Annotated in this window: 60 protein-coding genes (2 of these 60 cut by a window edge); 36 read left to right on the top strand and 24 right to left on the bottom strand. The window is 70.2% G+C overall.

The window, feature by feature from the left end:
- The 3 genes from EV385_RS33330 to EV385_RS33320 form a co-directional block, all read left to right on the top strand.
- On the top strand, window positions 1-545 hold the 3' portion of the coding sequence (locus EV385_RS33330; RefSeq protein ID WP_130513819.1) for a hypothetical protein. It extends 10 nt beyond the left edge of the window; the window shows 545 of its 555 coding nt (coding positions 11-555); the start codon falls outside the window, past its left edge; its stop codon occupies window positions 543-545.
- 123 nt (window positions 546-668) lie between these two features.
- Complete coding sequence (gene ligA / locus EV385_RS33325) at window positions 669-2,801, top strand: NAD-dependent DNA ligase LigA (protein ID WP_130513818.1); 2,133 nt, start codon at window positions 669-671, stop codon at window positions 2,799-2,801.
- A gap of 308 nt (window positions 2,802-3,109) precedes the next feature.
- Window positions 3,110-4,240, top strand: coding sequence for a hypothetical protein (locus tag EV385_RS33320; RefSeq protein WP_130513817.1), 1,131 nt, complete (start codon window positions 3,110-3,112; stop codon window positions 4,238-4,240).
- A 304-nt stretch (window positions 4,241-4,544) separates the two neighbouring features.
- Here EV385_RS33320 and EV385_RS33315 read toward each other — a convergent pair whose 3' ends face one another.
- The 3 genes from EV385_RS33315 to EV385_RS33305 form a co-directional block, all read right to left on the bottom strand.
- Window positions 4,545-5,873: a hypothetical protein gene (locus EV385_RS33315; RefSeq protein WP_130513816.1), complete on the bottom strand. Its 1,329-nt coding sequence runs from the start codon at window positions 5,871-5,873 to the stop codon at window positions 4,545-4,547.
- Window positions 5,874-6,155: 282 nt separating this feature from the next.
- Window positions 6,156-7,850 (bottom strand): hypothetical protein, encoded by a 1,695-nt coding sequence (locus tag EV385_RS33310; RefSeq protein ID WP_130513815.1) that lies wholly within the window; start codon window positions 7,848-7,850, stop codon window positions 6,156-6,158.
- A gap of 471 nt (window positions 7,851-8,321) precedes the next feature.
- A complete protein-coding gene (locus EV385_RS33305) occupies window positions 8,322-8,543 on the bottom strand; it encodes a hypothetical protein (RefSeq protein ID WP_130513814.1) in 222 nt (73 codons plus the stop codon).
- A gap of 417 nt (window positions 8,544-8,960) precedes the next feature.
- Between EV385_RS33305 and EV385_RS33300 the strand changes: the two genes are divergently transcribed.
- The 3 genes from EV385_RS33300 to EV385_RS34185 all read left to right on the top strand — a co-directional run bounded on the left by EV385_RS33300 (window position 8,961) and on the right by EV385_RS34185 (window position 10,257).
- A complete protein-coding gene (locus EV385_RS33300) occupies window positions 8,961-9,179 on the top strand; it encodes a hypothetical protein (RefSeq protein ID WP_130513813.1) in 219 nt (72 codons plus the stop codon).
- A 614-nt stretch (window positions 9,180-9,793) separates the two neighbouring features.
- The gene (locus EV385_RS34190) at window positions 9,794-9,976 is read left to right on the top strand and encodes a hypothetical protein (RefSeq protein ID WP_165449744.1); all 183 of its coding nucleotides are present in this window, start codon (window positions 9,794-9,796) and stop codon (window positions 9,974-9,976) included.
- Window positions 9,973-10,257 (top strand): helix-turn-helix domain-containing protein, encoded by a 285-nt coding sequence (locus tag EV385_RS34185; RefSeq protein WP_165449743.1) that lies wholly within the window; start codon window positions 9,973-9,975, stop codon window positions 10,255-10,257. The genes EV385_RS34190 and EV385_RS34185 overlap by 4 nt, the downstream gene beginning before the upstream one ends.
- A gap of 415 nt (window positions 10,258-10,672) precedes the next feature.
- Here EV385_RS34185 and EV385_RS33290 read toward each other — a convergent pair whose 3' ends face one another.
- Window positions 10,673-11,461: an STAS domain-containing protein gene (locus EV385_RS33290; RefSeq protein WP_207230190.1), complete on the bottom strand. Its 789-nt coding sequence runs from the start codon at window positions 11,459-11,461 to the stop codon at window positions 10,673-10,675.
- Window positions 11,462-11,733: 272 nt separating this feature from the next.
- Between EV385_RS33290 and EV385_RS33285 the strand changes: the two genes are divergently transcribed.
- Both EV385_RS33285 and EV385_RS33280 read left to right on the top strand, forming a co-directional pair.
- Window positions 11,734-11,970 carry a hypothetical protein gene (locus EV385_RS33285; protein ID WP_130513811.1) on the top strand — a complete coding sequence of 79 codons (237 nt, stop codon included), beginning with the start codon at window positions 11,734-11,736 and terminating at the stop codon, window positions 11,968-11,970.
- Between the two features lie 323 nt (window positions 11,971-12,293).
- Window positions 12,294-12,656, top strand: coding sequence for a response regulator (locus EV385_RS33280; RefSeq protein ID WP_130513892.1), 363 nt, complete (start codon window positions 12,294-12,296; stop codon window positions 12,654-12,656).
- Window positions 12,657-12,663: 7 nt separating this feature from the next.
- Here the strand turns inward: EV385_RS33280 and EV385_RS33275 are convergent, their stop codons facing one another.
- Window positions 12,664-13,398, bottom strand: a complete 735-nt coding sequence (locus tag EV385_RS33275) for an STAS domain-containing protein (protein ID WP_130513810.1) — start codon at window positions 13,396-13,398, stop codon at window positions 12,664-12,666.
- A 224-nt stretch (window positions 13,399-13,622) separates the two neighbouring features.
- Between EV385_RS33275 and EV385_RS33270 the strand changes: the two genes are divergently transcribed.
- The 3 genes from EV385_RS33270 to EV385_RS33260 all read left to right on the top strand — a co-directional run bounded on the left by EV385_RS33270 (window position 13,623) and on the right by EV385_RS33260 (window position 15,355).
- Window positions 13,623-14,084 carry a hypothetical protein gene (locus tag EV385_RS33270; protein WP_130513809.1) on the top strand — a complete coding sequence of 154 codons (462 nt, stop codon included), beginning with the start codon at window positions 13,623-13,625 and terminating at the stop codon, window positions 14,082-14,084.
- Between the two features lie 261 nt (window positions 14,085-14,345).
- On the top strand, window positions 14,346-14,549 hold the full coding sequence (locus tag EV385_RS34725) for a hypothetical protein (protein ID WP_207230188.1): 204 nt from the start codon (window positions 14,346-14,348) through the stop codon (window positions 14,547-14,549).
- 551 nt (window positions 14,550-15,100) lie between these two features.
- Window positions 15,101-15,355 (top strand): hypothetical protein, encoded by a 255-nt coding sequence (locus EV385_RS33260; RefSeq protein WP_130513808.1) that lies wholly within the window; start codon window positions 15,101-15,103, stop codon window positions 15,353-15,355.
- 197 nt (window positions 15,356-15,552) lie between these two features.
- On the opposite strand, the gene EV385_RS33255 is transcribed toward EV385_RS33260, so the two are convergent.
- The 3 genes from EV385_RS33255 to EV385_RS33245 are packed head-to-tail and all read right to left on the bottom strand — an operon-like array spanning window position 15,553 to window position 17,080.
- A complete protein-coding gene (locus tag EV385_RS33255) occupies window positions 15,553-16,005 on the bottom strand; it encodes a hypothetical protein (RefSeq protein WP_130513807.1) in 453 nt (150 codons plus the stop codon).
- Window positions 16,002-16,586: an ATP-binding protein gene (locus EV385_RS33250; RefSeq protein ID WP_130513806.1), complete on the bottom strand. Its 585-nt coding sequence runs from the start codon at window positions 16,584-16,586 to the stop codon at window positions 16,002-16,004. Before EV385_RS33250 ends, EV385_RS33255 begins: the two co-directional genes overlap by 4 nt.
- The gene (locus EV385_RS33245) at window positions 16,583-17,080 is read right to left on the bottom strand and encodes a hypothetical protein (protein WP_130513805.1); all 498 of its coding nucleotides are present in this window, start codon (window positions 17,078-17,080) and stop codon (window positions 16,583-16,585) included. Before EV385_RS33245 ends, EV385_RS33250 begins: the two co-directional genes overlap by 4 nt.
- 315 nt (window positions 17,081-17,395) lie before the next feature.
- Here EV385_RS33245 and EV385_RS33240 point away from each other — a divergent pair, with 315 nt between their 5' ends.
- On the top strand, window positions 17,396-17,968 hold the full coding sequence (locus tag EV385_RS33240; RefSeq protein ID WP_130513804.1) for a GNAT family N-acetyltransferase: 573 nt from the start codon (window positions 17,396-17,398) through the stop codon (window positions 17,966-17,968).
- A 230-nt stretch (window positions 17,969-18,198) separates the two neighbouring features.
- Here the strand turns inward: EV385_RS33240 and EV385_RS33235 are convergent, their stop codons facing one another.
- Window positions 18,199-18,519 (bottom strand): helix-turn-helix transcriptional regulator, encoded by a 321-nt coding sequence (locus tag EV385_RS33235; RefSeq protein WP_130513803.1) that lies wholly within the window; start codon window positions 18,517-18,519, stop codon window positions 18,199-18,201.
- A gap of 300 nt (window positions 18,520-18,819) precedes the next feature.
- On the opposite strand from EV385_RS33235, the gene EV385_RS33230 reads away from it, so the two are divergent.
- The 9 genes from EV385_RS33230 (at window position 18,820) to EV385_RS33190 (ending at window position 25,533) form a co-directional block, all read left to right on the top strand.
- Window positions 18,820-19,809: a TerC family protein gene (locus EV385_RS33230; protein ID WP_242625396.1), complete on the top strand. Its 990-nt coding sequence runs from the start codon at window positions 18,820-18,822 to the stop codon at window positions 19,807-19,809.
- Between the two features lie 38 nt (window positions 19,810-19,847).
- Window positions 19,848-20,354: a YflT domain-containing protein gene (locus EV385_RS34180; RefSeq protein WP_165449742.1), complete on the top strand. Its 507-nt coding sequence runs from the start codon at window positions 19,848-19,850 to the stop codon at window positions 20,352-20,354.
- 73 nt (window positions 20,355-20,427) lie between these two features.
- Window positions 20,428-20,946, top strand: coding sequence for a hypothetical protein (locus EV385_RS33220; RefSeq protein ID WP_130513802.1), 519 nt, complete (start codon window positions 20,428-20,430; stop codon window positions 20,944-20,946).
- Between the two features lie 61 nt (window positions 20,947-21,007).
- Window positions 21,008-22,378, top strand: a complete 1,371-nt coding sequence (locus tag EV385_RS33215; RefSeq protein WP_207230186.1) for a baeRF3 domain-containing protein — start codon at window positions 21,008-21,010, stop codon at window positions 22,376-22,378.
- Window positions 22,379-22,817: 439 nt separating this feature from the next.
- The gene (locus EV385_RS33210) at window positions 22,818-23,408 is read left to right on the top strand and encodes a recombinase family protein (protein WP_130513800.1); all 591 of its coding nucleotides are present in this window, start codon (window positions 22,818-22,820) and stop codon (window positions 23,406-23,408) included.
- 1 nt (window position 23,409) lies between these two features.
- Window positions 23,410-23,739 (top strand): STAS domain-containing protein, encoded by a 330-nt coding sequence (locus tag EV385_RS33205; protein ID WP_130513799.1) that lies wholly within the window; start codon window positions 23,410-23,412, stop codon window positions 23,737-23,739.
- 39 nt (window positions 23,740-23,778) lie between these two features.
- Window positions 23,779-24,606, top strand: a complete 828-nt coding sequence (locus EV385_RS33200; RefSeq protein ID WP_130513798.1) for a GAF domain-containing protein — start codon at window positions 23,779-23,781, stop codon at window positions 24,604-24,606.
- Between the two features lie 257 nt (window positions 24,607-24,863).
- Window positions 24,864-25,127, top strand: a complete 264-nt coding sequence (locus tag EV385_RS33195) for a hypothetical protein (RefSeq protein ID WP_130513797.1) — start codon at window positions 24,864-24,866, stop codon at window positions 25,125-25,127.
- 94 nt (window positions 25,128-25,221) lie between these two features.
- Window positions 25,222-25,533 carry a hypothetical protein gene (locus EV385_RS33190; RefSeq protein ID WP_130513796.1) on the top strand — a complete coding sequence of 104 codons (312 nt, stop codon included), beginning with the start codon at window positions 25,222-25,224 and terminating at the stop codon, window positions 25,531-25,533.
- Window positions 25,534-25,959: 426 nt separating this feature from the next.
- On the opposite strand, the gene EV385_RS33185 is transcribed toward EV385_RS33190, so the two are convergent.
- The 5 genes from EV385_RS33185 to EV385_RS33170 form a co-directional block, all read right to left on the bottom strand.
- Entirely contained in the window at window positions 25,960-26,760 is an 801-nt protein-coding gene (locus tag EV385_RS33185) for a hypothetical protein (RefSeq protein ID WP_130513795.1), read from the bottom strand.
- A gap of 563 nt (window positions 26,761-27,323) precedes the next feature.
- Entirely contained in the window at window positions 27,324-28,409 is a 1,086-nt protein-coding gene (locus EV385_RS33180) for a tetratricopeptide repeat protein (protein WP_165449741.1), read from the bottom strand.
- Window positions 28,410-28,844: 435 nt separating this feature from the next.
- Window positions 28,845-29,018, bottom strand: coding sequence for a hypothetical protein (locus EV385_RS34175; RefSeq protein WP_165449740.1), 174 nt, complete (start codon window positions 29,016-29,018; stop codon window positions 28,845-28,847).
- A gap of 471 nt (window positions 29,019-29,489) precedes the next feature.
- Window positions 29,490-29,900: a hypothetical protein gene (locus EV385_RS33175; protein ID WP_130513793.1), complete on the bottom strand. Its 411-nt coding sequence runs from the start codon at window positions 29,898-29,900 to the stop codon at window positions 29,490-29,492.
- A 51-nt stretch (window positions 29,901-29,951) separates the two neighbouring features.
- On the bottom strand, window positions 29,952-30,773 hold the full coding sequence (locus tag EV385_RS33170; protein ID WP_130513792.1) for a hypothetical protein: 822 nt from the start codon (window positions 30,771-30,773) through the stop codon (window positions 29,952-29,954).
- A gap of 822 nt (window positions 30,774-31,595) precedes the next feature.
- Between EV385_RS33170 and EV385_RS33165 the strand changes: the two genes are divergently transcribed.
- A complete protein-coding gene (locus tag EV385_RS33165) occupies window positions 31,596-32,246 on the top strand; it encodes a hypothetical protein (RefSeq protein ID WP_130513791.1) in 651 nt (216 codons plus the stop codon).
- Window positions 32,247-32,354: 108 nt separating this feature from the next.
- On the opposite strand, the gene EV385_RS33160 is transcribed toward EV385_RS33165, so the two are convergent.
- Complete coding sequence (locus EV385_RS33160) at window positions 32,355-34,700, bottom strand: tyrosine-type recombinase/integrase (RefSeq protein ID WP_130513790.1); 2,346 nt, start codon at window positions 34,698-34,700, stop codon at window positions 32,355-32,357.
- A 14-nt stretch (window positions 34,701-34,714) separates the two neighbouring features.
- On the bottom strand, window positions 34,715-35,842 hold the full coding sequence (locus EV385_RS33155; protein ID WP_207230184.1) for a tyrosine-type recombinase/integrase: 1,128 nt from the start codon (window positions 35,840-35,842) through the stop codon (window positions 34,715-34,717).
- A 50-nt stretch (window positions 35,843-35,892) separates the two neighbouring features.
- On the opposite strand from EV385_RS33155, the gene EV385_RS33150 reads away from it, so the two are divergent.
- The 4 genes from EV385_RS33150 (at window position 35,893) to EV385_RS33135 (ending at window position 39,129) form a co-directional block, all read left to right on the top strand.
- Window positions 35,893-36,813 (top strand): ATP-dependent DNA ligase, encoded by a 921-nt coding sequence (locus tag EV385_RS33150; RefSeq protein ID WP_278045043.1) that lies wholly within the window; start codon window positions 35,893-35,895, stop codon window positions 36,811-36,813.
- Between the two features lie 608 nt (window positions 36,814-37,421).
- The gene (locus EV385_RS33145) at window positions 37,422-38,366 is read left to right on the top strand and encodes a hypothetical protein (protein ID WP_130513788.1); all 945 of its coding nucleotides are present in this window, start codon (window positions 37,422-37,424) and stop codon (window positions 38,364-38,366) included.
- 183 nt (window positions 38,367-38,549) lie between these two features.
- Window positions 38,550-38,834: a hypothetical protein gene (locus EV385_RS33140; RefSeq protein ID WP_130513787.1), complete on the top strand. Its 285-nt coding sequence runs from the start codon at window positions 38,550-38,552 to the stop codon at window positions 38,832-38,834.
- A gap of 1 nt (window position 38,835) precedes the next feature.
- Window positions 38,836-39,129, top strand: a complete 294-nt coding sequence (locus EV385_RS33135) for a hypothetical protein (RefSeq protein ID WP_130513786.1) — start codon at window positions 38,836-38,838, stop codon at window positions 39,127-39,129.
- Window positions 39,130-39,508: 379 nt separating this feature from the next.
- Here the strand turns inward: EV385_RS33135 and EV385_RS33130 are convergent, their stop codons facing one another.
- Window positions 39,509-40,102 (bottom strand): DinB family protein, encoded by a 594-nt coding sequence (locus tag EV385_RS33130; RefSeq protein WP_130513785.1) that lies wholly within the window; start codon window positions 40,100-40,102, stop codon window positions 39,509-39,511.
- Window positions 40,103-40,260: 158 nt separating this feature from the next.
- Between EV385_RS33130 and EV385_RS33125 the strand changes: the two genes are divergently transcribed.
- Window positions 40,261-41,355: a hypothetical protein gene (locus EV385_RS33125; RefSeq protein ID WP_130513784.1), complete on the top strand. Its 1,095-nt coding sequence runs from the start codon at window positions 40,261-40,263 to the stop codon at window positions 41,353-41,355.
- 354 nt (window positions 41,356-41,709) lie between these two features.
- Window positions 41,710-42,315, top strand: coding sequence for a hypothetical protein (locus EV385_RS33120; protein ID WP_130513783.1), 606 nt, complete (start codon window positions 41,710-41,712; stop codon window positions 42,313-42,315).
- A 49-nt stretch (window positions 42,316-42,364) separates the two neighbouring features.
- Here EV385_RS33120 and EV385_RS33115 read toward each other — a convergent pair whose 3' ends face one another.
- The 4 genes from EV385_RS33115 to EV385_RS33100 form a co-directional block, all read right to left on the bottom strand.
- The gene (locus EV385_RS33115; RefSeq protein WP_165449738.1) at window positions 42,365-45,628 is read right to left on the bottom strand and encodes a DEAD/DEAH box helicase; all 3,264 of its coding nucleotides are present in this window, start codon (window positions 45,626-45,628) and stop codon (window positions 42,365-42,367) included.
- 619 nt (window positions 45,629-46,247) lie between these two features.
- Window positions 46,248-46,640 (bottom strand): hypothetical protein, encoded by a 393-nt coding sequence (locus EV385_RS33110; RefSeq protein WP_130513781.1) that lies wholly within the window; start codon window positions 46,638-46,640, stop codon window positions 46,248-46,250.
- Entirely contained in the window at window positions 46,637-46,828 is a 192-nt protein-coding gene (locus EV385_RS33105; RefSeq protein WP_130513780.1) for a hypothetical protein, read from the bottom strand. The genes EV385_RS33110 and EV385_RS33105 overlap by 4 nt, the downstream gene beginning before the upstream one ends.
- A gap of 55 nt (window positions 46,829-46,883) precedes the next feature.
- Complete coding sequence (locus tag EV385_RS33100) at window positions 46,884-47,273, bottom strand: hypothetical protein (RefSeq protein ID WP_130513779.1); 390 nt, start codon at window positions 47,271-47,273, stop codon at window positions 46,884-46,886.
- Window positions 47,274-47,413: 140 nt separating this feature from the next.
- Between EV385_RS33100 and EV385_RS33095 the strand changes: the two genes are divergently transcribed.
- The 3 genes from EV385_RS33095 (at window position 47,414) to EV385_RS33085 (ending at window position 49,948) form a co-directional block, all read left to right on the top strand.
- Complete coding sequence (locus EV385_RS33095) at window positions 47,414-48,481, top strand: hypothetical protein (protein ID WP_130513778.1); 1,068 nt, start codon at window positions 47,414-47,416, stop codon at window positions 48,479-48,481.
- Window positions 48,478-48,810 (top strand): hypothetical protein, encoded by a 333-nt coding sequence (locus tag EV385_RS33090; RefSeq protein WP_130513777.1) that lies wholly within the window; start codon window positions 48,478-48,480, stop codon window positions 48,808-48,810. The genes EV385_RS33095 and EV385_RS33090 overlap by 4 nt, the downstream gene beginning before the upstream one ends.
- A 301-nt stretch (window positions 48,811-49,111) precedes the next feature.
- The gene (locus tag EV385_RS33085) at window positions 49,112-49,948 is read left to right on the top strand and encodes a hypothetical protein (RefSeq protein WP_130513776.1); all 837 of its coding nucleotides are present in this window, start codon (window positions 49,112-49,114) and stop codon (window positions 49,946-49,948) included.
- A gap of 634 nt (window positions 49,949-50,582) precedes the next feature.
- Here EV385_RS33085 and EV385_RS33080 read toward each other — a convergent pair.
- From EV385_RS33080 to EV385_RS33070, 3 genes are all read right to left on the bottom strand, one after another.
- Window positions 50,583-51,176: an AAA family ATPase gene (locus EV385_RS33080; RefSeq protein WP_130513775.1), complete on the bottom strand. Its 594-nt coding sequence runs from the start codon at window positions 51,174-51,176 to the stop codon at window positions 50,583-50,585.
- A gap of 226 nt (window positions 51,177-51,402) precedes the next feature.
- The gene (locus tag EV385_RS33075; protein ID WP_130513774.1) at window positions 51,403-51,738 is read right to left on the bottom strand and encodes a DUF397 domain-containing protein; all 336 of its coding nucleotides are present in this window, start codon (window positions 51,736-51,738) and stop codon (window positions 51,403-51,405) included.
- Window positions 51,735-52,577 carry a helix-turn-helix domain-containing protein gene (locus tag EV385_RS33070; protein ID WP_130513773.1) on the bottom strand — a complete coding sequence of 281 codons (843 nt, stop codon included), beginning with the start codon at window positions 52,575-52,577 and terminating at the stop codon, window positions 51,735-51,737. Before EV385_RS33070 ends, EV385_RS33075 begins: the two co-directional genes overlap by 4 nt.
- A gap of 175 nt (window positions 52,578-52,752) precedes the next feature.
- Here EV385_RS33070 and EV385_RS33065 point away from each other — a divergent pair, with 175 nt between their 5' ends.
- The 5 genes in view from EV385_RS33065 to EV385_RS33045 are tightly spaced (each overlapping or abutting the next) and all read left to right on the top strand, a layout consistent with a single transcriptional unit that may run on beyond the window.
- A complete protein-coding gene (locus tag EV385_RS33065) occupies window positions 52,753-53,055 on the top strand; it encodes a hypothetical protein (protein ID WP_130513772.1) in 303 nt (100 codons plus the stop codon).
- On the top strand, window positions 53,052-53,345 hold the full coding sequence (locus EV385_RS33060) for a hypothetical protein (protein WP_130513771.1): 294 nt from the start codon (window positions 53,052-53,054) through the stop codon (window positions 53,343-53,345). The genes EV385_RS33065 and EV385_RS33060 overlap by 4 nt, the downstream gene beginning before the upstream one ends.
- Window positions 53,342-54,094, top strand: a complete 753-nt coding sequence (locus EV385_RS33055; protein ID WP_165449737.1) for a deoxynucleoside kinase — start codon at window positions 53,342-53,344, stop codon at window positions 54,092-54,094. Before EV385_RS33060 ends, EV385_RS33055 begins: the two co-directional genes overlap by 4 nt.
- Complete coding sequence (locus EV385_RS33050) at window positions 54,030-55,043, top strand: zinc-dependent alcohol dehydrogenase (RefSeq protein ID WP_130513890.1); 1,014 nt, start codon at window positions 54,030-54,032, stop codon at window positions 55,041-55,043. The genes EV385_RS33055 and EV385_RS33050 overlap by 65 nt, the downstream gene beginning before the upstream one ends.
- Window positions 55,033-55,114, top strand: partial view of a DegT/DnrJ/EryC1/StrS family aminotransferase gene (locus EV385_RS33045; RefSeq protein ID WP_130513769.1) — the start only. 1,037 nt of this gene lie beyond the right edge of the window; the window shows 82 of its 1,119 coding nt (coding positions 1-82); the start codon lies at window positions 55,033-55,035; the stop codon falls past the right edge of the window. Before EV385_RS33050 ends, EV385_RS33045 begins: the two co-directional genes overlap by 11 nt.

The following is a 55,114-nucleotide window of genomic DNA, read 5'->3' as shown; positions in this document are numbered from 1 at the left end:
GCCAGGCCCGCGCCGAGCGAAAGGTCGGCACCCCGGAACCCGATTTCAGGCGACTCACGCCGCAGCTGCCCGGCGACGCTGTGCGCCTGGACGACGGCCAGGTGCTCAGTGCCGAACAACTCACCACCGGCGCGCTCGTGGCGTTCCGGTCGGCAACGCCGGAGCCGACCGGCAGCGACGTGGGCAGCGGCCTGGCCATCTCGCGGCGGCTGACCGGCAACCGGGAGCTGCTGCCGGACCTGTTGTGGTGGCGCGAGACCGACGGCAGCTACCGGGCCGAACTCCGGCCAGACGACACACCCGGTGACGCTGTCACCGTATCGCTGACCATCGTCAACAAGTACGAGCTGTACGACACCGTCACCTCGTACGTCGTGCAGGCCCGAGTCCCGGCCCGCCAGCAGGATCAGGACGTCAGCACGTGGGCGGAACAGGTGCTGTGGGACTTCCCCGGCACTGGCCGGTGCTCCGGCGACTCTTGGTACGACACCACGATCGACGACAGCAGCGACCCGACACTCATCGGTTTCACACTGCGCGGGTGACACGCCCATCTCTCCGCATCGCCGACTCCGGCCAACAGACCAGCGGGGTTCCCCGGTATGGCAGCGCCGAGGAACCCCGCTGCCCCACCAGCTCCATCCACGCATCAAGAAGTGAGGCTCTGCATGTCCACCGAACCGGCCACGACCAGCACCGTGGCGATCGACCCGGTCGTCGACGCGGCACACGCCGCGGCGTACCCCAGCATCGAGGAATACCAGGCGGCGATCGCCGACATTCGCTCAGCCGCCGCTCCGTACGACAGCGGCACCGGCCTGGCCATGGACGACGCCGTCTATGACGCGCTGGTGGCCCGGGTCGCCGCGACCGAGGAGGCACATCCCGACTGGCGGCAGCCGGACTCGCCGACCAACACGGTCGCGGCAGGCGTCGGGCGCGGCGGCGACGTCGAGCACAGCACGCCGATGCTGAGCCTGGACAACGTCTTCGACCCCGCCGGGCTGCGCGCCTGGGCGGACCGGCTCGCCAAGACCCTCGGCCGCCGCGTCGGCGGGTACACCGTCGAGCCGAAGATCGACGGAATGGCGATCGCCGCCCGCTACGTCGACGGGCACCTGATGCAGGTCGCCACCCGCGGCGACGGCCGCACCGGTGAGGACGTTACCCTCCAGGCCCGCCGGATCGCCGGGCTGCCCATCCAGCTCACCGAGCCGGTCACCGTCGAGGTCCGCGGCGAGGTCTTCATGACCGACGCCGACTTCGTCCGCGCCAACGAGCTGCGCGTCGCGCATGGCGGCCAGGCGTTCGCGAACCCGCGTAACGCCGCCGCCGGAACGCTGCGCGCCCAGGACCGCGCGTACGAGGCCCCGCTGTCGTTCTTCGCATACGCCGCCCACGGGTTGCCCGGCGGCGCCGGGGCGCGGCACAGCGACGCGATGGCCACGCTCGCCGGTCTCGGGGTGGCCACCACCGCGCAGTCCGCTGCCGAGCTACGCCGGTGCGCCAGCGCTGAGGAGGTGGTGGCGTTCATCGGGTTGCTGGGCGATGGCCGCGGCGGTCTGGGCTTCGCCGTCGATGGCGTGGTCGTCAAGGCCGACGAGGCCGCCGACCAGGCCGACGCCGGGTCGTCGAGCCGAGCGCCCCGCTGGGCGATCGCCTACAAATTCCCAGCCGACACCCGCACCACCCGACTGGCGGATATCCAGATCCAGGTCGGACGAACCGGGGTCATCACGCCGGTCGCGGTGCTTGACCCGGTCCAGGTCGGCGGTGTCGTGGTCACCTCCGCCACGCTGCACAACTTCGACGACCTCGTGCGCCGCGACGTCCGCGTCGGTGACACCGTCTTCGTGCGCCGCGCCGGGGAGGTCATCCCGGAGATCACCGGCGCGCAGCTCGACGAGCGGCCCGCCGACGCGCAGCCGTTCACCCCGCCAGAGTCCTGCCCGCGCTGCGGCGGCGCCATCGACCGCAGCCAGAAGCGGTGGCGCTGCACCAAGGGCCGCGCGTGCGGGGCCGCGGAGTCGCTGCGCTACTTCGCCGCCCGCGACTCCATGGACATCGAGGGCCTCGGCGACAAGATCGTCAAGGCGCTGGTGGACCAGGGTCTGGTCACCGACCCGGCCGACCTGTACGACCTGGACGTGGCCACCCTGGCCGGGCTGGAACGGCTGGGCGAGACCTCCGCGGGCAAGCTGGTCACCAACATCGCCGGGTCGCGCACCCAGCCGCTGTCGCGAGTCCTGACCGGCCTCGGCGTGCGGATGACCGGCCGGTCCATGTCGCGGCGCCTGGCCCGGCACTTCGGCACCATGCAGGCGCTGTGCGCGGCCACCGTCGCGCAGCTTCAGGACGTGGAGGGCGTCGGCCCCGAGCGTGCCGCCTCCATCGCCGTCGAGCTGGCCGAGCTGGCCCCGGTCATCACCCGGCTCGCCGAGCGAGGCGTCAACATGGCCGAGCCCGACACCCGCGCCAGCGGAGCCGCCGAAGCCGCCAGGGTACGGCCGCCGTTGTCCGGGCAGGACAAGCCGCTGACCGTCGTGATCACCGGCTCCGTACCCGGCCTGCCCAACCGCGCCGATGCCAACGCGGCTATCGAAACCCTCGGCGGCAAACCCTCCAGCTCAGTCTCCAAGCGCACCGACCTCGTCGTCATCGGTGCCGGTGCCGAGACCAACTCCAAGGCACAGACGGCCGAGCAGCTGGGTCTGCGCACGATGCCCGGCGAGACGTTTGCACAGTTGCTGGCCGCGTATACCGCGGGCGACCAGGCCGCCGTCGACGTGCTCCTGAAGTAGACCGCGTACGACGGTTGAGGCCCGCCGGTAGATATGTCTATCGGCGGGCCTCAGCGTTGCCGTGCCAGCGTGATCCGGGGATCTTACTAACCCCAACGGGTGACCAGAGATCGAAAACTTGCGCGCACGGCGGCGGGCGTGCCTGCTCGCGGCTAACATGAGGCTCGGCCATCACGCTGGCCCGTCTCTGAGCGATCGCCTGGCACCCACGTTGCCTCTGGATCGCGACTGAGGACAAGCCGTCATCGACGCAGCGTGCGACCGCCGTGATCTCGCGGGGGACGTGGGGCTCCGCTGGAGGAATCACGATGGGCAATTCCAGCATGCGCCGCTCTCGTACCCGGGCGATCCGCGCCCGGATGGAGGCAACCGGCGAACCGTACTCCGTCGCCGCGCGCCGCGTCGCGGCTGTGCAGACCTCTCCGGCCGGGGAGGTCTCCCCGGCCGCCACCTCACCATCAGGGATCACTATGGACACTGCGGCGCTGCGCGACGCACTGCTGGACTGGGCCTTCGATCAGGCCCGCGGCGACACTACGAACATCGTCAAAGTCATGCCGTTCGCCGAAGAGCGTCAGCTCGACCTCGACGCGGCCTTCACGCTGGTGGAGGTCTGCCGCGACGCTGGCCTGGCTCGCAGCGAGTCCACGTACGGAACTCCGAGTATCCGATTGACCTCGGCTGGGTTGATCTATGTTCAGCAGCGTCGACAGCGTCGAGACGACCCTGCCCTGCGCGCTGGCGCAGCGCGAACCCTGCTGCTGCGGTGGATGTACGGTCAGCACCTAGCGGGCGTACGTATGCCGCTTGTCAGCCGGTTCGCCGCCGGCTCTGAGGCGCACTTCGAGGGCAGCGCGTTCACGGAGCAGGAGATCGGGCACGCCGCCGACTACCTCGGCAAACGACAACTGATCAGAGGGCAAGGTGCGTTCGGCGCCATCGGCCCGATACGCGCCGACATCACCCCCGACGGAATGGACTGTGTCACCGACTGGAACGCTGACGTGCCCGCCTACTTGCGCCGCCATGAAACCGCCAACTCCACCGTGACGTACAACGGTCCGGTGTTCCAGGCTGGCGTTGACGGAGCGCAGCTCGCCTGGAACAACCAGACGGTGAACCAGACCCACAACCGAGTTGAGCAGGTCGCCCACGGATACGAGGAACTCGCCAAAGCCATGGCCGAAGTGCTCCGCCTGGTGCCGGCGATGAACCTGTCCCCCGAGGCACAGGAGGACGTAGACACCGCCAGCAACGAGATCCTCGCCGAGATTGTCCGGGACGAACCGCGGCCCGGGCCGATCCGCCGATCGCTGACAATCCTTCGCACCTGGCTCACCCCGATCGCCGCAGCCAGCGCCGCCGGCGTCGGTACCGCCGTGAGCGACGGCGCGCAGGAGGCCGCCCGCCACGCCATCGAGCTGATCCTGCCCTTCTGATGCAACGACGGCCGCGCCAGGGCGAGCGCCCGGCGCGGCTCGTCATGCGTTGCCGGGTGACGGACGCGCCGGGCCTCATATCTCCGGCCGTCCTCACCCGGTTCTCCCTCAGATCGGGGGCTTGGCACCGAGTCGGGTCGCGGTCACGTCGAGAGCGTACGGATATCACCGACATTTGAGACGCCCAGCGGACGCGCTATGTGAGACGCGCGGCGTCGGCCGGTTCCTGTTCAGGACCTCGAACAAAGCCGACCGGTGTCAAGGCCCCGCGCTCCGGACCGCCCGGTGCCCGTCTGAGGTTCGACTAACGGACAAGATCATCGCTACCGCTAACCGGCGCTCGGCGCAGCCGTTTCGGTGTCCCCGGCGCAGTCACTCCGGCGCGTCGGCAGACGTACTCGTACAGCCATGGCAACCAGTAGTCCTCGATGCTGAACATGGGGGTCTGGTAGACCTTTGTGAGCAGTGCCTCGACGTCCTGGTCGGTGACCTCGCCGACGGGTCCGGCCGCCTGCAGCGGAGCGAGGTATTTCTGCGGCAGCCGGCAGCGCAGCCGTGCGTCGCAGTAGCCGCGAAGCGTCTGCTGCGTGCCGCCAACGTCAGTCAGTGCGCGTTCACGGAAATGCGCGATGAGGCCCTCGTCGACCGCCGGCCTGAACCGTTCCGGCGCGCTTTCGCCAGCGAGTAGCGCGTCGAGCTGGCCTGCCGCATGCACGATGGCCTCCTCGTATGCGTCGCGGCCGATTAAGGCGAACGGGCCGCGCAGCTGGGTTTCGGGGAAGCTATCGGCATGGACCGCGCAGTCTGGACAGACAGTCATCGGCGGCTCGTCCGGGTCGGGCTCAGCACCCGCTGCCGCGGCAGCGAGCGCGTCCTGCCACGCACCCTGGCGTAGCTCGTAATTCTGCATCCCGTTGGTGCCGCACACGAAGGTGGCCGTGCCATCGGCGTCATCGTCCACGCGGGCGATCAGGTGCAGAACGTGATCGTCGTCATCGGCGTAGGACACCGGGAACCGGTACATGTCGGGTATCCAGGTCAGGGCCCTCTCACAGCGCTCTGCTTCCGGGGCGATCGCCGCGCCGATCAATGTCTCGCGCAACGCCTGCAACGCGCCGCTCAGGCGGTTGTGGTGGCGGTGAAGCACAGCGAGTGCGTGCCGCTCGGTCTGAGCGTCGTTCCACTTGTTCCGGATGCACCAAAGTCCTTGGTCCATCAGCGGCCCGGTGCTGTCCAGGTGCCAGGGCAGAAGGTCGAAACGCTCTTCTCCCACGGACGGAAAGTAGAGCGGGTCGCCGTCGGCGAGCATCTGCCGTGTCCGGTCAGCCCACGCCCGCTGCGCCCAGGACCGTTCAGCGTCGGCGAGTGGGTGCGTAATGTCGTCGCGGGACGGGGCATACCTGTGCTGCGCGCACAGGTCGATGATCCGGTCCAGGCCGGGCTGCACATCGCGTCGCGGGTCTATCGACCGGCCGCTGGCACCAATCGCGGCGTGTAGCTCCCAGTAGCGTCGGTGCCAGTCTCTCCGGTTAAAGAGCCTGCCGTACGCCGCGACCGCGCGCTCGTCCGGAGTGCGTAGTGGCGCCGAGACCAGCAGTGCATCCAGCGGCACTGATGCGGGCTTGAGGTTCATCGGACGGGCCACGTCACGCCGCAGCCGTCGCGTTGGTAAGCCATGTCCGGCATCCCGGACATGTGATGGCACCCCAGTCATCGTTGCGCGTGACGCCCTTGCGCATTTCTCCGCAGGGCGTGGTTGTCGCCAGCAACTCCCGGCCGCTGTAATGGATCATTTCGTTCTCTCCCAACTGCGCCACCCAAGATCGAAATCCTACGTTGCGCGCCATGCAAAATGGCTGGTCGAGCAGGTGCTCGGATCACATTAAATTTAAGTCGGAGCGCGTGCGGCGACTCGCTACACGACGTCCGACGCTAGGTCGCTCTTGTCGACGACCAGTGTGGGCTGCTGACTGGTGACGGGGTGGAAGCGCAGCCCGTAGGGCCCTTTCGCCTTCGCGCTGCCCGGCAGGTCGATGAGCCAGTCGAGCACCTCGTCACTCACGTTGTCTGGGTCGGCGAGGTCGCGTACTAGGACGTCGGCTCCACGGACGTCGTACGGCTCTGGCAACGCCACCCCGGCGGCGATGGCATCGTCAACGACTGCCCGGCACATGGCGGTCCAGCGGCCCTGACCCCACCAATTGCTGGTGTAGCCGGTCGACCCGCCGATGGTCAGAAGCCGCAGTGTCGCATTTGGGCCGAGAGTGTCCGTGTCCGCCCTGCGCCATTGTCTGAGCTGCTCGGTCACGGTCCGTTTGACCTCGGGCCATCCGTTGCCGAACAAGGACGCGACCGTCTCACCGCCGGGCAGCTTCCAGGTGTCGTCGGTGAGCGCTTGCTCGACCCCTTCCCAGTTCACGCCCTTGAACAGGTCGACGTGTGGCAGCACCGCCTTCGTCGCGGCGATATTGATTCGAGCCATCAACACGTCGGACCTCACGTGCCAGTCCTCAACTGCGGTGTTGTTCCGCCAACACCACGCGACGATTCCCAGTGCCGCCACGTCCGGGACCGGGTCGGGTAGCACCCTACGCCCGAACATCGCGACCACACCCGTCCAGTAGGTGCTCAGGTGGCGGTCCTGCATGAGACGTCGGCCGATCTCGTCGATGTCGACGTCGCTGTGCTCGGCGGCCGGCTGGAGCACGTACTCGGCGATGCGGATCTGCACCAACTCGTCGGCTAGCTCCGAGTTGTCGGCTGTCGGCGTCTCGGATGTGGAGGTCTCGCCTGCGCCGCGGATCCGGGTGGCGTCGAGCAGACCGAGTTCACCGGCGCGTGCGGCCACCGTTCTGACCGCGTCGGAGGTGCGCCTGGGCAGGGCGATCGTGATGTGGGTCGGTGGGGCGCCGAGCAGGCCCGGGCGTTCGCCGGTGACGTCCTCGGACGGGCTCAGCTCCAGTGTGCGGGCGTCTTGCTGATAGCTGACGTCGATGGCGACGTCGGTGCGGGAGAGTTCGGTGAAGGCATGGAGGCCGTCCTCCTCGCTGAAGTCCTGGGAGATCTGATCGACCTCCCAGCCGGCGTCCACCAGCGGGCTGAGAAGTTTCTCCAACTGCTCGGCGGGGTCCGGCCGCAGTCGGTCGAGCAGCCACGCGGCTTCCTCCGGGTCCTCTGTCGCGATGATGAGGTAGTCAGGTTTGTCGTCGTTGCGGCCGAAGAACGCCTGCTGCCCGGTGCTGACATCGATGGTGGTGCCATCGAGTGCGTCGCGTAGCTCGTTGACCAGCTCAGCGAGCTGGGCGTTGCGGGAACGGACCCCTGCCCGGGCCTGTGCGGCCCGGCGATCATCGTTATCGGCACGGGACTTCCAAGCCGCGTACGTGTCTCGGGTGCCCCACCGCTGAGTCCCGCCCACCTTCCAGCTGTACGCAGCACCACGCTGCTCCAGCACCCGCAGGGTGGCGATAATCGAGGGCTGACGCAGCAATTTGCCGAGCTGACTGGCGGTGAGACCCTCTCCGCCGTGTTGCTCCAGTGCCCAGGTGATTTGGGCTTCGGTGGTCCACAGCGGTTCGGCGTCAACGCGGGCTCGCTCGGCGTCGGTCATGTGTTGACGGCACGCCGCGGTGTGCTGCTGAAGCGGGGCGCTGTATCGCCGGAATTGCTGGCATTGTCGGCCGTCGGCCGTCGGCCGTCCGCATCGGGGGTTCTCAGCCACCGCTGTCCTCCACCTTGGCCCCTTCGACGTAGCCGACGATCATCAACGCCGGGCATCATGACGGCTGGGTCCGACAGATCTGCGGCAAGACGATCGGCAGTGCGCAGCCAGACCTGCAGTTTCTAGCCCTCTCATCCCGACCGCCCCATATTCGGCATTGGCTAATGACGGGAGGGAGAAGTCGCGGTCGCCACGACAGACTCGGGGGTCGATAACTGATCTCATGGCGGGTTTGACCCGATCTGAACATCCCGCTTCCTGCGGGGGCTACTTCCCAGCGCGCCGGGCTGGCCAGCAAGCGGAGCGCATCGGCCCATCACCAGGCCCCACCGTTCAGGTACAGGCGCCGGGGCCGTGATGTCATCCCGGAGACGGGGTCAGCTCCACGCCCGGCATGAGCAGCCGTACCACCGTGCCGTCTGCCTCGGGCGCGTCCCAGGCGTCCCGGTCGGCGGCGGGATCTCGCACCGGCTCGCCGAGCGCCGCGCCCCGGTCGAGGACCGCGGCCAGCAGCACCTCGACGTTCGCCGCGGCGAGGTCTTCGCGGGTGTCGTCGAGCGGCGCCGTCCCCGGATTGATCATGGGCCGACGATACGGCCCGCGGCGGCGGGGCCGCGCCACACCCGGGACCGATCCACCCGGGGTGCCGGAGATATGTGGCGATCGTCGCGGTCTGAGCGGAACACGCCTCAACGCGTCGGCCCGCGCCGCCGGAAAGGCAGCATTTCCCCTGGTCAGCGCCCATGCCGGGTGACTAGCGTCGGGACGATCTCGTGGTGGGAGGTCGTTGCTGGTGCTGCACTGGCCGGTCGAACCGATGCGGGCGGCCGCGATGCCGTCGCCGCCGGTCCCGCCGTACGCCGACCACACCGTGATAGAGCCGAAGTTCGATGGCTGGCTTCACTGAACTTGTCAACCAACGGCGCAGTGGCACGTGGCAGCATCAGCTCGACGGTGCGCCCCAGAGCGGTTACGACGGGCCGGGCTTACCGTAAGTTAGTGCAGCCGAATCGGTGTGATCCGGAGGTTGCCGCCCTGTTGATCGTGGCGAAGGCGCAGCTCGCGGTGTTCCGGGCGCAGTTGACGTACGCGGTGGCCCATGGGGTGCCGGGACTGGCGGTCGCCGGGACGCATGCCGCGTTGGATCAGCTGCAGGCCACGCTGGCCGAGGCCAGCCTGCTGCTGCCGTTTGAGCCTGACCGTGTCGACGAATCCTGAAAACTGACCCCCCGTGGAACCTGCGGAACCGCGCGGGGTCAGTTTCGATCTCCGTTGACAGACCGCGTACGAGACCGGGCTGCGGTCGGTAATCCGGCTGGTCGCAGGGGTTCGACCACGGCGTAGGCGATGGTGGTCGGCGCTATCGGATCGGTTGGTCCTGGCGGGAGTGACGCCGCTGGTGCTTCGCCTGGCGCGCTGCACGGCGGGAGCGAGCGGCCAGCCCCGCTAGCGTTTACCCTCACCAGATGACGTCTGTGGCGTTCAGCGTCCGGCTCCGGGCGGAGCTGCTGCAGCAGCCGGCTGTGCCGCGGGAGTGCTGCCGCACGGCGGAAGCCGTCACGCTGCTGCAACTGCTCGCCGGTGAGGTCAGCGAGCCCGGCTACGAATTTTGCTGGGCGCCAAGACCCGCACACCACGGCCTGCCGCTTGCCTCGGCCTGCTCGACCACACCGGACAGCGGCGCTGGGGCCTGCCTCCGGGCATGGCCGCCCGCGCCGGCCTGTGCTGCGCCACCGCGCTCTGCCGCGGCGCGGTCCTGGCCGCCAGCTCCGTACGCCTGCACGGCGACCGGCTGACCCTGTTCGCCGAGTTCCCCGACGTGGAAATACGCCGTGGCCGTCGCCGGCACCGCCCGCCGCCTCGGCGCACCCGGCCGGCTGCAGCCCACCGACGACGGCGGCGAGCATCTCCGCGTGCCCGACGCCGCCGGCCTGCTGCACCGCCTCGGCGCGACCGCCGCCCTGACCGCCTGGCGGCAGCGCCACGCACTCATCCCAGACCGACCGCGAACATGATTACGTTCGCGCAGGTCAACGCCGAACGCAGTCGTGACGCTGCCGCCCGCATCGCCGTCCGGGTCCGGGCCGTGCTGCACCGGCTCGGCGACGCCGTGCCCGCCGAGCTGGCCTACATCGCACAGCTGCGGCTGCAACACCCCGACGTGAGCCTGCTCGAACTGGTGCTCTCAGCGAGCCACCGGTCAGCAAAGGACACCGTCTCCGGGTGGCTGCGCCGCCTGCTGCGCCTGGCCGAACCCAGCGCAAGACCACGTCCCCGGCTGAGTCGCCTGGCGTAGGTGGGGAGCCCGCGCTGCCGGGACGAGGTGTGACCGGGCCCGGCCCGGCACCCGCGACGGATCATCGCCCGTGCGGGCAGCGCCGGGCTCTCCCCACGTCAAGCTAGCCGCCCAGCAGGACACCCGGGGCGGGAATCCGCAGACGGTGGCCCACAGGGATGAAGCCCACAGTGACGCTTTCCCGAAACGCCGGCTACCCGCCGCCCCTAGATCGATTCCTCGCGCCGCAGCGCAAATCGGGGAAACAGCCACTCAAGGCGTGTCAGACTTGACTGCCGTTCGTTGTACGAACGCCGCAGTCTCGGGGCCGGTGGTTCAGTCCGTGCTCATTCGCCCAGCGTTGCGGCAGGGTTTTGACGAGCGAGGAATCGCAGTTGGGGATCCGGGGGTGGTGATGCCTGGTGGCGAGACAGGATCACCACCCTGTGCCGTTCATGGCCCACGAGGTGATGACGAGTGCGGTGGCCCGGTGGTCGCATCTCGGGTTACGCAGACTCGCCCACACCATCTTGCCGTCTGCCGTCGGGTGCCACCCCCACCGCCATGCGGTCGCCTCTACCAGCAGCAGTCCCCGCCCGGTCGCCGGCTCGGTCAGCGGCGCACAGTCCAGGCGCGGTGCGGCTCCTGAGCCGTCACGGGCACTGATCAGCAGGTAGCGGGCTCCGAGGGCGAACCGAATCGCCACGAATGTGCCGGCGTGGACCGCCGCGTTGGTGGCCAACTCGGCCGCGATGAGAGCGGCCAGGCCGACCAGTTGCGGCAGTCCCCAGCGGGCACACGCCTCGGTGGCTAACGTCCGCGCCCGGACCGCGGCGTCGGCTACCGGCAGCAGCGTGTCGCAGATCAGCGTCGTGCGGCGGTGCTTGGGCATCGACAGGGCCTGCGCGATCGAGGAGAACACTGGCACCCGGGCTGGTGCGCCCCGGGACAGCAGCCGCGCCGTCTGCGGGTCCGGGGTGCACACCAGCAGCGGGGTGCCGGGCCACATCGCGGCCTGCCGGGCCACCGCCGCGAACACCCGCACCACGGCCGGTTCTCGGAGAACCAGGTCGGCTAGGTTCACCACCACCGCGTGGGGCTGTTCCACGATCGCCTGCAACAGCCGTGCCCGGAGCCGCGGGGCGCTGGCCAGCGACAACTCGCCGGACAGGCGCACCAGCAGCCTGCCACCCACCTGCTCGACGGAGCACCCGACCGACGGCACGCCCACATCGTCGCCCGCCGCAAAGGCTGGCGCTACCCGGCGTCTGGACGACAGTAACCGTGGCGCCACACCGGACGGTTCGGCTCGACTGTTCCACCAATGGCCCGGCCGCTACCAGCGGAGACGGGATGTAGTGTCTGCCCACCTGGATGTAGTGTCTGCCCACCTGGGCGCACTCTCCCCCACATGGGTCACCCGTTCTGGGGTTGGCTCCGACCGCGAGTTGCGGGTTCTGTCCCCCGAAGCCGCGAAGACAGTCATGGTCCGTGGCCATGTCGCTGACCACGGCCCGCCGCCGCTCCAGAATGGGAGGTCATGCAGTCCTCACGCCTAGGTGGTCCAGCACCGCCCGGCAACTGGTTCGCATCGCCGCCGCGCTGGAACAGCTCTCGGTCCGGGTGCCCGCCGCCGCGCTGGACGACCGGGGCGCTAAGGCGATCCGGCGGACTTTGCAGCAGATCGGCCAGCACACCGAGACGCTCACACGCGCTGTGGGCACCGGCGAGTGAGCGTGGCCATGGCGTATGGGGCCTACTGGCGTACGCCTGAGAAGGCAAAGCCCCCGGAGCGTGTCTGAACCGGACGCCGGGGCCGTGCCGCGGCCGATGGTCGGGGATCACCGGCGTTGATGTCTAGTTTCTCCCCCTGCCGGGTAGTCGGTTGAGGTCCGCCCGCGGTGAGGGTCACGGCGGACTTCCGTCGTCGTGCGGTCCGACCTCCAGGATGTCCTGCGGACGGCTGACATGATCATGCACCGTTGTGCCGCCCGTCCGGTTTTCTGATCTTCTCCGTGATGCTGGCGTACGAGTGAGGGGACGGTGGCCGGGTGGCGATGCTGGTGACGGCAGATGACGACGACGAGGTCCGGACGGTGATCCAGCGGATTCTGCAGGGCGCCGGCCACACGGTGATCGCCACCACCGACGGCGCGCAGGCGTGGGCGGCGGTCCGCGAGCACCGTCCGGACGCGGTCGTCACCGACGTCAGCATGCCGCAGATGAGCGGGGTGGAACTCTGCGAGGCCATCCGCGCCGACCCGCACCTTGCCCATATTCCTGTGGTCGCGGTCAGTGGCTCGATCGGCGCGCACGACGTTCGGTCCGACGCCTGCTTCACCGCATTCGTGGCCAAGCCGTTCACGTCTGAGGAGTTGCTGGCCCGACTGGACTCCGTCCTGGCTGCCCCCGGCGGGTAGACCCGCCTCAGCGGGTGAGAGGGTCGCGGAGGCGCAGGCTGGCCCACACCACTTTGCCGTCCTCGCGGGGGTGGCAGCCCCACCGGTGGGCGGTCGCGTCGACCAGCAGCAGCCCTCGCCTGGCGCCGGGATCCTGCGGTGGTGTCGTGTCCGGCCGGGGCTCGGTGGTGGAGCCGTCCTGGACGCTGATTAGCAGGAAGCGGCGGCCGACCGAGAACCGGATCGCGGCCAGGGTGCCGGCGTGTACCGCCGCGTTGGTGGCCAGCTCACCCGCGATCAGGCAGGCCGGGCCGAGCAGATGCGGCAGCCCCCAACGGGCGCATGCCTCGGTGGCCAGGTCCCTCGCCCGGGCGGAGGTCCCGGCGACCGGCAGCAGCGTGTCGCAGATCAGCGTCGTCCGGCGACGCGGCGGCACCGCCATCGCCTGCGCGACCGTCTCGAACACCGGCAGCCACCCGCCCCAGGCGAGCAGCCCCGCCGTGCCCTTGTGCGGGGTGCACACCAGCAGCGGGGTGCCGGGCCACATCGTGGCCTGCCGGGCGACCGCGGTGAACACCGCCACCGCCTGACGCTGGCGTACGGTCAGGTCGGTCAGGTCGGCGATCACGGCGTCCGGCCGCTGTGCCAGAGCCTTCACCAGCGCCGCCCGCACTGTCGAAGCCGTGGCCGTGGTCAGCTCCCCGGCCAGGCGTACCACCAACCTGTCACCCGCATCCTGCATCGTGCATTCGAGCGGGGGCATGGCTCACATCGTCACGCGTCACCGCAGATGGCGCCACTCTGAAAGGAAACACCGGGAAAAATTCAGCCCCGGATGGGTGACCCCTACCCCCGCCCTGGCCCGACAGCGGCGCCGCCAACCCCCCGCGCCGAGGCGCGGGGGGTGATCGTTGAGCGGGATGTGAGAGAAGCAAGTATCTGGACAAGCGGGTATGTTACGAGGTGCTGGGCCGGGTGATGTAGGCGTTGCGCGACAGCTGGGCGGTGGCCGGTGCCCGGCGCCTGGACTGGTGGGCGGCGCTGGACGGCCAGGAATGGCACGTCGAGCGGCAGCAGGGGCCGTTCCCGTTCGAGGTCGCGGGTGCGCTGCTGGGGAACATGAACTCCGAGGGGTTGCCGTCGGCGTTACGGGGGAAGCTGACCGGCGCGGACATGGACACCTCGGTCACCTACACCCGGATCCGGTTCGAGGTGCTGGGTGTGCCGGTGGTGCTGCGAGCCGTGGATCCGGTCGGGGCAGAGGAGGCACTGCGCCGGTGGTTGCAGCCCGCCGGGCCCGCGCCGGGCCCGCGCCGGGCCCGATCAGACACGCGAGGGCATGAGCAGCAGCTCAGTCCCACCGTGGGTAGATCTGGACTCATCCCTTCCACGGGGCCGAAGCCGCCGGAGCGCGCCCATTCCGTTCCGCGCCCGTTGCCCTCGCGATAGCCTGAATTCAGCGGGGGCCGGGCGTCCCGCCGGGCGGATAAGCATCACGCGACCGAATCGCACAATCGGACACATATCGCCCTGGCGGCACCGCCGGGCCCACCGCCCGCTCACTCCGCGGCGTCATTGGCCGGTGACGGTCACTCCAGCCGGGGCCGAATTGTTGCGGGCTCCGTTCCCGCGACGATGCCCCCTGGCGGTGGTGGCAGGCTGCAGAGGTGGCGACGGGAGATCCGGAGGTTGTCCGCATTCCGTGGACACGTGCTGAACAAGGAGCGCCTCACCCATGCCACAGTGGTGGTGATGGCCATGTTGGCGGTCTACGGGAACGGGGAGAAGCTGTCCTTCGTCGATGCGCCCAAGGTTGTTGTCGCCCCCGTGATCGCGGTGGCTATCGCGCACGGGTTCTCCGACGTGCTGCACGCCCTTGCCGTACGCCAGCGTCACCTGACCGGGCCGGAGTAGGCGGCAACGGCGCTGCGGCAGGTTCATCTGCTCCTGGCCGCGGTCTCGCCGCTGGCCGTGCTCGCTGTCGGGCGGAGCACGCCGCTGGGCGCGGACCACGTTCGCACGGTGGTGCTGCTGACGGGAACGGCGACCCTGATCGGGCTCGCCGCGGTCGCGGCCTGGCGCGCAGGTTTCCGGGGGGTGGCGGTGGATGCTTGCCGCTCTGGACCGGCGGCGTGATCGGACTGATCGTCATGTCCCTGCAGATCGCGCTCAAACCGACGTAGGCGGCCGTGACGGCGCTAGTCGGGCTCTCGGGCAGGCGGCGCGGGCCCCGGACCGCACCGGTTGGCCGTTCATCACCTGTTTCCACTTGTGACAGCGATAATGAGGGAGACATGAGCGCCGGGCCGCTGCGACACGCTCCCGGCCGCCGCCGCCCGCCGGTCCCGGTGCAGCACTGCGCGGCAGGCCCGCCCGGGATCCGTGTGGGCTTGCTGACCTGGTCCGTGTGCTCACTGAGCCGGCCAGGGTTGACATTCGACACGCGCTCAGAGGAAGGCACAGCGATGAGCACGACGCAGCCTCTCCCGCCGCAGGAGGAAATGGATCCCTCCGTCGCGCACATGCTGGCCAGCAACTTCGTGGCGGAGCTGGACCCCCACGCGCCGTCGGTCGTGTACTGGGCCCGGATCCCCATCGCCTGGGCTCAGGAGATCACCGCGGAGACGACCCGCCGAGGACTGGCGGACCCCGCCCAGCTCGTCAAAGACCTGGTCCGTGAAGGTCTCGACCGGGCAGCAGCCGCCGGCGCTGCGCGATGACGCGCCCTAGCGCCGCCCGCTGGTAGCTGGCGAAGCGCGAAAATACCTGACCCGGCCCCTTACCCCGGTCCGTCCGCCACCTCCAGCCGGCAAGGGCGCCGGCCTGCCCGCCCCTGCTGCCGTTCACGCCGGCCCGGCCCTCGCGCCCGCCGGCAGCGATCTGATCGACGTTACGGTTGGCTTGGGGCGGCGAGGCGTCAGGTGTGTGGGCCTGTGGCGTCCTCGGCCGGGTGGAGTCGTCCGGTGCGGTCGTGCAGCGTGACGGCGCCGATGGTGATCGAGGCGTTGTAGCGGTCGGCCAGGCGCAGCACGGCCGCGGCCAGGAACACCGGCCGGTTGCGGCCGGCGGGTCGCAGCACGGGGGTGCGCAGGCAGTAGGTGGGGATTGCGGTCAGGGTGGCGGCGACGCTGGCGTCGATGTCGTAGTGGCGGCGGAATCGGTCGATGACAAACCGGATGGCCGACCGCCACGACTCGATGAGCGTGACGGTGAGCAGGAAGCTGCCGGTGTGTTGCACGAGCGCCGCGGCGTGGGCGGCGACGGCGGTGTCGGTGGGCTCGCCGGTGAGCAGGACCAGCACCGGGCCGGAGTCGAAGCTGCGGCCGCGGATGTGGTGGGTGCGCACGGCCGGTTGCGGTGTGCGGGTCATCGTGGTGCTCCGTCATGCGGCGCCGGGTCCTGGGCGGGCGGTGGTGCGGTGACGGCGTCGGCTTGTCGGGTGCCGGGGTGCCGGGAAGGCGTGCCGGCGTCGGTGGCTGCGGCACCACCGCCAACCCGCATGATCTTGGTGAAATGCACGGTGGTGCCGGCGGGGTCTGCGGTGCCTACGGTCAGGGCGTCGGTGAGTGCCCGGATGAGGGCCAGGCCGCGGCTGCCGATGGCCGTCGGTGTGGGCGGGCCGGGCAGCGGGTGGTGGATGCCACCGCCGAGGTCGCTGACGTGTACCTCGCAGTGCGGGCCGTCGACGCGGATGGACAGCTGGTAGTCGGTGGCGGGGTCGGCGTGCAGGACCGCGTTGGTGCAGGCCTCGCTCACCGCGATCTCGACGGCGTCGCGGTCGTCGGGTGTGATCCCGGTGCGGGTCACGGCGGCCCGGGTGAGGTGCCGGGCGTGTGCGATGGTCCACGCCAGGCGCGGTAGCACCGCGTCGATGCGCACCGCCGGCGACGGGGCCGGGCCGGCGGCGCGGGTGGCCACTGGCATGCCGGGCGTGGGCGAGGTGGTGGTCATCGCCGGCTCGCCAGGGCCACACCGTCGTGGTCGTCGACGATGCTGGGGGCGGCGAAGGTGAGCCAGTCGGGGATCGGCCGGGTCAGCGGCGCGGCGGTCACCACGGTGGCCGCGCGGGTGCGCCGTGCCAGCCGGCGCACGCTGCGCGCGGGAAGGGGGCCGTCCGGCCAGCCGACCGGCAGCAGCAGTGGGGTCGTCTGGAACATGACCCCGGCCCGCTGCAGGATCGGCGAGACGCGGCCGGCAGCCGCCGCGACGTCGGCGGCGATGCGCGTGGCGCGGGCCTGGTGCAGCAGCGCGTTGATGCTCGGGCCGCTGCCGCGTACCGCGGCGGCGACGATGACCGGGCGGCCGTCGGCTGCCAGCCGGGCCGCTGTCGCGGCCACGGCCAGGTCGGTGAAACCGTCGGTGAGCACCGCGAGGATCGGTCCGCTGCCCGGGCTCCGGTCGGCGGCCTGGTAGAGGGTCACGGCGGTGCGCTCGGTGGTCGACATCGGGTGGCTCCTCGCAATGGCTTGTCGGGTGCGGGGTCACCTGTGGGCGCGGTGGCACTGGTCCTGCCGTCGACGGGGGCTCTACCGCCAGGCGACTCACTCCACCGTCACACGAAGTCGGATGCCGGTCAACAGATACAGGAAAACTTTTTCCTGTATATCTTCTCAGGAAACTGGGATCGCCTGCTAGGGCTTGCTGGCCGAATCGAGTGTGTGACGGGCGGACAGAGCGAGCAGAACGGCGCTACAGACAGTCGCTGACAGCGTGAAGCCACGAACGCCGCTGGGCCGACGCACACGGATTACGGTGTCGCGATGGAGTTGCTTCGCACGCCACGGCTGTTGCTGCGCCGCTGGCAGAACGACGACCTCGCGGCCTACTACGCCATCTACTCGCAATGGGAGGTCATGCGCTGGCTCGGAGCGCCACCACGCCGAGCCGTCACCGACCTCGCCGAGGCACGCGAACGTCTCGCCCGCTGGCACCATCGGGAGGCCGGGCTCACCCCGCCCCTGGGATTCTGGGCGCTGCAGCCGCTGAGCGAGGCGGCGGGGCCCGTTGGAACGGTTCTGCTGCTGCCCTTGCACGATGACCAGGGTGTCACCGGTCAGATCGAGATCGGCTGGCACCTGCACCCGGCCTACCAGAAACAAGGCCTGGTCACCGAGGCCGCCAACGCCGTGCTCAACGCAGCCGAAACGGCCGGAATCAGCACGGTGCTTGCCCTGACCGATCCGGACAACACCGCATCCCAGGCAGTCGCCCGCCGGCTGGGCATGGCCGAGCAGGGCATGACCGACCGCTGGTTCAACATCACTACCCGACAGTTCGCGCGGGCGGCGAACCATCCCAGCAGCACCGAAGCGGCAAGACCGGACCAAAGCTGACCTGCTCGACCCCGTGGGGGTCACATTTCCCGAGGAGCGCCGGAGGGTCAATGTCGCGGAGCCTTGACGGGCGTGCCGGCGCGAGGGCCGGATCATTGAGATCCGGATACCCGACTGGCCCTCAGCCCGGCTGTGACGGCGATCCCGCAAGGTCACCGCGACTCTGCAGCGTCCGCAGGCGAGCCGCTGGTGATCGCGGTGGGCGGATGGCCGATTCGCTATGGTGATGCTCAGGTGTGTGGTGTGCCGGTGAACAGGTCGAGCAGGTCGCCGATGCTGCGGTCGGCTTCGGCGGGGTGGCGGAACCGGCCGGCGGGGTTGACGGTGTACTGGTTGCGGCGCCCGACGCGTTCCCGGTGCAGGTACCCGGCGGTTTCCAGGTCGGCGACGATGGCTTGCGCGGCACGTTCGGTGATGCCGATGAGATCGGCGACATCCCGTAGCCGGGCGTGGGGGTCGCGGGCGACGGCCAGCAGCACGTGGGCGTGGTTGGTCAGAAACGTCCACTGCTTCACCCCATGGGCGGCTCGCGGCTGAGCGGCAAGGGACACGTGATCACCGTCCGAAGGGTCAGGCGGCCCGGGCGCCGCCCCTTCAATGTACGCACACCAAGACACGAAAGCACCATCGCACTTAACTCTCTCGAACCGCTTGACAGGCGAAGCTGACTTCGTGAATAGTGGTACGTAGTTCGAGGGGGAGTACCCGACACGCTTCACGCACCGCCGTCAGTACGGACCTGGCCTATCCCGGTCCCGGCGGTACAGCCACCGCCTTCGGTGGCCCGGGGAGACCTTCGTCCAGCATGCCGACCCGTTGCCGCGGGTTTGGCTGGGCGAAAGGTCTCCCCTGTGTCTGTGTCCTGGTGGGTCTGGGCCGCGCTGATGCTGGCCGTCGCGGCGATGCTCGCGGTCGACCTGTTCCTGCACCGCGACAACCACGTCATCGGCTTCCGCGAAGCCGCGATCTGGTCCGGTATCTGGATCGCCGCCGGTCTGCTGTTCGGCGTCATCCTGTGGGCGTGGCAGGGCGGCGACGTCGCCGGCACCTACTACGCCGGCTACCTCATCGAGAAGGCGCTGTCGATCGACAACGTGTTCGTCTTCGCGCTGATCTTCTCCTACTTCGCCGTCCCCGCCGCGTTGCAGCACAAGGTGCTGTTCTGGGGCGTCGTCGGCGCCCTCGCCTTCCGCCTCGTGTTCATCTTCGTCGGCGTCGAGCTGCTCGAGACGTTCTTCTGGACCGCCTACCTGTTCGGCGCGTTCCTCATCTACACCGGCTACAAGATGGCGTTCCGCCACGGCGAGCAGACCCCACCGGACCGCAACCCGGTCGTGCGCCTGGTCCGCAAAATCATCCCCACCAGCCCCGCCTATCACGGCGACAAATTCGTCACCCGGATCAACGGCAAACGCGTCGCGACCCTGCTGCTGGTCGTCCTGATCGCCGTCGAAGCCACCGACCTGATCTTCGCCATCGACAGCGTCGCGGCCGTCCTGGCCATCACCACCAGCACCTTCATCGTCTGGACCGCGAACGCGTTCGCCATCCTCGGCCTGCGCAGCCTCTACTTCTGCCTCGCCGGACTGCTGCGCCGCTTCGTGCACCTGCACTACGGCCTCGCCGTGCTGCTCGCCTTCGCCGGCGTCAAGCTCATCCTGTCCGAGACCCCGGTCGGCAAACTCCCGATTCCGGTCACCCTCGGCGTGATCGTCGTGACGATCGCCGTGTCGATCGTGTGGAGCCTGCGCACCACCCGTGGCACCGCCGAGATCACCACGGCCACCACCACCGGCGGCGGCCCGGCCGCCGCAGCCGACGACGCGGCCTCGCGCCGCTGAGCCCCGCCACCCTTCCACATCAGAGATGGAGTACGGCGATGACCACGACCCACCTGCCCCTGCCGGCCGAGCTGCCCACCACGGCGAGCACCAGCGTCGGTGACTACCCGACCTACGCCGCCGCGCAGCAGGCCGTGGACTACCTGTCCGACCACGACTTCGCAGTCCAGCACGCCACCATCGTCGGTACCGACCTGCGCCTGGTCGAGAACGTGACCGGCCGGATGACCATCGCCCGCGCCGCGCTGGCCGGTGCCGGCGGCGGCGCGTGGCTCGGCCTGCTCCTCGGCGCCGTGCTCGCCCTGTTCACCACCGGCGCCTGGTGGATCGTCATCGCGGTGGCCACCGTAGGCGGCGCCGCCTGGGGCGCCACCATGGCCGCCGCCGCCCACGCCGCCACCCGCGGCCGGCGCGACTTCGCCTCCCGCCGGCACCTGGCCGCCGCCCGCTACCACCTCACCGTCGCCACCGAACACGCCGAGCACGCCCGCCGGCTCCTGCACCAGCACGCCGAGGTCATGGCCTACACCTGGCGCCCGCACTGACCTTCCCGGCCGCGTCAAGGTATCCCGCACCTGCTTCAGCCACCGCACCACGAACGAAAGGACCGTGACCGTCATGACCGCCACCCGCCCGTCCACCGCCCACCTCGCCGGCCGTACCCCGGGTTCCGGACCCGTGCTCGCCGTGCTCACCGACGGCCCCACCGACATGGCCGTGGCCGCCCACGCCGCCGACCTGGCCGTCCGCACCGGCACCCTGCTCATCGCCGCCGCGACGGTAGCCGCCGGCTCCGGCATCAACCCGTTGCTGCTGCAGCACACCCGCACCCGGCGCGTCCACAACGACACCACCGCGATCGTCGCCCGGATCACCCCGATCCTGCACGGCGCCGGTGTCGCCTACCGGCGCTCCACCCTGCTCGTCCCGGCCGGCACTGACACGCTGCGCGCCCTGCCCGTCACCGCCGTACGCCGGCTCGTCGACCGGTTCGGCGCCGTCACCGTCGTCACCGCCCGACCCCTGCGCGACCCCACCGGCACCCTGCAACCCGCCGACCCGCACACCACCCCGGGCGCTTACGGCCCTACCCAGAGGGCTCACCGCGCGACCCACGCCGCGCCGGCGCCCTGGTAACCAGCGCCTCGCCCGCCACCCGCGCGCGCCGGGCGGCACCGACCCGCGAAAGGCCCGACCAATGCCGACCACCACGACGTCCCAGCCCGCCACCCGCGAGAGGACTCCCGCCATGCCCGCCACCACGACAGCCCCGCCGGCCGCCGCGCAGATCACCGCCCTGCAACAGACTCGCGAGTACCCGGCGATCAGCGTGCTGCTCACCACCACCCCCGCCGCCCAACTGACCCGCGGCGACGCGCTGCGCCTCGACGCGCTGGCCGCCGATGCCGTCGACCGGGTCCGCGCCGAGCTGCAACCCGACGCGGCCGCACCCGCCGTGCGCCGCCTGCAAACCCTGCTCGAACAGGCTCACCACGGCCCCGCCACCCACGCCCTCGCCCTGTACGCCAGCGCCAGCACCGAATCCCTGATCCGGCTACCCGTCGCCGTCCGTGACCGCGCCGTCGTCGACCCCACCTTCGCCACCCGCGACCTCGTCCGCGCCCTGCACCGCACCCCACGCCACCTCGTCCTCGCCCTCAACTCCGGACAAGCCCGACTGTTCGACGCCGCCGGCGACACCCTGCTCCCCGCCCTGACCAGCGCCTTCCCCATGCACGCCGACCCGCCCGGCGACACCAACAGCCGTGGCCGAGCCGACCGCCCCGGCCGCCGCGGCGACACCGACGACCTGGACTTCTACCGCCGCGTCGACGCCGCCCTCGGCACCTACCTACGCCTGCACCCCGCACCACTGGTCCTCGTCGGCGGCGAACGCGCCACCGCCGCCTTCCGCCGCGTCTCCACCAACTGCGCCCGCCTCGCCGGCACCGTGCCCGGCAACCTCACCCACGCAAACACGACAGAACTCACCACCCGCGTCCACACTGTCCTCGACGACTACCTGCACCGCCGCCAAGACGAAGCGCTCACCCTCATCGACCAGCGCACCTCCGCCGGCCGCGTCGCCTCCGGCATGCCCGCCGCCTGGCACACCGCCCGCACCCAACACCCCGAAATGCTCGCCGTCGACGAATCGCTGTACTACCCGGCACGCTGTCCGACGACGGCGACACCCTCACCCCCGCCCCAGCCCACCAGATCGAGCACCCCGACGTCATCGACGACGCCGTCGACGAACTCATCGAACTCGTCCTCATCCGCGGCGGCTGGATCGCCTTCACCACACCCGGCGCCCTCGACCACCACCACGGCGTCGCCCTCGCCACCCGACGCTGAACCAGCAACCGCCAACACCGCCCCCGTCACCACTCACGGTGAACGAGCCTCAAGGAGCCAACTCATGGCCTCACTGACACAGCGCATCCGGGCCCTGCTCGCCAGCCCCCAGGGCAAACGCGTGATCGCCCAGGGACAGCAGCAACTGGCCAAACCGGAGAACCAGCAAAAGATCAAGCACCTGCTCAGCAAACTGCAAACCCGCCGCTGACCAACCAGCCAGGTCAAACCGGCCGCGCGAGTCGTCCGGCATCTCGGAAACGACGCACGGATCGACGCAACAGTGGGCCTGCCGCGATGTTCGGCAGGCCCACGTCCGCGACCCGAGTGAACGCCGGTTGCCCCCACGGGGAAGGGCATCCGCGTCACACCACCATACGAGTGCCAGCACTTCAAACATCGACGGCAGGGGCAGGTGGCCTTCTGCCCGGAGCCCTCCCTGTCGCGCTCACCGGGGATCCGCTACATCGGAGTCGAGGAAGTCAAGTACGGCGGTCAGCGGCAGCGATGATCTTGTCCGTTAGCCGAACCCTCAACGGACACCCGCAGCTGGCGCCGGCGCACGTCGGCGACCAGCACCCCGACCTGTCTCACATAGGGTGTCCGGAGGTCTGTCCGATGAGCGGGGGCTATCCGGTACGCTCCGGATCATGGCAGCCGTCCGGATCGGGTACGCCCGGTGCTCCACCGACCAACAGGACCTGGAAGCCAACCGGCGCATCCTGCTCGACCTCGGCGTGCCGGCTGACCGGATCTACCTCGACCGGGCCTACTCCGGCACCACCCGGGCCCGGCCCGGCCTCGACCAGGCCCTGGCCGCCGTGCGTCCCGGCGACACCCTCGTCGTGCCGAAGCTCGACCGGCTCGCCCGGTCGGTGCCCGACGCCCGGCAGATCGGCGACACCCTCGTCGGCCAAGACATCCGGCTGCAGCTCGGCACGATGATCTACGACCCGGCCGACCCCATGGGCAAGATGTTCTTCAACATCGTGGCCACCTTCGCCGAGTTCGAGCTGGACCTGCTACGGATGCGCACCCGCGAGGGCATGGCCATCGCCCGGGCCAAGGGCAAACTCAAGGGCAGGCAGCCGAAACTCTCGGCCGCCCGGCAGACCCACCTGCTCAAACTGCACGCCGCAGGCGAGCACACCATCGCCGAACTGGCCGAGCTGTTCGAGGTGTCCCGGCAGACGGTGTACCGCGTCCTCGAACGCGCCCAAGCCACCACCAGCGCGGTATGACATGACCGACCTCGCCATCAGCACCCAACCCGACAGCGACCGCACCGTACGCCTGATCGCCACCGGTGAGATCGACATGGCCAGCGCCGAACAGGTCACCGCCGCCGCGGGCAAGGCCCTGACCACCCACACCCCCGCCCACCTGATCATCGACCTGACCGCAGTGACGTTCCTCGACTCGACCGGCATCGCCGCCCTGCTGGCGGCCCGGCACCTCGCCGAGGAACAGAGCTGCACGCTGCGCGTCACCGGCATCCACGGCATCGTGGAGCGCGTCCTCGACGTCACCGGACTGCTCGGCGTGCTTGACGGGCCGCCACCCCACTGCTAGATCATCTGCTGAGCGTTGTTTCGCTGGAAGCAGCACCCCATGGGAAGCGAGCACCACACCGTGTCCATCACCGCTGACCGAACCGCCCTCACCGACCCCGCCCGGCTAGCCGCGGTACGCCGTTACGAGATCCTCGACGCTCCCACCGACGGCCAGTTCGACACCATCGCCGCCGCCGCGGCGGCAGTGTGCGGCACCCCGATCGCCACGGTCAGCATCGTCGACGCCGACCGGGTCTGGTTCGCTGCGGCCCAGGGACTGGATGGCGTCGCGCAGGTCGGCACCGAACCGGGACTATGCGCGTCGGCGTTCTGCGCCGAGGGCCCGTACGTGGTCAACGACGCGGTCACGGATCCGCGCACCCTCGACCATCCGCTGGTACGTGGCGAGCTGGGGCTGCGGTTCTACGCCGCCGCCCCGATCGTCACCGCCGACGGGCACCACCTCGGCACCGTTACCGCGATCGACGCCACGCCTCGGGAGTTGACCGAGGCACAGAGCAGCGCGCTCGGCCATCTCGCCGACCAGGTCGCCCAGCACCTGGAGCTGCGCCTGGCCACCATCAAGGCGGTACGCGCCGAACGCCAGTTGCGTGACGATGCCGAGCAACGCGCCGCCGCCGCTGCCGAGCTCGCCGCCCAGATGCGAGCCGCGGCTGCCGTGCAGGCCACCACACCGCACCCTGAGCACTGCCAGCTCGGCGGCACCGCAGGCTGCACCGCACCGGCCGAGCTGAAGATCGCCGACTCGTGGGGCGACTCGGCCTGGGGCTGCACCACCCACGTCGAAGAGGCCATCATCAACGTCCGCTCGGTGTTCATCGCCAGCGAGGAACTCGGCGGCCTGGCCGCCTACCTCAACCGCTGACCGCCACCACGAACCAATGTCGATTTCATCTGCTTGGGCAGGCCCCTAACTGAGATCATCGCTAGCGATGACCGCTGTACCGATCTGAATACCCCGGGCCTGGCCGCCTACCTCAACCGTCCCGGCCGTAGGTGAACATCAGTTCGTACCGTTGTATTTGGTCTGGAAACTACAACCACCCCTGTATGGGGGGCTCCCTGACCCCTGCTGAACGCGCTGATCGGGCGGGATCTGTCCACCGGGCTTACGGTGTGCTGGTGCAGCCGGATCGGTATGACCCGGAGGTCGCCGCCCTGCTGATCGTGGCGGAGGCGCAGCTCGCGCTGCTCCGAGAGCAGTTGGCGTACGCGGCGGTCCGGGGGGCGCCGGGCCTGGAGGTTGCCGGGACGCAGGCCGCATTGGATCAGTTGCAGGCCACACTGGCTGAGGCCAGCCGGCTGCTGTTGTCGCCACGGCGCTGCCTGGAGAGTGTGCAGGCTGGACACCACGTCGCGCCCCGCCGGGGCGCAGACGAGCGCTGACGGCTGCGGGGGTTTGCACGGGTGTGTCGACCGGCCGTGAGCTGCGGTGACTGCCAGGCCGGCCGTGAGCTGCGGTGACTGCCAGGATCGCGGGGTGACTGATCCAGCGAACCCGCAGGGCTACGTCGGCGGCTGGGTACTGTTCGCCACCCGGTGCGGGCACCCCCTGGCGTACGCCTACACCGAGTCCGGGTGCACGTTCTTCTGGCACGACTTCGACCACGGGTCGATGACCGGGCCGTCGGTCGATACGGAGCGGCACAGCGCGACCCGGCTGGCGACCCAGGACGATCTCGACGTACTGCGCCGCGGCGACTCCTGCGAGCTGTGCAGCCTGGACACCACGCCCCGCCCGACCGAGGCGGGCGAAGGTGAGGCTGCGTCACGCTCACCCGTCACGGTGTGACGGGTCGGTGTGACGCTGCCGCCAGGCGCGGGTGCGGCACGCCCCGGAGCAGTAGATCGCGTCGCGGCGCCGGTCCATGGCCCGGCCGGTGCTGCGACCGCACACCGGGCAGTTCAGCATCGCCAGCGCCCGGGCGGCGGACTCCTGCTCGGCGGGGCTGCCGGCGGACCGAGGCCACGAGGGCCCGGCCGTGCAGCACGGCCAGGCGGTAGTTGCGGTTCCAGCGGCGCCGGGCCCGCCAGGCGCGGGTGCGGCACGCGGGCGAGCAGTACACCCGGCGCGGGTGCGCGCCGGGCGGCGGATGCTGGCGGCAACCCGGACACCGGGGCCGTTTGCGCCCCATACCGCTGACCGTACTCGGCGCTCCGGCATCCACGGTGGCCGGCTCGGCGGGGGCTTCGGGTACGGGCGCCGCCGCCCGTCTGTTCAGTTGACGCGTTGAAGGCGGATCGCGGAGGTGCGGTCGAGAATGCCTTTCTCCCTCCACACATAGAGACGCAGTTTGTACGTTCCCTTGACGGTCGGGCGGAACTTCACCGTCGCTACGCCGCTGCCGTTCGTCTTGGCGATGTAGGCGTTCCGGACCCACTTGGTGCTCTTGGGCGGCATGTACTTCAGAATGATCTTACGGCCGGCGCCGGGAACGGTCTTGACCGTGATCGACGTGGTTTTGTTCCGCTTGGACGACCCCCTGGTTGCCCAACCGCTGAGCGTGGCGACCGACAAGACGCCCCCAGGGCCCTCCGCGACGTCTGGGGCGACGGTCGCGCTACCCGCGTACACGACACGGATGTCGGCGCAGACCCGCCGCCGGAACTGGGCCGAGTAGGTGGCTGTCGCCCAGCCCAATTCCGGCGGGTATTCGTCGAATTCGTCGCTGGACGTGATCGCCGACGCGACCTCCACCCACTTGGTGGTCTGGAACTGCCGCTGCTGGATAGACACCCTGCTGGGCACGCTTGGGCCTTGCAGGGTGCCGGAGACGGTGACGATCGTCCCGTAGTCCTGAAAACCTTGCGGCGCGATGTCTCGGACGTCCAGGTACGAGGTGATCTTGCTGTCGGCCGTTCTCGCTGGGCTGTTGCCGACCACGGAGGCGAAGGGTTCCTTACCGACCGCCGACGCCGGACCGACAGGGACCACCGTCGCACCGCACATCGCGACTGCCGCCGCCACCGCTAACGCGGGAACGGACCGAAACCCGGAAAGGCCGGGACGACGCAGCATCTGGGACCACCTCGAGGAGAACCGGCGGCGAGCAGACGCGAACGCCGACCCGCCCCCGTGGAAACGGAGACACCGCAGCCGCGGATGCCTCAGGGATGATCAGCTTCTTGCGCGCCGGGTGGACCCGGCAGTGCATGTCGGGTGCAGCACGGTTGCCCGCTGTCCCAGCCGCGTCCGCTCGGAACCAGCTGACTTCAACACAACACGCGGAGTGCTCTACAGCCTGCGCTACCTGGCCAACTCCCCCACAGTCGGCCGCAGACTCGCCGACTAACGTCTCGGCCGGTAGCGCCCCAGGGTCGCAACCCCGGCGTGCAGAGTCGCAACCCAGGCAGGTTGCGACTCGCAAATGCGGGTGCGCCTGGCAACCGCCACCGGGTTTGCTACCCGGCCGGGCAGGTGTTTCTACTCCGCACGCCGCACTGGTAGCGGCTCACCGTGCAGGCGCTACCAGGGGCGCGGCCGGGGTCCTATATGCGCGTCCGGGGGTCCGCAAACATGCAGGTCGCAGGCTGGAAGCGCCGGGGTGTTTCTCCCCCGGGACCGCAGTGTTTCTACCCCGCTCACCCGGGGGCTTGGTTTCCTCGCCGACCTTGGCGGGTCCGCAATATCGCGGCCAGGATGACGCGCAGGGGCTTGCGCGGCGGGGAGGGCAGGCTGTCCCGGGCCGCGATGGAGGCCTCCTTGGCGGCGAGCGCCTCGGTGTGCTCACCGTTGGCGGTGTGCAGCTCGGCCCTCTCTTGGTACACCTGGACCAGAAGTTCGCGCAGGCCACGCTCGGTGCACAGCGTGTGGGCGGCGTCCAGGCTCACCAGGGCCCGGCCGGTCGCGCCGAGAAGACGCTGCGCCCGGGCCAGGGTCAGCAGGTACTCGGCCATTTCGTCGGCGTCGTTGGGCCCGGCGCCCTTGTAGCGGGCGATGCATACCTGCATGGTCTGTTCCGCCTCGGCGTAGTCGCCGTTGGCGATCTGGATCGCCGCGATCGTGTCCAGCGCGTCCGGGTCGAGGTGGTAGTCGCGGGCTACGGCGTGGTCCTGCATGCGCCCCGCGACCTGCCTAGCCTGCGGGAGGTTACCGGCCCGGTACTCGGAGTAGGCCCAGTTGTTCAGCGTCACGGTGAGCTGTTCCCACTGACGAAGCTCGCGGGCCAGTACCTCGGCCTGGCGGTAACGCGGCCGCGCCGTCTCCATGCCGCGGTACTCGGCCAGCGCATCGGCCAGCTTCAGACGGTGCCAGACCTGCATGTGCGCGGTGGCCGTCTCATCGAGCAACTCGACCGCGTCCAACGCGTGCTCCAGAGACTTGGCCCCGTGGCCGGACAACCGCTCGATACTTGCCTGCACCAGGTGGGTACGCGCCCGCATCCGGCGGTCGCCGTGCCTGCGAGCCCACGCCTGGATGCCCTTGACATGCCGGGCGGCTTCCCGGAAATCGCCGGTGCGCCGCAGCATGTCGATCCAGCACAGCCGGGCCCGCATCAGCAGGGCCTGGTCACCCAGCGCCTCAGCCCGCCGTTCGAGGTCCACCGCGGCCGCGTAGCCCGCGGCGGCGTCCACGGCGACCCGGTCCTCCAGCGCCAGCAGGGCCGCCGACAGCTCCTCGGCGCCCGCCGCGCTGTCGTCCATCCCCTGCACCCTGAGCCGGTTCACGACAGTCTCATCGGCCGTAAGCCCACGATGAATGCCGCCTGGTGACGCACCCCACGGCAGCGCACGGCGAAACCCCGACGTGGGCGCGCTGATCGACACCCGCCGCACGTACGACGCGGTTTCGCCGCCGCCGGAAGGAGCTGTTCAGTGGCGGGCCTGCACCCACCGCCCGCACCACCAACACGAATCCGGGCCGTCATCCTGTCAAGTCGCCCGCCTTCACCCCGGCCCTGAACCCACACGGCGGCGACGTACCGCAGATCACCGACCTGCGGGGGGCCGCACGGACAACACCCCACCGCGCCGGGTCGGGACAGACCCGCTGGGCGGGCGGCTGACCCCTGGAGCCGCCGTGACCAGACCGCTGAGCACCTCAGCACATGGCAATGCATAGATGTGCGTGTAACTCGCGGCGGGTTCTGTGGAGTGCGTCGGTCATCCCCGGCGCCGGGCGAACGCGGCGGCGGTCTGGTCGGCCGTCGTGGCGACCCGGCGCACGAACGCGGCGATGTCGGGCAGCTCGTCGACGCGCTGCCCGAGCGAGTGCAGCTTGGCGACAGCCTGGCTCGGGTTCCCGGCCGCGCCGCGCAGCCGCCGGTGGATGCCCATCAGCTCGGACCCTGCATGCAGGAGGCGTTCAGTGGCAGTGTCTCGTCGCGATGGGCGTGTCGGACTACGGGCGATCTCGTTGAACGAGCGCAACACGCCGGGCGGGATCCTCGCCCCGGCCCTGGCGTGTTCGGACCGGGGTCCTGGTCGGAGGGCTGTCTGTGCTGCTGGGGTAGCGAGGATGGGCATCCTGCACGCGGCAAAGGGGGATGTGTGCCGCGTGCGTCGGGGCCCCGGTCCGACCTGGCGATCCAACGGGGGTCTGCGGGTGAGCGGGACGCCATACCTTGGTGGGCCCGACGTTCAAGGTTCGGGGAGCATCGGTGCGGACCCGGTGCGGCACGGTTGCCGGCAGGGTGCAGCTCATACCTTCAGCCGGGCGACGTCACCGGAGCGCCGCGCCTGGCCGCCGAAAAGGTGATCGGCCGGGCGGCGAGGGGGCCGCCCGGCCGACCGGGGTGGGAATGTGTGTCAGCTGCCCGGCTTGCAGGTCTGCTGCAGGTTGGTGCTCAGCTGCTTCGCGAACGCGCTGTCGCTGGTCAGCTTCTGCTGGAAGGCGGTGACCTGGGCCTTGGTCAACCCGGGGTAATCCGGGGTGGCCTGGTACGCGTCGGCCATCGCCTTCGGGTCGTCGTACACGGTCGACTGCACCGTGCACAGGTGCGCCGCGGTCGCCGCGATGAACGTGGCCTCCGGACCAGCGCCGACCGGAGCGGCCTGAACGTTACCGGCCTCCTGAGCCCCGGCGGCCTGCACCGCAGCAGGCTGCGCCGCCGCGGCCGCCTCGTGTTCAGCACCGCAGCCGGACAACCCCAGCAGGGCGACCGCCGCCGCAGCGCCCGCCGCCGCGAGAGACAGGACGCGGGTGGTGTGGGCTCGCATGAGAGTCTCCTTCAGGTCGCGGGTCGCGGGTCGCGGGTGGTGGGGCGAGGTTCAGGCGGCGCCGATGAGGATCGAGCCGGTGAAGCTGCCACCGGTGTAGGTCGCGGTCAGCGGCACCCGGTAGGTCTGCTCCGGGTCCAGGCCGGTGGCGTTCAGGCGGACCGCGAAGTAGTCGTCCTCGGCGACCGCCAGGGTCGGGCCGTTGTTGAGGCCCGCGGCGGAGGCGTCACCGGGGTAGACGACTTCGAGTCCGGGTGGCGGGGTGAGGGTGACCTTGAGGTTGTCCAGGCCGGGCTTGTTGCCCCGCAGCACGATCTTCGTCCAGGTCGGGGTGTTCTTCTTGACCAGCACCGGTGGGGTTTTCACGGTGATCGCGGCTGCGGTGCTGGGGGTCACCGGCAGGGTCACGTTCAGCGTCTGGCTGGCCTTGGGCCCGGAACAGTTGACCTTCTTGGTCTTCAGGTCGTCGTCCTTCTTGACCTGTCCCGGGGGCAGCAGCCGGTAATCCACGTTCAGGGTCATCGTGACCGGTCCGGTCGCGGTGGGCGGCGCCGTGACGCGGAACGCCGTGTAGTCGGTGTTCCCGGCTGCCAACGCGGAGGCGATGGAGAACGACGAGAAGTCGGCGGTGCTTTCCGGATAGGTGACCTTCGCGCCGGGCCCGGTCAGGGTGACCTGCATGTCGCAGACGTCCTGGCCGGCCTGCCAGATGGTGCTGATCCAGCCCTGCTGGCCGGGCAGCATCGACGCGAGGGTGGGAACCAGCAGCGTCAGGCCGTCGTCCTTGCTACCCGCGGCGGCCGGCCCGGCCAGACCGAACGTCGCCCCGGCAACCGTGACCAGCACGGAGGCCGCCAACACGTGTACGCGCATGAGATCATCCCTCGGCGGGCTGCCCCGTGAGCGTCGTCGCCCACCGTCGCGCGGCCCTACACCCGCAGCATCGTCACTTGATCTCCGCGGCGTAGCCGTCCGCGACGTCGGTCACAATGGCCGACCCGGCGACTTAACCGTGGCGCCGGTTCAGGTTCGCGATCAACTCGCGGCTGGCGGGGCGCCCGGCGTCCAGGACCCGGTTGGACCACCGCCGTGAAGGTCAGCACCGCCAACGGCTTCGGCCGCCGCACCAAGCAGGAGGACAAATCCCCCTCAACGCCGTCCCCGCCTGACTTCGGACGGCCCTAGCGATCCGGGAGGGGTACGCCACGCCCCCGGGCACGCCCTTGGACGGCTTCACAGGCAGCCCACATAGGCCCCTCAACTGTTCCGCTGGCGGCCTGTCGGCGACGGCCAGACGCGTCCAGCCTGTCGCGCGGCGTCGCCGAGGCTGGTCGCCGTGACGTTGAGAATGGTGTCCGGCTGAACCGGGCCTCGACCGCCGAAAGCGACGAACGTTTCCGACGTCAATCGGAGCCGAACGTCTGCAGGCCCGGGTTCGAGCAGGTCATGATGACCATGCTTCCTTCGCTAGAGGAAGGCGGGCGACCCCCGCGACGGGGGTCACACGGGGTCGCCCGTCACCATTCAGCGGAGAACGCTCATCCGGCCCCGGGTCAGGTCTTCGGTGGCGGCCGCCGGGTCGGAACGGGCACGGCCAGGCGATGCCCGTACCACGCGCTTCCGCGGCGCGCGCACGGGCCGGGCGGCGTGGCGGGTCACCGGGGACGGGATGTCGGGCCGGTACGGTCGCTGGTCATGACGAGCAGCAGCACCGACCCGGCGCCCGCGGACCTCGCCGTGCTTGCCGCGCATCTGGCGCAGATCGCCGCGGGCCTGGACGGGTACATCGCCGCGGCCGCCGAGCGGATCGCCCAGCCCCGCATCGACGCAGCCGCTGCTGGCGCGGCGGCCCGGCTCGCCGCCGTCACCGCGCAGCATGAGGCCGAACGGAACCGGGCCGCGCATCTGGAGACCGAGCTACGCCACCAGCTCGACACAGCACTGCGGCAGGTCGCCCGGCTGCGCTGGGCCGCTCGGTACCTGCCACACGAGGTCCGTGTCCTGGTCCTGCCCACCCCGAACCGCCGCGACGGATGGTCCGGTGACCGACCTGACCCCGCCACCGCCGTCCGCATCGACACCGCCGCGGCCGCCGCCGGTGTCCCTGCCTACCCCGGCCATCCCACGACGCCGCCGACTCGCTCGTTCGCGCCTGCGAACCGGGCGCAAGCTAGAACTCCTGGGCGGCCCCACTCCGAAGGTCATGACCTGGTGCCGTCCGCCCGAGCGGGGAGCAACCAGGATGCGACCGGACCGCGACCCGGGCGGCAGGTTCCCGGCGTCACGATCACTGCCGGCCGGTCGTTACGACCCGTGCCGCACGGGGAGGGGGTGGCCCGCCGGTGATCCTTGGCACCGCGCACACTCCCGGGCTCTACCGCGCTCACCTTCGAGGAGACCGCGACGGTTTCGGGCGGCCACCCCCTCAGCCCGCAGCGCCGCGGCGAAGCCCGCCTATCCAGGCGTTTGCCTACGCGTTGTGGGAGCACCGAGCTGATCGCGCTTGCGGCCGATGTGGTACAGGGTTTCTCGCAGCGCTGCGACCTCGCCAAGCCACTGCTTGCCCTTCGCCTCGCGGATCCGCGCGTGGGTGTTGGCCTCAATCGAGTCCAGCAGGGGAATCTGTGCGGGATCCAGGCGCAGCTGCGGGCAACGGACACAGGCGTGCTCGTGCACGCACGGGCTGCCGTAGGGGCGGAAGCAGTCGCCGAGCGCGACCCGGCGCAGCTGGAAGTGCTTCTCGAACTCGGCCCACTCGTCCGCGGTGACGTCGCGGTATTCGGCGGCGTCGCGCAGCGTCCGACGGTGGGTGATGAACTGCTGGTGCCGGGTGATCACCTCGTCGGGGAACACGGCGGTGTAGCCGCGGGTGGTGTCGAGGTCGAGGTGGCCGAGTAGGGCCGCGGCGATGTGCAGTGGCAGGCCGGCGCCGACGGCTTCGGTGGTGAACAGGCGGCGGAAGTCGTGTGGGGTGAAGGCGATCGGTGCATCGCCGTCGCGCAGGCCGGCGGCGTCGGCGGTGGCGATGAGGACGGTGCGTACGTAGTGCGCGGACAGGACCTCCTGGCGGGCGCCGACGCGGCGGGCGAATAGGTGCGGCAGCGCCGGGCCGTGCGTCTTCTCGGCCGGGTCGTAGCGCACCGCCAGCGGGATGGCATCGGCGTCGCCGCGGGCGCGGCGCTGCACGGCGAGCAGTACCTGCACGAGTTCCGGGCTCATCGGGATCAGCCGCTCCCGGTCGGCTTTCGAGGGGGTGATGTGTAGCAGCGGCACCAGCGTGCCGGTGGTCGCCGGTGTGTGGTGCCGCAGCGACAGTTGGGTCAGTTCGAGGACTTCCTCGATCCTGGCGCCGGAGTGCCGCAACGTTTCGATCAGCGCCCAGGCCCAGAACCCGTCCGCCTCCAGTCTGGTCGCGTCGAGCAGGCCGCCGTCGGGGTCGCGCAGCCAGATCCGGTCGCGGTTCCACCGGCCCGGCTTGGGCGGGTCGTGCCTTACGTAGGTGACACCGTCGACCGTGACCGGTTCGCCGTGCGGTGTGGCGAGTGCGGCGGTGAGCAGCCGGCCGGACCAGTCCCGTCGCCGCGCGGCTGTCTCCACCAGTTGGGGCAGTAGTGGTGTCAGTGTCCGGGTGCGTTCCTGCATCCGGGCGGTGCGCTGCCGCTTCGCCTTGCGCAGCGTCTGCACGTCGATCCGGCGGATCGGGCACGGTGCCGCCCACCGGGCCCAGCGGGCCGGGTCCGCCAGCGCCCACTGGCTGACGTCGCGGTAGAAGGCGCGCACGTTGATCAGGTGCGCGTGGTAGTCCGAGCGTGGCAGGCCCTGCGTGGTGGTCATGAGGCGCTCGCGCCACTGCGCGGCCACCTCGGCCGTGAGCCGTAGGTCCTGCTGCCCGGGGTTGATCTCCAGGATGGTGCGCCAGAACACCACGCCAAGGCTGCGGGCCACGTGCGTCCAGGTGCCGTAGTCCAGCCGGGGCCGGATCTCGGTGAGGTAGTCGGTGAGCAGGTCGACCACCGGGTGCGGCGGCAGGTCGTAGCGTCCGATCAGCGCGTGCGCGGTGTACTGCCGGCTACTGCTCTTGGCCGTCCATGCCGACCGCAACGTCGGTGGCTCACCGGCGAACGGGCCCAGCTCCACCATCAGCTCCCACGCCAGGTGTTCCCGGCGGTGCCTGCCAGATGCTTTGACCAGGTCGGCATACCCGAGCAGATCGTCGCCGGTCAGCTGGGGCAGCCGTTTCCCGGTACGGATCATCACCCGAACCAGGGCGGCGATCGCGTCGTGGCGGGCCTTCTCCCCGGCCCGGCGGTAGAGCGGCAGCTCCCGCAGCCGGGCGAACTCGTGCGGATCGTTTGCCTGCGGAAATCGGTCGAACAGGACGGCGAAGTGGGTGTTGAGCAGCCACGAGTAGGACGGCCGGAGCAGCCGCGCCTGGATCAGCAGGCCACACCCGGTGACCGCGTTACCGGCCACCGCCACCACACCGGCAGCGTGCGCGGCCGCCGCCCACGATCGCGGGGCCTTGTCCGCGCCGCTGGCCAGCCACCGCTGCTCCCAGTCCTCGCCCGGGTACGCCAGCAGCCATGCCAGTAGCTGCCGGGACCAGCGCAGCGTGGACGCCCTGGCCCCCGACCGGGCCTCGAGTGCTGTCGTCACCTCGTCGAGGCCGGCCCTCACCAGATCGGTCCCGGGTCCGTCGACCGGCCGCGCTGGAGGTGGGTGCCCGGCGTCGTACGCCAGCATCGGCAGCACCCGCCCGAACGGGCTGTAGCGCTCGTCCGCCCCGATCGGCGCGAGCATCACCGCCCCGGGTCTCACCGGTCCAGACCCAGCAACTCGCGGACCGCCGCCTGGTCGTACCCGGCCGCCACGGCTGGCGGCTGTGTCGCCGCGGCGAGGCGCCGCTGCCGCAGCTGTTCCATCTTCTCCACCAGATCGTCGGTCCTTGGCTGCAGGTACAGCTCCGTGGTCGACACGTGCGCATGCCGCAGCACCGCCTGCACATCCACCAAGGTGAAACCCGGATCGGCGGCCATCCGCATCGCCGCCGTGTGCCGCAGATCGTGCAACCGCCACCGCGTCCCCAGTGCCGCCTGCGCACGGATCAGCACCGCCCGGGCCGCGTGGTAGGTCAGCGGGCGCCGCGGCGCCCGCAACGTCCACCACACCGGGTCCGCGCCGCTGCCCAGATAGCCCTCCGCCAAGTGCAGCGACAGCCACACGAACGCATCCGCCGACGCCGGCACCTGCTCCACGACCCGGGTGCCCTTGGACACCACCGCGATCGTGCGCCGCCCATAGTCGACGCGGTCGTGGCGCAGTCCCAGCAACTCCGCCGCGCGGACCCCGCTGGACAGCCAGAACGCCACCAGCGCCCGGTCCCGGTGAGACCGCAACGCGGAGAACAGCGCATCCGCCGCGTCGTCCGGCAGCGCGCGGGGAATCTGCCGCGGCACTCGCTGCCGGTAGTCGGCCCGCCGGCGCACCGGCCACGGCCGGGACGGATCATGATGCTCCAATACCCGGCGGGACTGCGGCGACGCCGGGGGAACCGGGTTCACCAGCGGGCCGTGACCGCAGGAGATGACGTAGTCGTAGAAGCCGGACAGGACCGCCAACTGGTGGTTGATGGTGCGTGGCGCGAACCCGACCGGTGACGCCCCGCGCATCGGGCCCGGAGCCTCACGCAGGTAGAACACGAAATCCCGCACCTGATCCCGGGCTGCCCGCGCCCAGTCCACCTCGACCGCGTACAACCATCGGAACCATCGCAGCAGGTCGTACCCATAGCTGCGCAGCGTCGCCGGACTGCAGTCACCAATGAGCAGCTCCCGAAACCACCCGGCTGCCGCCTCGTGCACGATCCCGTCGGGAAACATCACCAGCCACGGCAGCCCGGCCTGGTCCTCTGCTACCCGGCCGACCGACGGCAAGACCAACACGATTGTCCACGGCCCCTCCCCTGGCGCCCGCGCTTGGTTTTGGGCGTTGGGTGGTTCAGTCAACAGGACGGGCTTGCGCCTGGGTCGACCGCGCCGGCGCTCGCGTGCATTCGAGGGCCGGCCGCGACCTCACGGCGTACCTGCCAGACGTGTGTGCCGCCCTGGCCGAGCACCTGCCGGCCGGGGTGATCTTGGATGCTGAATTGGTGTGCTGGGACATGGCGCGGGGCCGCACCGCGTTCGCGGATCTGCGTCGTCGGATCACCGCGGGTCGCGGCCTGGCCGCGGAGGTTGCCCAACGCCCGGTGCATCTGGTGATCTTCGACCTGCTCCGCGATGGCCGTCATCGGGAGTTGCTTGATCAGCCGCTGGCTCAGCGCCGCCGTCGGCTGCAGCGCCTGCTGAGCGGGGCTCCACCACAGCTGGCGCTCTGCCCCCAGACGACCGACCCGGACCTGGTGCAGGCGTGGTTCACCGACTACGCCGTGGCCGGGATCGAGGGCCTCGTCGTCAAGGACAGCGGTAAGCCGTACAGGCCGGGCGCTGTGGGATGGAAGAAAGTGCGCCGCAAGACCACGACCGAGATGATCATCGGCGGGGTCACCGGCACCGCCACCAACCCGTCCAGCCTGCTGCTCGGCCGCTACGACACCCGGGGGCGGCTCCGGCTGGTTGCCCAAAGCCATCCGGTCAAGGCTGTGCAGCGGAGTGAGTTGGCCGCGGGCCTGCAGCCGATGGCGTTCCAGGGCAACGGCGCCGGGCACCCCTGGCCCCGCCCGCTGCCTGCCGGCTGGTCGATGAACCTGACCGACCGCAAGCCCCTGCCGTATGTGCAGGTGGAGCCGCTGCTGGTCGCCGAGGTCGAGGTCGACGGCGTCATTGACGGCCCGGGCCGCCATCGCCACCTCTGTCGCCACGTACGACTACGCCCGGACCTCGCACCCGACGACGTCGCCCCGCTCTGCCCGTAGCACAGTCAGCACCGCAGGACCGCGCTGTCCACAACCAGCGAGTATTCCCAACGGCGTCCGCCCGGGCCCGTCCGAAGGGCCATGCTGATCGGCGTCGGCGAGGCCACTCCCCCGCCGGGCCGGCCGCAGCCCACGCGCAGGCGGGGCCGGGCGGGTAGCAGCGCCACCGACACGAACAGGGCCTCGCCACGAGACATGGCGGGGCCCTGTTCGCACCGAGATCGGGCTCCTGTCCGGTGCGCAGCCAACCCCGCGCACCAAATTGATGGCCGTAATGAGCGGCGATACCCCGGAGGCAGTCGAGAGGGGCGGCTCGTGACGGTCCATGCGCCGATTCAGTGCGGGCTGACACCACCAACGTTCGGCGGCGGGGCTCAACCCCACCTCAAGCCGAACTCCGGCTTCACTGTCGATCAAGGTGTTGAGTGACAGCCCCGGCGGTCGCGTGACAGCGGACATGGCGCGGCCTTCTCCAGGCCATGATCAAGCTCGCCCGCGACAGCTCCTCCACCAGGCGTTATGCTCACGTATTAGTACACGTGTTCGCCACGTCTTCCCCGGTTGGCGTTCGTACGTCCGCGGAGCCACGCGCACGGGGAGGGAGCGAGATGGCGAGCGCCGAGCGTGCCTGGAGCGGCGCCGGACGCATCACCGGGCCGGCCGACGTCGCCCGGGTGATCGCCGAGGTCAACGCGGCCGGACTCGGCCGAGACCGCACCGCGGCGCTGGCCCGCAGCGTGGCCACTGCCGACGACGTACAGGTGACCGGCCCGGACGCCTCCCGGACCCTGCCGGTGCTGCCGGAACTCACCGAGCTATTCCCCATCGGCGGGCTACGTCGCGGCAACGTCATCACCGCGACCGGGAGCACGTCACTGCTCATGGCGCTGATCGCGCCGGTGGTCGCCGCCGGATCGTGGGCCGCGGTGGCCGGGATGCCGGACTTCGGGGCCCTGGCAGCGATCACGGACTACGGCATCGCCAGCGAACGGCTCGCCCTGGTGCCCGCACCCGGCCCGGACTGGCCCACCGTCGTCGCCGCGCTGCTCGACGGCTTCGACCTGGTCGTCGCCGCAGTGCCGGGCGGCCCACCACCCGCCGATCGCGTGGTGCGGTCGCTGGCTGCCCGCGCCCGTCAGCGGGGCAGCGTCCTGATACTGGTCACCGACACAGCCTGCCCCGGCACCGATCTCGCCCTGCAGTTGATCGACCGGCGCTGGAACGGCCTCGGCATCGGCCGCGGCCGACTTCGCCACCAAGAGGTCACCATTCGCGCTGCCGGCAAGGGAAACGCAGCCCGAGCCCGCACCACGACGGTCACGCTGCCGCCGAGCTCGCTCGCCGTCGACCCCGCTGGCCCCGCAGTCGATGCCCAGCCTCCAGCCCCGACCGCACTACCCGCAGGGCCGTCCACTCCGGTGCGGCAGAACCTGGACGAGGCGGTCGACGTCCCGCACCTTCGACCCGTCCCGCCTCCGGTCGATCCGTGGGCGTCGCTGGTAAAACAGGTGCCGTCAGCGCGGCCGCCCCGGCGACACGACCAACGTTCGTGATCAGCTCTCGCAGACACCGATCGCCGACATGCAGCTCGTAGGGCACCGCCACACCGACGCGGCATCCCTCCGGCAGTAACACCGACATCAGCGGCATCACTAGGCATAACACCCATACCAGGCCAGCACGCCAACGGGCGGCACCCCTTCCCGACACGGTCTACAATTGTCTACACTCCGGAGGTGCCGCTGGAGACCTACGAGTTCGACGACGACAGCTACACCGCCACGGCGAACGCCGGGGTGAACGTGCCCGCGGTCCTGGCCGTACTGCACGGACACCCGGTACACCGCCAGCACATCGGCACCACCGGACTGATCATCACCGGCCGAGCCCCCGACGGACAGATCATCAGCGTCGGCCTGCTGGAGATCCCCGGCCGCGACGACACATACCGGGTGGCCCAGGTACACGTACTACCGCCCGCGCAGGCCGCGGCATTCGAGCACCGCATGGGAGGCGAGTGAGATGACGACCCACGACGAGCTGGCCGCGGCCATGGCGCAGCAGGACTTCACCAACGGAGAGATCGTCACCGAGCCACGCGGCTCGGCCGTCTTCTCCTTCCGCGCCCCGGCAGAGTGGAACGAGGAAATCCTCGCCGAGATGCAGCGCCGTGGCCTCAGCAAGCCAGGCCAGCTCCTCAAGGCACTCGTCCGGGAAGCCCTCGACCGGGCCACCGCCAACACCGACCAAGTCGTCACCATCCGGCTCGACGACCTGCACCGCGCCATCGAATCAGTCGCGCGGCCCGCCGCCTGATAACCGACCAGGCCGCCTCTCGCTCAAGGCTGGCGCCGGGTGCTCTGCTCATCGGTGGAAACCCGCGTGTAGACCAAAGGCTGTCGTCAACCTTGAACGGATTCGTTTGGATCTCCGGTCCGCCGGGCCATTGTCGGCTTGGGCTGGGCAATGGATCCGGCGGCTGTCCTCAAAGGGTCATTTGACGACAGCAACGGATCGGCCGTTGAGGAGTTCCCGGGGCAGAGATTCACCGAAAGGGGGCGCCGCCGCAGTGTTGCCCATGCGGCAGAAGAAGGGCTGCGCCGATGCGGTGACGACGCTAGAGGGTGGCTCTGCTCGCGAGGTACGACACCAGCGGCTCGTGAGTCTTGACTCCATTGATCGGTTCTGCCGTTGATCAATCTCCGCGAGTTTTGACCGCACTTCCGTCTACTGCCTGCGCAGCCCGCTCGATCTTCGCCCGGTGTGCGGCGCGGGCCGCCGCGTCGATCCGCTCCTCGTACTCAGCCATCACCCCGGTCCGGCCGTCGAGCCGCTCACGCAGGATGTCAGCGTGGCCGGCATGCCGGGTGGTGTCCTGCAGGACGTGGGCCATCATGTTGAACAGCTTCACGCCGGGACGCGGCCACCACGGCACCCGGCCGGGGGCATCGATGGGAAGCTCTCTGATCGTCGCGTCAGCATGGTCCCAGGCCCGCTGGTAGAAGCCGATGATCTGTTCGCGGGTCTCGTTCTGAGTCACCCACAGGTCGCTGCCCTCCGCGTCCTGCCAGCGAGGCAGCGGCTCCGGGAACGGACGGCCGAAGATCTCACCAAGGTACCTCGCCTCCCAGGTCGCCATGTGTTTGACAAGCCCGAGAAGGTTCGTCCCGGTCGCCGTCAGCGGACGCCGGACGTCGTACTCGGACAGGCCGTCGAGCTTCCAGACCAGCGCCTCACGAGTCACCTTGAGCTGGCCATGCAGGTACTCCTTCGCGAAATCATCGATCACGGCACACGAGCTTGCCACGCGGCAACAAGGAGACCGGGAATTTCCGTGGGAAGGCTGACTAGCGGAAATCCGCCTAGCTGAAATCCGCCTGATCTCCCAGAGCCTGCCGATGAGGTAATGGGAAAGCCTGACTGAACCCGGATGTGCAGGAGTGGCCGATGCCCAGCCTCGCAGGTTTCCGGCTGCCCGCGTGGGCGCTGCGCCGCCCCGCTCAGCTGCTGGTGGTCGCCTTGATCACCGCCGGAGCGACTGCGGTCGTCGCTCAGCCTAGCCATGCGCACGGCTACGAATGCTCCATTGACAACAGCGACGACTCCAACACAGTCCGCTCTTCGGCCCGCGCCGCCGCGGCGACCCTGCCGGCCCATCCTCGGAGCGCGATGGAGCGCAAGGAGGAATACATCACCAACGACTTCGCCTCGCGGAACATGTATTTCTCCGGTGCCTATATCGCGGCTGTGGTCGACCTGGCCGAGGACTACGGGTTCGTGTGGGATTGCCAAAGCCACTCCTTCAAGCTCTGGGATGACTGGCCCCCCTACGCGCGGATGGCCGCACCAACCAGCGACCGGACCCTGTCCTCCTCGATCACGGCGCGGTGGACGGGCTCGGATCTCGGGCACGGCATCGCCTCCGCAGCGGTCCGCGTGCGGACCGCTGCCTTCAACGGCACCTACGGCGCCTGGCAGTACCCCGCCGCCTGGCAGCGGACGACCGCCGCCTCGGTCTCCCCAGACAACAACTACGGCGCCTGGAATTACCCTTGGGAACAGACCTTCGCCGGTTCGACCACCCTCAACGGGGCCCGCCCGGGCAGCACTTACTGCTTCTCCGTGCGTGCCACCGACAAAGCCGGCGGCACCTCGGCATGGAGCCCGCAAGACTGCATCACCCGCGCCCTGGACGACCGATCGCTGACCGGGCGCCGGTGGCAGCGCCTTTCCGGCAGCTCCTACTACAACTCCACCATCAGCCAAACCACCAGCAAGGGCGCCACCTTGAAACGGACCGGCGTCCAGGCGCGCCGCATCGGCCTGATCGCCACCAAACGCCCCGGCGGAGGCCGAGTCGCGGTCTACCTCAACGGCACGCTGCTCACAACGGTCAACCTGAACGCCTCCACCACACGGCCCCGGGCGTACTTCCTGGTGATGTCCTCACCGTCGCTGCAAACCGGGACCGTAACGCTCAAAGCGACCACGAGCGGCAAGAAGGTCCAGATCGACGGCCTGGATATCGCTCGCGAACCGTAGCGGCCGGCCCCTCAACCACTGGCAGAACCGGTCGCCGCCTGACTCCCACGGAAATCTCGGTCTCCAACAAGAGGAGCCGCCTAAGGAGATCACAGAGCGGTGGTGTCGAGACTCGCGGACATGAAAGTCAGCGACGATCTTGCGGCGTCGAATCTGGCGTTGAACCGGTGTCCGAAGCCGCGGAGCTAATCAAGAGGGAGACCGGGGCAAACTGCGGGAGGGACGCCAGATGATCATGCGTGGGTCGTGGGAACCTGCCGCGGTCGGGAACCGTCTCACTGCGAGGCCCACCAGCGGGCCCGGCCGGGCCCGGTCCCCGCGCCCACGCCGACAAACATGTGAAGGTGTACCCCTATGCCCGTCCCCACCCGCTGCGGTGCGGCCCTCGCGGCCGGCGTCCTCGCCGTGCTCGCCGCCGCCGGCTGCGCCACCCCGGACCAAACCACAACACCGGGACAGGCGCAGTCACCGCCGATCGTGACCTCCGTGCCCGCGCAGCATTCCCCGGCCCCGGCAACGGCGCTGCAGGTCCACCCCCGATGGGAATCCTGCGCTGCGGAGCTGGGCGGGGCCGGCCCCGATTTCAGCACAGTCACGCGGGCCCGACTCGACAGCAGCTTCCACCCGGTCTCCGCGATCCTGTGCACCCAACAGGCCGAGACCGACAGCACCGGCCGCAAGCACATCACCACCCACGAACGACACGTCGACGACATCGACGCGCTCGTGGCCGCGCAGCGGCTGCCAGACCTTCCGCAGACCGGCGACATCTGCACCGCCGACGCGGTCATGCCGCCATGGATCGCGTTGGTCGACGGACAGGGCCGATGGGTTCACCCCGCCGTCCCGGTCACCGCGTGCGACAAACCCCGCGTCGAGGTCTACACCGCCCTCGACACGGTGCACACCATCGCGACGTCGTCGTACACGAGCGTCCAGCCGGCCCCGCCCGCCAAGTAGTGCCCGGGGCAGCCTCCCACGGTTCCCCCCGGTCTCCTATAGCGCCCAGCTAGCGCCGCGCGTCCCACACCCAACCGGGCACCTTCTCCAACTGGGCGACCCGGTCGGCGCTGAGCCGCCCGCGCTGCCCACGCCTCTCGCGAACCCACCCGCCGAGCGGGAAGCCGTCGTCGGTGACGAAGACGGCCGGTACCCGGGCGTGTCGGTGCTCGTCGGCGTAGGCGCGCAGCTTCTCCAGGCCCTCGGCGAAGCTCGCCTCGCGTGCGTCCCATACCCAGCCGGGCACGGCCTCCAGCTGTTCCTCCCGGTCGGCGCTGAGCTTGCCGTCTCGGTGGAAATTGCGCCTCTTTCTGACCCACCCCCCGAGCGGGAAGCCGTCGTCGGTGACGAAGACGGCCGGTACCCGGGCGTGTCGGTGCTCGTCGGCGTAGGCGCGCAGCTTCTCCAAGCCCTCGGCGAAGTCCGCCTCGTACTTGTCCCACACCCAGCCGGGCACGGCCTCCAGCTGTTCCTCCCGGTCGGCGCTGAGCTTGCCGTCTCGGTGGAAGCTGCGCCTCTTGCTGACCCACCCCCCGAGCGGGAAGCCGTCGTCGGTGACGAAGGTCTTAGGTACTCGGGCGTGCCCGTGTTCGTCGGCGTAGGCGCGCAGCTTCTCCAGACCCTCAGCGAAACCGTCCTCCTTCGTGTCCCACACCCAGCCGGGAAGCGCCTCCAGTTGGGCGACCTGGTCCGGGCTGAGCTGCCCGCGGCGGCGACGCCTGTTGCTAACCCAGGTACCGAGCTGGAAGCCGTCTGCCGTGGTGAACTTCGCGGGCACGCGGGCGTGTCGGTGCTCGGTGGCGTAGGCGCGGAGCTTCTCCAGGCCCTCGGCGAAACCGTCCTCCTTCGTGTCCCACACCCAGCCGGGAAGCGCCTCCAGTTGGGCGATCCGGTCCGGGCTGAGCTGCCCGCGCCGGTGGTCGCTCCGCCTGCTGCCGGCCCAGGTGCCGAGCGGGAAGCCGTCGTCGGTCACCCAGCTTTTAGCCACGCGGGTGTTTCCGTGCTCGGTGGCGTAGGCGCGGAGCTTCTCCAAGCCCTCGACGAAGCCATCCTCGTGCGCGTGCCACACCCAACCGGGAAGCGCCTCCAGCAGCGCCACGCGGTCCGCACTGAGCTCGCCGCCTCGGCGGTACTGGCTACGCCTGTTGCCGGCCCAGGTGCCGAGCGGGAAGCCGTCGTCGGTCACCCAGCTCGTAGGCACTCGGGCGTGCCCCTTCTCGGCGACGAACGCGCGGAGCTTCCCTAGCCCGTGGAAGAAGCCGCTGGTGGTGCGCTCGATGATGCGGGCTCGCAGGCGGGCCGCGAGGTCCTCGCCGCGCCAGATTGGCATGTCGATGACGATCTTGCCCAGCGCGCCACGCGGGACGCCTCTGCCGGCCCCAAGTGCGGTGCGTAGCGAGTCCAGCTCCTCGGCGAGGGTCTCGTCGTGCTCGCGCAGCGCGCCGAGCACCTGCCACACGGTGTCGAACGCCGACGTCGACAGAGCCTCGTCCGGGTCCTGCCTGGGTCGCAGGACGACTGGGAGAATGATGAGTCCGCGCTCTTTTTCGTCGGCCACCCGAAGTGCCCGACCGACGGCCTGCACGACATCGGTCGCGGACCGGCGCGGGTCGACGAACACCACCGCGTCCAGGCTCGGCACATCCACACCGGCGGTCAGACAGCGTGCGTTCGCGAGCAGGCGCAGCCGGTCGTCTTCACTCCCGGCGGTCAGTTCCCGGAGCAGGTGCGCCCGTTTCCCGGTCGGCATGGCACCGGACACATGAGATGCCTGCACCGATGCCGGAAGCTGCAGCAGAGGTTGCCCTGCCGTGGCGGTGACCAGCTGGGCGAACTGGCGCGCTCTTTCCACCCGGGAGTGGAAGCTGATGGCGGTGCGGACGTTGTGCTCTCGCCAGGCGGTACCCAGTGCCGTGAGCGCCGCGAACGATGCCGCGTCGGTGGTGTCGTCGCCGACCTGGACTAGGTGGCGCTCGGCGACGGCGGCCGCGGCGCCGTCGTCGGTCTGCTCCACGCCGAGCACAAGTACCTGGTAGTCGGCGAGCAGACCCAGCTCGATGGCACGCCCGAAGGTGAGCCGGTGCGCGACCGGGCCGAACAGGGCCGGGTCGTCCATGCACACGACCCGGTCGTCCAGGTCGGCGGCACGTGCCTTCACGTTCGCTGACACCACCCGCGGGGTGGCGGTGGCGAACACACGGCGGACCGCGTGCACCCGGTCGTCGTGCAGGACCGTCGCGAACGCTTCTGCCGGCCGGCCGGCCAGGTAGTGCGCCTCGTCGGCGACGACCAGGTCGAACGGCACCGGCGTCCCGGCCACGTCGGCGGCCTTCTGGGCGGCGGCAACCACCGGGCTGGACTGGTAGGTGGAGAACACCACCACAGGCAGCTCGTCACGGACGTGGTCAGTCAGGAACGTCCGAAGCGTGTCCGGGTCGGTGGTGACCGGCACTGGCAGCTCGGACGAGGAGACCTTCGGCAGGTCGTCGCCGGCCACGGTCGCATCGCTGCACACCACCGCGATCCGCAGCCCGCCAGCCTCGGCGGACTGGGCGGCCCACTCGCGAACCAACTGAGCGAGCAGCGACAGGCTGGGCGCCAGCACCAGGGTGCGCCGAGCGTCGATCTCCTCGTGCACGCCGTGGCAGGTCAGGGTCTTGCCCGACCCGCAGGCCATCACCAGCGTGGTCCGCGCATCCTTGACCCCGGCCGCCTTCTGCCGGTCGAGCTCGGCGACCACGTCGGCGACCGCCTGCTTCTGGTGCTGGCGCAGCTCTCTGCGCGCTGCGCGCAGCGACCCTTGCGGATCGGCGACCAGAAGGTCATCAATACGGGCCGGCCAGGTTACCTTGGCAGCCTGCAGCTCGGCGAGCCCCACAACGGTCAGCGGGATGTCCCGTTCGCGGTCCACCTCGTCGCGAGCGTTCCCGGACAGCAGGTCCGTGGAGGCGACCAACAGCCGGCGGGAGAACCGCCGGTCATCGGAGCGGGCCAGGAACGAGTCCAGGTGAGCCTTGGTCACCGGGGTGGTGACCGCATGCCCCTTGCACTGCACCGCCCACAGCTGCCCGTCGGTGGTCTGCACCACCAGATCGACGCCGGTGTCACGCTGCCCGCCCGCGCCGGGCCAGTCTTCCCACCGCCACATCTTGGCCACGGTGGGGCCATACGACGGGTCGGCACGCAGCCAGAACCTCACCACGAGCTCGAACTGGCGGCCACGGACCACCGTGTCGGTGGTGCACAGCTGACCCAACAGAAGGTCCAGCCCCATCGCCTGACTGGGAGCGCCGGTCACGTTCACAAGCACGTCTGCCCTGTACCGGCCACCATTTGTACGCCCTGCACGCTTTGGGCCGAAGCGGACACCGGCTGCGCCGCCCACACCGAACCAGCCGCAGCCATGGTCGCGTCGAACGCCGCCGCCGCCAAAACCCATACAGGACCGGACCGGCACCCGAAACGACGTACCATCGGCGCTCACCTCACCCAGCAGGCCGCAGGACAAGCCCGCAACCGGACGCGCGAGCCCACCCGTGGAAAGCAGAGACACGCCAACCGCGTGCCGCACAGGACATACCAACCCTCTCTGCGACCCGGCAAGACACGGGAGTACACCAGTTTCAAATTGGTTGCATTCGCTGTCAACGATCTGATCCCGCGCAGCACCGACCTTGGCACCCGGTATTGCTGACCCTGCCGCCATCCCTTGCTGCACGCGGCCGCCAGCCACGCCGTGGCGTACCGCCGGCCCATCGTCGACGTGTAGTTGGAGGTCGTCTTCAGCGCGGGCCGTTCGGTGTCGAAGCTGGCCTGGCACAACCCGGCCAGCGTTACCCAGATCGGTCGAGCCTTGCGCGGGACGGTCTCAGCGGCCGGGTCGAGCGAGGTGTTCAGTCCTCGAGCGGTAACACGAACCCGCCGCCACCCAACCCGGCGTATAGGCGAGGTGTGCGCGTAGCCACGTCGACGTCGTAATCGAGCGCCATCAACGCGGCCGAGGCGGCGTCGACGCGGCCGACGGTGTTGCGGATCGCGGCGAGCATCTTCCACAGCTCGGCCTCGACGCCGACGACCTCGGTTGCCGGGTGCTGCACGAGCATGTCGAGCCAGTGCTCGTCGGCGGGGTGGACATGGGCGGCCTCGACCAGGCAGAGGAGCGGCAGTGCCACCGCGCCGCCTTCGGCGTCGATCTCCACGAGGAGCTCGCCGACGGGCAGCGAGCCGCGGCAGTAATCCAGGATGGCGGAGGTGTCCAGGACGAGCTGGACCGGGCGGTCGGTCACGCGGCGCTGGTGGGACGCATCCCCAGCTGCGCCCGCAGCTGCGCGCGCAGCTCGGGGTCGCGCCGTTCACGGGCCTCGTTCAGTCGGCGCCGGGCGCGGGCCCGGTCCTCGTCGGTCACGACGACTCCGCGCTGGGCGAGCAGCGCGGCCATGTCCGGGGGGGCCTGGTCGGCGGGCTGCTGCGTCATGAGCTCAGAATACCGTCGGCGCCGTGCAGGTGCGCAGCCCCGAATGGCTGGTCGTTCACCGCTCGGCAGACTGGTCTGGCTTGAGGCGCATTCCTTCGCCGGCCAGCAAGCCGACCGCGTCGCTCCACCACACCGCCTCGCCACCCACCCACAAGCACGGCGCTGCGGCGGACAGGCCCTGCATCGCGGCGAGTTCCACGCCGGGGATGAGCAGGCGTACCCGCCGGCCGTCGGAGAACGGCACGTCCCAGGCGAAACGGCCCTCCTGGTCCGCCTCCGACACCCGGACTGGCTCACCGTCGATGCGGGCCTCCCGGTACCGGATGGGCGCCTGCTCCAGCTCGGCCGCGCGCTCGCGGACGGCGGCGAGGAACGTCTCGAGCGCCGCGGCGGCAAGGTCCTCGCGAGCGTCGGGAACGGGCTGCGTGCCGGGGTTGATGATCATGGCATCACCGTACGGCTGACGGCGACGCTCCCGCGGCCCCCGCGGTCAAGCAGCTCCGCCGCGGACCAGGCCGTACGCCATCCATGCCAAAAGTGTCGAGATCCTCGACATGTCGAACCATTCGACACTACGGTGAGAGGGTGACGACGTTCGACTCCCGCAAAGCCGCGCTCGCTGATCTTCGCGAGTGGGCGCAGAACCAGGCCCAGGCCAGGCAGCGACTCATCGCCGCCGCCTGGCGCGCCGGCGTCCGCAACGTTGCCGAGCTGTCTCGCACAGCCGGCGTCAGTCGCGACACCGTCTACGAGGACCTGCGCCGGGAGAGCATCGACCCCACGAAACGGAGCGCCATGCCCACCATCACCGCCCTGTCTCGCCGCGCCCAGATCCGTGACCACCTGACCCGGATCATCGCGGCCGCACCCCTGCGCGCTTCCCGCGATGACCGCGCCGACCTGGCCGTCTACGACCACCAGGTCCAGCAGCTCGAAATCCTGTGGCTCCTCTTCGGCCGCGACGAGGTCACCGAGGTCTACAGCTCCTGGCTGACCGACGAGCTCGCCGAGCAGGCCAAGACCGCCACCGGGCTGACCTCCTGGTCGGACGTCGCGATGAGCACCTCCCCGATCCCGCGGTGGAACCGCGACCGGCACGGCTTCCTCTGCGTGGGCTGCAGTGAGGCGTTCTGGCGCATCGTGAGCCTCAGCGGCTCGCTCGACCGCTGGTGCAAGAGGTGCGCCCGCGACCTGGAGGGCCTCGAGCCCAGCCAGGTCTGGGATCCGCGGCTGCCCACCATCCACGGAAGCCTCGAGTTCCCCGGCCTGATGCCGGACGAACCCCGCGACAACATGCTGCACCTGCAGGCCGACGCCAGTCGGCATGACCTCGTCCTCGGTGAGGCCAACGCGTTCCTGCTGTCCGAGGGCTGGATGGGGCTGACCGCGGACGAGAGCCGCCAGCTCAGCGGACCGATCGAGGCGCCGGTCCTCGACACCTCGGGCACGGCCGCTCCGGCCGGTGGTCCCGAGTTCATGTGGACCGCGACCTTCACCTACGACGCCACGCCCCAGGGCTGGCACAAGAACGCGTATGGCTTCAGGCTGACGAGCGGCACGCTCAGTTCCACCGCCGGGGTTCAGCGTTTCGACGACGCGTTCCGGATGCTCGACACCATCGCGCTCAGCGCGGGGAAGAGGGGTCAGCGATGAAAACGATCCTGCTCGGGGCGGCGCCGTTGGCCGCAGTCGCACTGATATTCGGGGCGGTGGTGCTCTGGGACCGACTGCGCGAGCCGCGCCGTGACCCGACCCGGCCGATGGCCGTCGCCGACGGCCGCACCTACCGCGACGCCCAGCGCCGCATCCGGCGTCTGCTCGACGCCGGTGACACGATGCGGGCCCGCCACCTGGTGCACGCCATCCGCGCCTGGCTGCGCGACGAGGTCCGCACCGGACGTAAGTCCCGGCGCGCCCGCCGCGCCGCCGATCTGGAGCAGTGGGAGCTGCGACTGGAGCAGATCCCGCTGCCGATCGGCTGACCGACCGAAGCCGTCGGCGTAGACACTGCCTGCCGTTCCTCGATCGGTTTTCCGGGCGGCCCCACCATCGGGCCACGACGTAGGGCCGCCCACCTCAGCGAAAGAGGATGCGCTCATCATGACCGATCAGGGCTTCCTGACGGCCGCTGAACGCGGAGATCGCCCGCACGGGCTCCTCAACCCTGGTGGCGCCCCGTGAACGTTCCGCGCGGTCGACCACGAGATCGCACTGCCTGACCCGACGGCCGGGGCCGTCAGCTGACAGCATCGACCCAGCACGCCGAGCACAGAGAGGACGGCCATGACCCCGGGAACCGGTCCCCGCATCATCGCCTCCGCAGGCGAACTCGCGGCCGCGGCCGCCGCCGTCGACCCGGCCGCCCCGGTCTACCTCGAGCCCGATGAAACCGAGCCCGGCGCCGAACCCGACGACCAGGACACCTGGGTGGTACTGGCACAGGCCACCGCCGTCCCCGCCGGCGAGGACGGCGGCCCCGCCGGCCCGGGCGAGAGAATCGCCGTGCACGAAGTGACCGACCCCGACGGCGGAGTGCACCGGCACCTGGCCTCCACCACCGTGCTGACCCTGCGCTCTCGGCACCTAGCCACCGCCGGCGTGATCGGCCCGTCGGCCATGCCCGCAGACCCGGACCAGCGCCGGCTCGACGCCTTCGAGGACGACGACAAGACCCGGTACCTCATGGAGCTGGTCGACGCCGTCACCGGGCTGCGCGACGAGCTGGCCGACGGCCACGAGCACGATGGGTTCGGGCCCGCCGCCTGGCGCCGCCTGCAGCAGGCCCAGGCCGCGCTCGAGCAAGCCGCGCGCCACATCGACGCCGCTACCGTCTACGGCCACACCTGCGGCCTGGTCAGCGCCGGCATCGTCGACGACGATCAGCCCTGCCTGACCGCCCACATCGACAAGACGTTCGTGTACATCCCCGCGCTGGCCTGCGACGAGTGCGGCTGCCCGCGGCACGCCGCCGCGGTTCTCGCAGGTAACCCCGACGCCGTCGTCACGAAGATCAGCGACGGTGCCCGCGCGACGCTGGCCGGGCTGCTGCCGGCCGGCACTGAGGTACCAGGCGATGCGGCGCGGTTGGGCGAGTGTGACCGGGACGAGCCGACCGCTTAATCCGGCCGTTGCGGCGCACTGACCAGTTGCCGGACAGCAGTCGCCGCGTTCATCCGGTATGGCCCAATCTTTCGCTGCTGTGTGGTCCTGTACTCACGGGTGCTCGGACCACACGCGCGCCAACGCCTACGTCAAATTTGACCCCAACACCGAATGGTGCGCTGACGGGTGCATTTCCGTCGAACGCGCGGTACGCCAGTACGACCGCCAGGCCGCAGACGCCCTGCCCGACAGCGCCATTCAGTCCTGCTACCACTGTGGCAACGCGGTATGCCTACTGTGCCAACGCGCGCCCGTCAGGTCGGTCGGGATGATCTGCGAGGGGCCGGGCCACGACCAGCAGGACGTGTGCGAGAGGCGGCTGAAGCGGCTGGGCCAGGCGATGCTGCCTGGAATGCGTCGCCCAGAGTTGCTCACCTTCTGAATCGCTGCCGCTGACGTCCCGCTGTTGAGGGCGAGCCGACCGCCTAGATCGCCATTGCGACGGTCACCGCGCCGACTGTCGCCACGCGGATGCTGCGGGTGTTGGCGGCGCGGCGCGGGTCCGCACAAACGGAAGGCACCCAAGCTGCGAGTACGCACCAAGATCGGGTGCGGCGAGGGCCCTGGCCCTTGCGCTACCGACGTCGCGGCATCAGCCGGTGCCGCCGCTCGGGGCGGCGCAACGGGGGCAGTAAGTCGGGCAAGGAGTAGCCGGGGGCGCGGCGGCGAGGCCGCTGGTGTGCAGGATCGTGGTGATCGTCTGCTCCAGCGACGACGTCTCGTCGATGATCCGTTCACCGCCGACGCCCAGGACGTCGCGCTGCACGTACCACTCCCGCATCTGCTGGGCGGTGAAAGTGACGGTGTCCGCACGGTTCTGATGCCGGCGCGCCGTCTCGTCGAACGGCGCGTGCAGGTAGAACACCGAGCTGGTGCCCGAATGGGTGTCGATGAGCTGGGCCAGGGCCTCGCTGTACCGGTCGCGGTACATGATCCCTTCGAGGACGACGTGGTAGCCGAGCCGGAGCAGGTTAGCGGCGGTCGCGGCGATGAACGCCGGCGCAACTGGACTGATCTTGCTGCTGTCGTGCTCCCGCAGCACGATCCTGCGCAGGTGGTCCTGTTCCAGTAGCGCGCAGCCGCGACCGTAGCGGCGTTGGACCTCGCGCGCCACGGTGGTTCTCCCTGTGCCGGAGTTACCCCGGATGATCACGAGAATCGGGGCTGCCGGTTGCGATGTGGTCACTCGCGTTCTCCCCTGCTGGCCGTGGGTGTCGAGGGCCGTGCCTGATAGCCGGCGGCCTGCAGGGCAAACAGGCCGACCTGACCGGTGTCGCCGGAGTCGTGCGGGAGCCCATAACCGTTGGGGGTCCAGGCGCCAGCCGTCGGACCGCCGTCAGGACAGGCGATGGCTGGTCGTCACCAACCCGGCGACCCGGGCGCCAAGCAAGATGAACAGTGCCATCCGCCGGTCAGCTTCGGGCTCCGAGACTGAGGCATTCGCCGTTGGCGGCGGCGTAGGTGAAGGCACGCCACTCCGCGACGGTGAAATGAAGGGTTTCGCCGTCGTGAGTGACGGCCGCACCGTGGTCGGTGACCTCGAGGGCAGGGTGGGGGCGCTGCGCGGCGGCCGCGTTCGCAAGGCCACTCCACTGGGAGTGGGTCATGCGTAGTTCGGGTCCGTCGGGGTGTTTGCTGTCGCGGATGTAGACGGTGTCGTGCTCGATGGCCCACTGGACGCAGTTGCCGCCGCTGCCGCCGGAGCGGCTGCTCTTGATGTATCGGCGGGTGCTGGTGTTGCTGGTCATGGCTGGAACTCCTGGAGGGGTACCGCGCGTGCTTGGGTGTTCTTGAAGAGCGTGGCGAAGTGGTTGACGTCTTCAGGCTTTTGCAGGTAGGCGGCGGAGATGGGGGTCTCCAGGTAGACCACGGGCGGATCTTCGGTGGCGTCGGGGAAGTCGAGTAGGACGAAAGTGGTTTCCATGCTCGCGTGTGCCCCGGCGCTGAACGGGAGCACGTCGATGGTGATGGTGGGTCGGTCGTTCATCGCCCGGAGTTTGTCGAGCTGGGTGGTCATGACCTCGGTACCACCGACGGCTCGCCGGATCGCGCCTTCGGAGAGCACGGCGTGCAGCCGAGGTGGGTCGGCGCGATCGAGGATGGCCTGGCGTTGCAGGCGCAGCTGCACCCGCCGTTCGATGTCGTCGCCGTCGTCGGGATTCATCGCCCGGTAGACCGCTTCGGCGTACTCGCGGGTCTGCAGCAGGCCGGGAATCAGCTCGGCCTCGTAGGTACGGATACTGGCCGCGGCGGGTTCGAGCTCGACGTACAGGGAGAACCAGGCCGGTACCGCGTCGTCGCCGAAGACGTGCCACCAGCTGTGCGTGCCGGTGGCCAGGGCCAGCGCGGTCAGCGCGTTGGCCTCGTCGGGTGCGGCGCCGTAGAACATGCACAGCATCGCCACGTCCTGCGGTTTGGCCGGGTGCTGGCCACGTTCCAGTTTGTAGAGCTTGGACCGGGACAGGCCGAGGTGGCGGTGGGCGACGACCTCGTCGATGGACGGGTCGCCGGCAATCTGCCGGAGCCGGCGCAGCCGGCGGCCGAGCTGGCGCCGCACGACCGTCGGCCCTGCGGTGGGCTGTGCCATCGCCGTCCCTCGCTTCGCCGTCCGTCTCGGCCGGAGCCGACTCGTCTCACGGTGAGACGGTCGCCGTCATTATGCGGCACTGCTTGGTCTACCTCAGCGCGTCCATCTTCAGATGAAGCCATTCGCCGTGAGATTTTCACGGTGAGACTCCTTGAATCGTGAAAGTCTCACGTTGATGCTGGAGGTGCCAGCCGCTTCTGCGCCACCACTGCTGGTGATCAATCCGGTGAGCCGGTGCCGGGTGGCGGCCCAGATCCGTCGCCCGGCGCTGCTGCCGATGCCCCGACCCGATCAACCGGAGGGTGCCGTGGATCTGCTGCTGCGTGGGCCGTCGATCGCCGCCGTGACTGTGCTGCTCGTCGTGCTCGGCGCGGCGGTGGGCTGGTGGCTGTGCCGTACCCCGCGGTGGTGCCCGCACTGTGGACACGATCTGGTCTGCTCGCGGTGCCGGCGCCGGCCCGGGGACGGGACGCGGTGAGCGCCGCGATCTACCTGTCCCGGTCGGTCATCGCAGCGACACAGCTCCGCGCCGACGACCACCAGTCCGCATCCGCCGGCCGCTGCGCCTGCGACGCCGTCGAACCTTGCCCGCAGGCCGCCGACGCGGCCCGCCAGCTCGCTGCATACGCGAGGCTCGCGGATCAGGACGGCGCGCAGACCGGCGCCTACACCGTGCGTTGCGCGGACCTGCCGCTGCTGACGGCGGCGACCCGTCATTTCCTGGCCGCCGGCACCGCTGCATGCCCACCGCTCGAGGGGCGCCGATGACCGGGATCTACATCGCGATTGAGGGCCCGACCGGCGTCGGCAAGTCCACCCTGGCCGCGGCGCTGGCGCGTGCCATGGACGGGGAGTTGCTGGCCGACCCGTTCACGGTCAACCCGTACCTGGAGGCGCTGCTCACCGGCGACCCCACCCCCGAACTTCCGGTGCTGGTGGAGCTGACCTTCGTCGCCCTGCGCGTGGCACAGCTGCGGGCCGCGGCCGCGACGCTGGCCGCGGGAGGGACGGTGGTCGCGGACTGGGCGCTACTCAAAACGCCGATCTTCGCCGGCACCACGCTGCCGGCCGGCGACGCCCAGCGCATCGCCGACACCTGCACGGTCTGGGCACCCAGCCTGCCGACACCGGACGTGCTGATCGGCATGTCCGCCAGCCTCCCGACGCTGCGCGCCCGGGTGGCCCGCCGCGGCCGGGCGATGGAGGCCGGGCTGACCCCGGCGGCGCTGCGCACCCTGCGCGCCGCGTTCGACGCCGCGTACGTCGCCTGGCCGGGCCGGTTGATCCGGCTCGACGCGAACCGTTTCGACAGCTTCGACCCCGACCACATCGCCGAGCTGGCGGCACGGTGCCGTCCGCTTCCGAGTCTGAGGAGACCATGTGAGACAGACAGCCCCCGGCGCGCCGACCCCCACACGGCCGTCAATGATCCCGGCGCAGCGGCGGCGGGTGATGCTCACCGCCCCGGGCCAGGTCGGCCTGACCACCGAGCCGCTGCCACCACTGAACCCCGGTGAGGTGTGCCTGCGCACCGTGCTGTCCGGAATCAGCGCCGGCACCGAACTGGCCTGGCTGACCGGCCGGGCCGCCGCCCTGCACGCCCACTGGGACGCGCAGACGCGCATGTTCACCGCTGGACCTGGCCGGGCGTACCCGGTCGCGCCGGGCTACGAGTCGGTCGCCGAGGTGGCCGCGGTCGGCACCGAGGTCACCGCGCTGGCCTGCCGGGATCTGGTCACCGTGGACGCCCCCCATGCCGACCTGCATGTCGTGGCCGCCGAGCGGGTCACCGCCCTGCCGACCGGGGTGGGCCCGGAGGCGGCGGTGTTCTTCACCCTCGCCCGGGTGGCCCTCGGCGGGGTCCACGACGCCGCGCCGCTGCTCGGGGAGAGTCTGGTGGTCACCGGGCTCGGCACGGTCGGGCTGCTCGCCGCTCAGCAGGCCCGGCTCACGGGCGCCCGGGTCGTCGGCGTTGACCGGCAGCCGCTGCGCGTGCAGGCGTGCCAGGCCCTCGGCATCCCCGCCGTTCTGGCCGACGCCACGGTCGACGTCGCCGCCGCCGTGCGCGCCTTCATTGGTGACGCCGGGGCCGATGCCGCGATCGAGTGCTCCGGCGCCAGCGCCGTGTTGCATCAGGCGATCCGTTGCCTGCGGGTCGGTGGCCGCGTGGCCACCGTCGCCTCCTATCACGGTGATCCGGGTGGGCTGCGCCTCGGCGAGGAGTACCACCGCAACCGCATCACCCTGCTGTCGTCGATGACCATCAACGGCTGCCCGGCGCGGACTCCCACCTGGACCCTGGACCGGCTCAACGCCACCGCCCGCGAGCAGATCACCGCCGGTGCCGTGCGCGTCGACCAGCTCATCACCCACCGGATTCCGTTCGCGCAGGCTCCGGCTGCGTACGCCCTGCTTCGCGACACCCCGGAGAAAACGATCAAGGTGGTGCTCACCTATGACCGGTGACCTGGTGTACGACGCCGACCATCCGGTCGACGACCGGTACGCTCCGCCGGACTGCGGGGAGATCGACGTGG

The sequence above is a fragment of the Krasilnikovia cinnamomea genome, from assembly GCF_004217545.1.
GTDB classification, from domain to species: domain Bacteria; phylum Actinomycetota; class Actinomycetes; order Mycobacteriales; family Micromonosporaceae; genus Actinoplanes; species Actinoplanes cinnamomeus.
Note: the sequence above shows the minus strand (reverse complement) of the source record. Positions and strands in the feature narration are given on the sequence as shown.

Coding starts and splice junctions, on each gene's coding strand:
- EV385_RS34185 (WP_165449743.1), top strand. CDS start 9,973: ATGATTACGTTCGCGCAGGTCAACGCCGAACGCAGTCGTGACGCTGCC.
- EV385_RS33135 (WP_130513786.1), top strand. CDS start 38,836: ATGACGACCCACGACGAGCTGGCCGCGGCCATGGCGCAGCAGGACTTC.
- EV385_RS33310 (WP_130513815.1), bottom strand. CDS start 7,850: ATGACCGACGCCGAGCGAGCCCGCGTTGACGCCGAACCGCTGTGGACC.
- EV385_RS33305 (WP_130513814.1), bottom strand. CDS start 8,543: ATGATCAATCCGGGGACGGCGCCGCTCGACGACACCCGCGAAGACCTC.
- EV385_RS33215 (WP_207230186.1), top strand. CDS start 21,008: ATGCCGACCACCACGACGTCCCAGCCCGCCACCCGCGAGAGGACTCCC.
- EV385_RS33185 (WP_130513795.1), bottom strand. CDS start 26,760: ATGCTGCGTCGTCCCGGCCTTTCCGGGTTTCGGTCCGTTCCCGCGTTA.
- EV385_RS33105 (WP_130513780.1), bottom strand. CDS start 46,828: ATGACGCAGCAGCCCGCCGACCAGGCCCCCCCGGACATGGCCGCGCTG.
- EV385_RS33280 (WP_130513892.1), top strand. CDS start 12,294: ATGCTGGTGACGGCAGATGACGACGACGAGGTCCGGACGGTGATCCAG.
- EV385_RS33170 (WP_130513792.1), bottom strand. CDS start 30,773: ATGCGCGTACACGTGTTGGCGGCCTCCGTGCTGGTCACGGTTGCCGGG.
- EV385_RS33275 (WP_130513810.1), bottom strand. CDS start 13,398: ATGCCCCCGCTCGAATGCACGATGCAGGATGCGGGTGACAGGTTGGTG.
- EV385_RS33200 (WP_130513798.1), top strand. CDS start 23,779: ATGGGAAGCGAGCACCACACCGTGTCCATCACCGCTGACCGAACCGCC.
- EV385_RS34175 (WP_165449740.1), bottom strand. CDS start 29,018: ATGGGCATCCACCGGCGGCTGCGCGGCGCGGCCGGGAACCCGAGCCAG.
- EV385_RS33050 (WP_130513890.1), top strand. CDS start 54,030: ATGCTCACCGCCCCGGGCCAGGTCGGCCTGACCACCGAGCCGCTGCCA.
- EV385_RS33065 (WP_130513772.1), top strand. CDS start 52,753: ATGCTGGAGGTGCCAGCCGCTTCTGCGCCACCACTGCTGGTGATCAAT.
- EV385_RS33075 (WP_130513774.1), bottom strand. CDS start 51,738: ATGACCAGCAACACCAGCACCCGCCGATACATCAAGAGCAGCCGCTCC.
- EV385_RS33085 (WP_130513776.1), top strand. CDS start 49,112: ATGACCCCGGGAACCGGTCCCCGCATCATCGCCTCCGCAGGCGAACTC.
- EV385_RS33260 (WP_130513808.1), top strand. CDS start 15,101: ATGAGCACGACGCAGCCTCTCCCGCCGCAGGAGGAAATGGATCCCTCC.
- EV385_RS33175 (WP_130513793.1), bottom strand. CDS start 29,900: ATGCGAGCCCACACCACCCGCGTCCTGTCTCTCGCGGCGGCGGGCGCT.
- EV385_RS33205 (WP_130513799.1), top strand. CDS start 23,410: ATGACCGACCTCGCCATCAGCACCCAACCCGACAGCGACCGCACCGTA.
- EV385_RS33250 (WP_130513806.1), bottom strand. CDS start 16,586: ATGACCACCACCTCGCCCACGCCCGGCATGCCAGTGGCCACCCGCGCC.
- EV385_RS33240 (WP_130513804.1), top strand. CDS start 17,396: ATGGAGTTGCTTCGCACGCCACGGCTGTTGCTGCGCCGCTGGCAGAAC.
- EV385_RS33210 (WP_130513800.1), top strand. CDS start 22,818: ATGGCAGCCGTCCGGATCGGGTACGCCCGGTGCTCCACCGACCAACAG.
- EV385_RS33255 (WP_130513807.1), bottom strand. CDS start 16,005: ATGACCCGCACACCGCAACCGGCCGTGCGCACCCACCACATCCGCGGC.
- EV385_RS33055 (WP_165449737.1), top strand. CDS start 53,342: ATGACCGGGATCTACATCGCGATTGAGGGCCCGACCGGCGTCGGCAAG.
- EV385_RS33320 (WP_130513817.1), top strand. CDS start 3,110: ATGGGCAATTCCAGCATGCGCCGCTCTCGTACCCGGGCGATCCGCGCC.
- EV385_RS33100 (WP_130513779.1), bottom strand. CDS start 47,273: ATGATCATCAACCCCGGCACGCAGCCCGTTCCCGACGCTCGCGAGGAC.
- EV385_RS33245 (WP_130513805.1), bottom strand. CDS start 17,080: ATGTCGACCACCGAGCGCACCGCCGTGACCCTCTACCAGGCCGCCGAC.
- EV385_RS33090 (WP_130513777.1), top strand. CDS start 48,478: ATGAAAACGATCCTGCTCGGGGCGGCGCCGTTGGCCGCAGTCGCACTG.
- EV385_RS33160 (WP_130513790.1), bottom strand. CDS start 34,700: ATGCTCGCGCCGATCGGGGCGGACGAGCGCTACAGCCCGTTCGGGCGG.
- EV385_RS34180 (WP_165449742.1), top strand. CDS start 19,848: ATGACCACGACCCACCTGCCCCTGCCGGCCGAGCTGCCCACCACGGCG.
- EV385_RS33315 (WP_130513816.1), bottom strand. CDS start 5,873: ATGAACCTCAAGCCCGCATCAGTGCCGCTGGATGCACTGCTGGTCTCG.
- ligA (WP_130513818.1), top strand. CDS start 669: ATGTCCACCGAACCGGCCACGACCAGCACCGTGGCGATCGACCCGGTC.
- EV385_RS33165 (WP_130513791.1), top strand. CDS start 31,596: ATGACGAGCAGCAGCACCGACCCGGCGCCCGCGGACCTCGCCGTGCTT.
- EV385_RS33125 (WP_130513784.1), top strand. CDS start 40,261: ATGCCCAGCCTCGCAGGTTTCCGGCTGCCCGCGTGGGCGCTGCGCCGC.
- EV385_RS33115 (WP_165449738.1), bottom strand. CDS start 45,628: ATGGGGCTGGACCTTCTGTTGGGTCAGCTGTGCACCACCGACACGGTG.
- EV385_RS33145 (WP_130513788.1), top strand. CDS start 37,422: ATGGCGAGCGCCGAGCGTGCCTGGAGCGGCGCCGGACGCATCACCGGG.
- EV385_RS33120 (WP_130513783.1), top strand. CDS start 41,710: ATGCCCGTCCCCACCCGCTGCGGTGCGGCCCTCGCGGCCGGCGTCCTC.
- EV385_RS33285 (WP_130513811.1), top strand. CDS start 11,734: ATGTCGCTGACCACGGCCCGCCGCCGCTCCAGAATGGGAGGTCATGCA.
- EV385_RS33220 (WP_130513802.1), top strand. CDS start 20,428: ATGACCGCCACCCGCCCGTCCACCGCCCACCTCGCCGGCCGTACCCCG.
- EV385_RS33070 (WP_130513773.1), bottom strand. CDS start 52,577: ATGGCACAGCCCACCGCAGGGCCGACGGTCGTGCGGCGCCAGCTCGGC.